At 70.7% G+C, this 42,598-nt stretch carries 46 protein-coding genes, 1 tRNA gene and 1 riboswitch (1 of these 48 running past the window's edge); of the genes, 21 read left to right on the forward strand and 26 right to left on the reverse strand.

The window, feature by feature from the left end:
- On the reverse strand, positions 1-327 hold the 5' end (the start) of the coding sequence (locus ABD366_RS04365) for an MFS transporter (RefSeq protein ID WP_324765991.1). Its footprint begins 1,158 nt before the window's first position; the window shows 327 of its 1,485 coding nt (coding positions 1-327); the start codon lies at positions 325-327; the stop codon falls past the left edge of the window.
- Positions 324-1,199, reverse strand: a complete 876-nt coding sequence (locus tag ABD366_RS04370; RefSeq protein ID WP_324765993.1) for a polysaccharide deacetylase family protein — start codon at positions 1,197-1,199, stop codon at positions 324-326. Before ABD366_RS04370 ends, ABD366_RS04365 begins: the two co-directional genes overlap by 4 nt.
- Before the next feature lie 113 nt (positions 1,200-1,312).
- Here ABD366_RS04370 and ABD366_RS04375 point away from each other — a divergent pair, with 113 nt between their 5' ends.
- Positions 1,313-2,209, forward strand: coding sequence for a LysR family transcriptional regulator (locus tag ABD366_RS04375; protein ID WP_324765994.1), 897 nt, complete (start codon positions 1,313-1,315; stop codon positions 2,207-2,209).
- Positions 2,210-2,446: 237 nt separating this feature from the next.
- Here ABD366_RS04375 and ABD366_RS04380 read toward each other — a convergent pair whose 3' ends face one another.
- From ABD366_RS04380 to thrC, 10 genes are all read right to left on the reverse strand, one after another.
- Positions 2,447-2,578: a hypothetical protein gene (locus ABD366_RS04380; protein ID WP_324765995.1), complete on the reverse strand. Its 132-nt coding sequence runs from the start codon at positions 2,576-2,578 to the stop codon at positions 2,447-2,449.
- Entirely contained in the window at positions 2,575-2,700 is a 126-nt protein-coding gene (locus ABD366_RS04385; protein ID WP_324765996.1) for a hypothetical protein, read from the reverse strand. The genes ABD366_RS04380 and ABD366_RS04385 overlap by 4 nt, the downstream gene beginning before the upstream one ends.
- Positions 2,691-3,119 carry a hypothetical protein gene (locus ABD366_RS04390; RefSeq protein WP_324765997.1) on the reverse strand — a complete coding sequence of 143 codons (429 nt, stop codon included), beginning with the start codon at positions 3,117-3,119 and terminating at the stop codon, positions 2,691-2,693. The genes ABD366_RS04385 and ABD366_RS04390 overlap by 10 nt, the downstream gene beginning before the upstream one ends.
- A 325-nt stretch (positions 3,120-3,444) precedes the next feature.
- The gene (locus ABD366_RS04395) at positions 3,445-4,608 is read right to left on the reverse strand and encodes a mannosyltransferase family protein (RefSeq protein ID WP_324765998.1); all 1,164 of its coding nucleotides are present in this window, start codon (positions 4,606-4,608) and stop codon (positions 3,445-3,447) included.
- 83 nt (positions 4,609-4,691) lie between these two features.
- Positions 4,692-5,123: a hypothetical protein gene (locus ABD366_RS04400; protein WP_324765999.1), complete on the reverse strand. Its 432-nt coding sequence runs from the start codon at positions 5,121-5,123 to the stop codon at positions 4,692-4,694.
- The gene (locus ABD366_RS04405) at positions 5,116-5,613 is read right to left on the reverse strand and encodes a SigE family RNA polymerase sigma factor (protein ID WP_324766000.1); all 498 of its coding nucleotides are present in this window, start codon (positions 5,611-5,613) and stop codon (positions 5,116-5,118) included. The genes ABD366_RS04400 and ABD366_RS04405 overlap by 8 nt, the downstream gene beginning before the upstream one ends.
- Before the next feature lie 178 nt (positions 5,614-5,791).
- A complete protein-coding gene (gene groL, locus ABD366_RS04410; protein WP_324766001.1) occupies positions 5,792-7,417 on the reverse strand; it encodes a chaperonin GroEL in 1,626 nt (541 codons plus the stop codon).
- Positions 7,418-7,741: 324 nt separating this feature from the next.
- Positions 7,742-7,951, reverse strand: a complete 210-nt coding sequence (locus ABD366_RS04415; protein ID WP_109445992.1) for a cold-shock protein — start codon at positions 7,949-7,951, stop codon at positions 7,742-7,744.
- Positions 7,952-8,382: 431 nt separating this feature from the next.
- A complete protein-coding gene (locus ABD366_RS04420) occupies positions 8,383-8,658 on the reverse strand; it encodes a MoaD/ThiS family protein (protein ID WP_324766002.1) in 276 nt (91 codons plus the stop codon).
- 93 nt (positions 8,659-8,751) lie between these two features.
- Complete coding sequence (thrC, locus tag ABD366_RS04425) at positions 8,752-10,068, reverse strand: threonine synthase (protein ID WP_324766003.1); 1,317 nt, start codon at positions 10,066-10,068, stop codon at positions 8,752-8,754.
- Between the two features lie 18 nt (positions 10,069-10,086).
- Positions 10,087-10,241: riboswitch (SAM riboswitch) on the reverse strand.
- Positions 10,242-10,408: 167 nt separating this feature from the next.
- Here thrC and ABD366_RS04430 point away from each other — a divergent pair.
- Positions 10,409-11,356, forward strand: coding sequence for a glucosyl-3-phosphoglycerate synthase (locus ABD366_RS04430; RefSeq protein ID WP_324766042.1), 948 nt, complete (start codon positions 10,409-10,411; stop codon positions 11,354-11,356).
- Positions 11,357-11,526: 170 nt separating this feature from the next.
- Here the strand turns inward: ABD366_RS04430 and ABD366_RS04435 are convergent, their stop codons facing one another.
- On the reverse strand, positions 11,527-11,652 hold the full coding sequence (locus ABD366_RS04435) for a hypothetical protein (protein WP_324766004.1): 126 nt from the start codon (positions 11,650-11,652) through the stop codon (positions 11,527-11,529).
- On the opposite strand from ABD366_RS04435, the gene ABD366_RS04440 reads away from it, so the two are divergent.
- The 3 genes from ABD366_RS04440 to ABD366_RS04450 all read left to right on the forward strand — a co-directional run bounded on the left by ABD366_RS04440 (position 11,651) and on the right by ABD366_RS04450 (position 13,637).
- A complete protein-coding gene (locus ABD366_RS04440; protein ID WP_324766005.1) occupies positions 11,651-11,812 on the forward strand; it encodes a hypothetical protein in 162 nt (53 codons plus the stop codon). The genes ABD366_RS04435 and ABD366_RS04440 overlap by 2 nt on opposite strands.
- 8 nt (positions 11,813-11,820) lie before the next feature.
- Positions 11,821-12,159, forward strand: coding sequence for a hypothetical protein (locus ABD366_RS04445; RefSeq protein WP_324766006.1), 339 nt, complete (start codon positions 11,821-11,823; stop codon positions 12,157-12,159).
- A gap of 89 nt (positions 12,160-12,248) precedes the next feature.
- The gene (locus ABD366_RS04450; RefSeq protein ID WP_324766007.1) at positions 12,249-13,637 is read left to right on the forward strand and encodes an alpha,alpha-trehalose-phosphate synthase (UDP-forming); all 1,389 of its coding nucleotides are present in this window, start codon (positions 12,249-12,251) and stop codon (positions 13,635-13,637) included.
- A 426-nt stretch (positions 13,638-14,063) separates the two neighbouring features.
- Here the strand turns inward: ABD366_RS04450 and otsB are convergent, their stop codons facing one another.
- The 3 genes from otsB to ABD366_RS04465 form a co-directional block, all read right to left on the reverse strand.
- Complete coding sequence (gene otsB, locus ABD366_RS04455) at positions 14,064-14,912, reverse strand: trehalose-phosphatase (protein ID WP_324766008.1); 849 nt, start codon at positions 14,910-14,912, stop codon at positions 14,064-14,066.
- 87 nt (positions 14,913-14,999) lie between these two features.
- Positions 15,000-15,227 carry a DUF3263 domain-containing protein gene (locus ABD366_RS04460; protein ID WP_324766009.1) on the reverse strand — a complete coding sequence of 76 codons (228 nt, stop codon included), beginning with the start codon at positions 15,225-15,227 and terminating at the stop codon, positions 15,000-15,002.
- Positions 15,228-15,237: 10 nt separating this feature from the next.
- Positions 15,238-16,500: an ABC transporter substrate-binding protein gene (locus ABD366_RS04465; RefSeq protein ID WP_458860705.1), complete on the reverse strand. Its 1,263-nt coding sequence runs from the start codon at positions 16,498-16,500 to the stop codon at positions 15,238-15,240.
- 179 nt (positions 16,501-16,679) lie between these two features.
- On the opposite strand from ABD366_RS04465, the gene ABD366_RS04470 reads away from it, so the two are divergent.
- From ABD366_RS04470 to ABD366_RS04480, 3 genes are all read left to right on the forward strand, one after another.
- Positions 16,680-17,630: an ROK family protein gene (locus ABD366_RS04470; protein ID WP_324766010.1), complete on the forward strand. Its 951-nt coding sequence runs from the start codon at positions 16,680-16,682 to the stop codon at positions 17,628-17,630.
- Positions 17,630-18,775 (forward strand): N-acetylglucosamine-6-phosphate deacetylase, encoded by a 1,146-nt coding sequence (nagA, locus tag ABD366_RS04475; RefSeq protein ID WP_324766011.1) that lies wholly within the window; start codon positions 17,630-17,632, stop codon positions 18,773-18,775. The genes ABD366_RS04470 and nagA overlap by 1 nt, the downstream gene beginning before the upstream one ends.
- Positions 18,776-18,890: 115 nt before the next feature.
- Positions 18,891-19,820, forward strand: a complete 930-nt coding sequence (locus ABD366_RS04480; RefSeq protein ID WP_324766012.1) for a 1-phosphofructokinase family hexose kinase — start codon at positions 18,891-18,893, stop codon at positions 19,818-19,820.
- A 12-nt stretch (positions 19,821-19,832) separates the two neighbouring features.
- Here the strand turns inward: ABD366_RS04480 and ABD366_RS04485 are convergent, their stop codons facing one another.
- Together ABD366_RS04485 and cdgB are read right to left on the reverse strand one after the other, a co-directional pair.
- Entirely contained in the window at positions 19,833-20,810 is a 978-nt protein-coding gene (locus tag ABD366_RS04485; protein ID WP_324766013.1) for a carbohydrate-binding protein, read from the reverse strand.
- A gap of 155 nt (positions 20,811-20,965) precedes the next feature.
- Positions 20,966-22,690 (reverse strand): diguanylate cyclase CdgB, encoded by a 1,725-nt coding sequence (gene cdgB / locus ABD366_RS04490; protein ID WP_324766014.1) that lies wholly within the window; start codon positions 22,688-22,690, stop codon positions 20,966-20,968.
- A 371-nt stretch (positions 22,691-23,061) separates the two neighbouring features.
- Between cdgB and ABD366_RS04495 the strand changes: the two genes are divergently transcribed.
- Positions 23,062-23,655: a flavin reductase family protein gene (locus ABD366_RS04495; RefSeq protein ID WP_411293604.1), complete on the forward strand. Its 594-nt coding sequence runs from the start codon at positions 23,062-23,064 to the stop codon at positions 23,653-23,655.
- 510 nt (positions 23,656-24,165) lie between these two features.
- Here ABD366_RS04495 and arfB read toward each other — a convergent pair.
- Positions 24,166-24,591 (reverse strand): alternative ribosome rescue aminoacyl-tRNA hydrolase ArfB, encoded by a 426-nt coding sequence (gene arfB / locus ABD366_RS04500; RefSeq protein ID WP_324766016.1) that lies wholly within the window; start codon positions 24,589-24,591, stop codon positions 24,166-24,168.
- Positions 24,592-24,776: 185 nt separating this feature from the next.
- Here arfB and ABD366_RS04505 point away from each other — a divergent pair, with 185 nt between their 5' ends.
- Positions 24,777-25,352 carry a TerD family protein gene (locus ABD366_RS04505; protein ID WP_324766017.1) on the forward strand — a complete coding sequence of 192 codons (576 nt, stop codon included), beginning with the start codon at positions 24,777-24,779 and terminating at the stop codon, positions 25,350-25,352.
- Positions 25,353-25,564: 212 nt separating this feature from the next.
- Here the strand turns inward: ABD366_RS04505 and ABD366_RS04510 are convergent, their stop codons facing one another.
- The 4 genes from ABD366_RS04510 to ABD366_RS04525 form a co-directional block, all read right to left on the reverse strand.
- A complete protein-coding gene (locus ABD366_RS04510; protein ID WP_324766018.1) occupies positions 25,565-26,983 on the reverse strand; it encodes a M1 family metallopeptidase in 1,419 nt (472 codons plus the stop codon).
- 58 nt (positions 26,984-27,041) lie between these two features.
- Positions 27,042-28,259 (reverse strand): hypothetical protein, encoded by a 1,218-nt coding sequence (locus ABD366_RS04515; protein ID WP_411293605.1) that lies wholly within the window; start codon positions 28,257-28,259, stop codon positions 27,042-27,044.
- The gene (locus ABD366_RS04520) at positions 28,256-28,855 is read right to left on the reverse strand and encodes an ankyrin repeat domain-containing protein (protein ID WP_324766019.1); all 600 of its coding nucleotides are present in this window, start codon (positions 28,853-28,855) and stop codon (positions 28,256-28,258) included. The genes ABD366_RS04515 and ABD366_RS04520 overlap by 4 nt, the downstream gene beginning before the upstream one ends.
- Positions 28,856-29,003: 148 nt before the next feature.
- A complete protein-coding gene (locus ABD366_RS04525; protein WP_324766020.1) occupies positions 29,004-29,561 on the reverse strand; it encodes a GlcG/HbpS family heme-binding protein in 558 nt (185 codons plus the stop codon).
- 480 nt (positions 29,562-30,041) lie between these two features.
- Between ABD366_RS04525 and ABD366_RS04530 the strand changes: the two genes are divergently transcribed.
- From ABD366_RS04530 to ABD366_RS04540, 3 genes are all read left to right on the forward strand, one after another.
- On the forward strand, positions 30,042-31,175 hold the full coding sequence (locus ABD366_RS04530) for a sensor histidine kinase (RefSeq protein ID WP_324766045.1): 1,134 nt from the start codon (positions 30,042-30,044) through the stop codon (positions 31,173-31,175).
- A 314-nt stretch (positions 31,176-31,489) separates the two neighbouring features.
- The gene (locus tag ABD366_RS04535) at positions 31,490-32,137 is read left to right on the forward strand and encodes a response regulator transcription factor (protein WP_324766021.1); all 648 of its coding nucleotides are present in this window, start codon (positions 31,490-31,492) and stop codon (positions 32,135-32,137) included.
- Positions 32,138-32,318: 181 nt separating this feature from the next.
- Entirely contained in the window at positions 32,319-32,828 is a 510-nt protein-coding gene (locus tag ABD366_RS04540) for a hypothetical protein (protein ID WP_324766022.1), read from the forward strand.
- A 22-nt stretch (positions 32,829-32,850) separates the two neighbouring features.
- Here the strand turns inward: ABD366_RS04540 and ABD366_RS04545 are convergent, their stop codons facing one another.
- On the reverse strand, positions 32,851-33,531 hold the full coding sequence (locus ABD366_RS04545; protein ID WP_324766023.1) for a pentapeptide repeat-containing protein: 681 nt from the start codon (positions 33,529-33,531) through the stop codon (positions 32,851-32,853).
- A gap of 236 nt (positions 33,532-33,767) precedes the next feature.
- Here ABD366_RS04545 and ABD366_RS04550 point away from each other — a divergent pair, with 236 nt between their 5' ends.
- Positions 33,768-34,784: a zinc-binding dehydrogenase gene (locus tag ABD366_RS04550; protein ID WP_324766024.1), complete on the forward strand. Its 1,017-nt coding sequence runs from the start codon at positions 33,768-33,770 to the stop codon at positions 34,782-34,784.
- A gap of 62 nt (positions 34,785-34,846) precedes the next feature.
- On the opposite strand, the gene ABD366_RS04555 is transcribed toward ABD366_RS04550, so the two are convergent.
- Positions 34,847-35,728, reverse strand: a complete 882-nt coding sequence (locus ABD366_RS04555; protein ID WP_324766025.1) for an aminoglycoside phosphotransferase family protein — start codon at positions 35,726-35,728, stop codon at positions 34,847-34,849.
- 33 nt (positions 35,729-35,761) lie between these two features.
- Between ABD366_RS04555 and ABD366_RS04560 the strand changes: the two genes are divergently transcribed.
- Together ABD366_RS04560 and ABD366_RS04565 are read left to right on the forward strand one after the other, a co-directional pair.
- Positions 35,762-36,409, forward strand: coding sequence for a rhomboid-like protein (locus ABD366_RS04560; RefSeq protein ID WP_324766046.1), 648 nt, complete (start codon positions 35,762-35,764; stop codon positions 36,407-36,409).
- A gap of 11 nt (positions 36,410-36,420) precedes the next feature.
- Complete coding sequence (locus ABD366_RS04565; protein ID WP_324766026.1) at positions 36,421-37,845, forward strand: NAD(P)/FAD-dependent oxidoreductase; 1,425 nt, start codon at positions 36,421-36,423, stop codon at positions 37,843-37,845.
- A gap of 51 nt (positions 37,846-37,896) precedes the next feature.
- Here the strand turns inward: ABD366_RS04565 and ABD366_RS04570 are convergent.
- Positions 37,897-37,969: transfer RNA gene (locus ABD366_RS04570), tRNA-Thr, on the reverse strand.
- Positions 37,970-38,109: 140 nt separating this feature from the next.
- Here ABD366_RS04570 and ABD366_RS04575 point away from each other — a divergent pair.
- The 5 genes from ABD366_RS04575 (at position 38,110) to ABD366_RS04595 (ending at position 42,523) form a co-directional block, all read left to right on the forward strand.
- Positions 38,110-38,283: a hypothetical protein gene (locus ABD366_RS04575; RefSeq protein ID WP_324766027.1), complete on the forward strand. Its 174-nt coding sequence runs from the start codon at positions 38,110-38,112 to the stop codon at positions 38,281-38,283.
- A 13-nt stretch (positions 38,284-38,296) separates the two neighbouring features.
- Positions 38,297-39,412 carry an RNA-guided endonuclease InsQ/TnpB family protein gene (locus ABD366_RS04580; RefSeq protein ID WP_324766028.1) on the forward strand — a complete coding sequence of 372 codons (1,116 nt, stop codon included), beginning with the start codon at positions 38,297-38,299 and terminating at the stop codon, positions 39,410-39,412.
- Positions 39,413-39,865: 453 nt separating this feature from the next.
- The gene (locus ABD366_RS04585) at positions 39,866-41,002 is read left to right on the forward strand and encodes an ABC transporter ATP-binding protein (RefSeq protein WP_324766029.1); all 1,137 of its coding nucleotides are present in this window, start codon (positions 39,866-39,868) and stop codon (positions 41,000-41,002) included.
- Between the two features lie 252 nt (positions 41,003-41,254).
- Positions 41,255-41,713: a hypothetical protein gene (locus ABD366_RS04590; RefSeq protein WP_324766030.1), complete on the forward strand. Its 459-nt coding sequence runs from the start codon at positions 41,255-41,257 to the stop codon at positions 41,711-41,713.
- A 54-nt stretch (positions 41,714-41,767) separates the two neighbouring features.
- Positions 41,768-42,523, forward strand: coding sequence for a nucleotidyltransferase family protein (locus ABD366_RS04595; protein WP_324766031.1), 756 nt, complete (start codon positions 41,768-41,770; stop codon positions 42,521-42,523).
- Positions 42,524-42,598: the final 75 nt, after the last annotated feature.

Here is a 42,598-nt window from a genome sequence, read left to right on the forward strand (position 1 = left end):
GCTGGTCGCGAATCCGCACAGCAGCGACGCCGCGCTGAAGAGTGCGACGCCGACGAGGAAGACCCGCTTGCGCCCGATCAGGTCACCGAGTCGGCCGGCGAGCATCAGCAGCCCGCCGAACGGGACGACGTAGGCGTTGACCACCCAGACCAGATTCTCCGCGGAGAAGCCGAGGCCGCGCTGCACGGTCGGGAGGGCGACATTGACGATGTTCTGGTCGACGACGATCATCACTTGCCCGATGCAGAGCACGGTGATCGTCAGCCAGGGCGATGTGGCTCGCGGCCGCTCGGCCACGGCCTTCGCGGTGACCGCCCGCCCGGTCACGGTCTGCCCGTGAAGGTACGGACGTAGTGCTCGGCGATCTCGTCGCTGGTGGCCGCCCACACACCCGGGTGGTTCACGACGTATTCCAGCGCCTGGTCGAGGTACTTGGCCCGGAACGCCTGACCGATGACGAACGGATGCAGCGCCAGCGCCATCACCCGGCCGTCGGCGGCCGAATCGTCGTACAGCTGGTCGACCTGGTCCTTGACCAGCTGCACGAAATCGGGCCCGGTCATGCCGTGCGTGGTGAAGAGTCCGAGGTCGTTGAGCTCGACCGAGTACGGCACGCTCAGCATGCCAGGGATGTTCAGCGGGTACGGCTGATCGTCATTGGTCCAGTCGAGCACATAACCGAGGCCGAGCTCGGCAAGCAGCGTCGGCGTCCGGAAGGTCTCGGTGAGCGCCGGGCCGAGCCAGCCGCGCGGCCGCTGCCCGGTGGCCTTCTCGATCGTCTCGACGACGCCGATGAGATAGCCGCGCTCGTCCTCCTCTGTCATCCCGGCCTGCAGGGTGGAGTTGTCGCGGCCGTGCGCGAGCCACGCCCAGTTACGGGCCAGACCGGCCTCGACGATCTGCGGATAGTGCTCGCAGACGGCGGAGTTGAGCAGCGCGCTGGCGCGTACGCCGTGCCGGTCGAGGGCCTGCATGACGCGCCAGATACCCACCCGGACGCCGTATTCGCGCCAGCCGTGGTTCAGCGGGTCCGGGACGAGCGCGGCGGTTGCCTCGTTCAGACTGGTCGAGGGGGTGCCGAGCTGGAAGTGTTCGATGTTCAGCCCGACGTAGAACGCCACCCGGGCACCGCCGGGCCAGCTGAAGCGCTCCCGCTCGGTGATCGGACTGTAGTCGTAGAGCTCGTTGTCCATTGCCATGGCTTAGATGCTGTCTGCTGACGCCTGCCGGAACGAGAGCGACCTGATCTACGATCGGTGCGCGAAGCTCACCAGTTGGTTTCACGGGGCGGGGCACGGGGTGGTGATCAGCGATGCTGGAGCGGCATGAGATCGAGGCCTTTCTGGCCGTAGCCGAAGAGCTGCACTTCCGCCGCGCCACCGAACGGCTCGGGCTCGCCCAGGGCCGGGTGAGCCAGATCGTCGGCCGGCTCGAACGCCGCCTGGGCGTCGCGCTCTTCGCCCGTACGAGCCGCAGGGTAACCCTGACCCCGGCGGGGCAGCGCCTGTACGACGGCCTGGCCCCGGCCCACCAGGAGATCCAGGAGGCGGTCGCGCAGGCGCTGGCGACCGGCAAGGGCATCACCGGCACGCTGCGCGTGGGCTTCTCCTCGGCGTGGGCGGGCGACATGGTGCTGCGGACCGCCGAGGCCTTTCGCCGCACCCACCTCGGCTGCCTGGTCGAGATCCAGGAGATCCCGCTTTACGACACCTTCGGCCCGCTGCGCGCCGGCGTGGTGGATCTGCAGCTCACCGAGTTCCCGGTGGAGGAGCCTGACCTGGTGGCCGGCTCGGTGATCTTCTCGGAGACCCGGGCGATGATGGTGCCCGCAGACCACCCGTTCGCCCGGCGGGAGTCGGTCTCGGTGGAGGACCTGGCCCGCGCTCCGCTGATCGGCGTCACGGGCGCCAGCCCGCCGTACTGGCGCGAGTACATCTGGCCCAGCAAGACGCCGCAGGGCAAGCCGATCCCCCGGGGCCCCACCTTCGTGTACTGGCTGGAAGTCCCCCCGCTCGTCGCCTCCGGCCGCGGCATCTCCGTCGCGTCGCTGCGCGCCGCCCGCTACCACGGCCGCCCCGGCCTCACCTACGTCCCGTTCTGCGACGCTCCGTCCATGGACTACGGCCTGATCTGGCGCCGCGACGGCTTCACGTCCCGGGTGCAGGCGTTCACGGACACGCTGTGCCGCATACGCGCGGGGCGGCCGTAGGGCCTCCTTTCGGATCTTGTCGGCCGACACGGGGAGGTGTCATCCGGCACGCCGGTCGCCCCCGGGGCCAGCCAAGTGCTGTGCCCGGCGAAGAAGAACGCCACCGGAACGATCGACCTCAGCCTCCGGCTGCAAGAACGCCTCAGCCCGCCGGCCGACGACAAGCGCCCCCCTTCCGCCTCCACGACCGCGTCCAGCAGATCCGCAACAACCCCCGCCGCGGCGACGACGGCGTCTTCAACGGCGCAGCGGCACGAGATCGAGGTCTTCGACATCCCCCAGCTTCGAACGCAGCGAATGCAGCTCGTCCTCCACCCCGCCGGTCCGGGTCTCCAGACGGCGCACCTGGTGGCCGTAGTCGTCGCTCACCGCCGCACCCCCTTCGGGGCCGCGCCCGTGCTGTCCATCGAGGACCCGGCAACCAGCATCCAGCCCGCGGCTGCGGCGATGATGAACCACCGGCTGATCACGCTCAGGCTGATCAGAGCCACCAGGAGGGCGACCACGTGCACGCCGATGGCCCCGAACCGGCGGTCACGGTGCTGTTCGGCATCGACCTTCTGAAAGCAGCCGGCCACCGTTCCACAAAGTGCGGGACCAGCAGGGCCAACCACCAGGCCGAGCGGTCGAGGACGAAGACCAGCGCGATCAGCACGGCGCCGACGGCCGCCTGGCCGCGCCAGGACCACGTCACGATGCGCTCACTGCGTCTGCGCTCAGGTTCGGCCAGAAGCTCGGGAATCGTCTTCTCGAACTCCACCAGTTTGTTGGTGACGTTCACCAGCCGGGCGTACTCCACCGCGAACCGGTCGTCGTCGACGTCGTGTTTCAGCACTTCCGCATGGCGAGCGCCGACCCGTTGCTGAAGCCGCGCCAACTGCTCCTCGATCTGCTGCTCGGTGCTGCCCACCGAACCACCCCCACCCGCGATGCGACGACACGCCGACCAGACACTTCCCACCGGCAGCCACCGCCAGCCGTCAAACCGATCGACCGTACCCGCAGCTGTCCGGGACCCGCCGGGCAATCAGACGCAGTGGCCGAAACCATGCCGATCAACCCCGTGCATCGGCACCTGCCCGGGGTCGCCACTGGGCTGACGAGCGGCGGAGCGGGGCGGCCCCGGCCGACGCGCAACCGGCCTCATGGTCAGACCTGTGGTCGGCCCACAGGAGCCCGGCCCGATCCGTGGCGGCACCCAGGCGGATGATGCTTCTTCTACGCAGGCGCCGTGCTTAGCCCGCCCAGCGGCCCGACAGGAACGCCACCGCGTACAGCGTCGACAGCGGGGCAAGGACGCACAGGCAGACGTACGTCGCCCGCTGGCTGCGCAGCGTCCACGCGGCCAGGCCCGCCCACAACGGCCACCACAGCAGCGTCGCGCGCGGTATCGAGGTGTACCAGTACGAGGTGCCGAGCGCCCACAGGGTCAGGGCCACATATGCCGCCTCGGCCCAACGGCGGCCGCGCAGCAGCCAGGCGAACAGTCCGAGCCCGAGCAGCATCGCCACGAGTTCGGCCTGGCACAGCAGCGCGTAACCGGTGGCGTAGGTCCCCTCGGAGGCCGCGTTCCAGGTGTTCGCCCACGCCTCCCACGGCCAGTGGAAGGTGCGGTACCAGCCGCGTTCCTGCGCGTGCTTCCACGCCATCCAGTCGCCGGTCCTGGCATGCAGATACGCCGTGTACGCGAGCGCCGGCACGGCGGGCAGCGCCAGCCAGGGCAGCCGTCGCCACCGCCGGCCCGGCCCGTGCGCCACGAGGAACTGGACCAGGAGTGCCGCCGCGAGGAACAGGCCGCTGACCCGTACCGCTGTGGCGGCCGCGGTGAGGGCCGCCGCCAGGGCCCAGTTCCCGCGCCGGGCCGCGAGCCACGCGGGCAGGGCGAGTGCGAGGAACAGCGACTCGGTGTACCCGGCGGCCAGGAACACCGCGCACGGCGACAGCAGCAGAAGGAGCACGGCCCGGCCGCCGACGAGGGGGCCCGCTATGCGTGCGAGGGCCAGCATGGCGACGCCGCCCGACACGAACGAGATCAGCAGCCCGGCGAGCGTCCAGTCGGGGACGACGACGTGGACGGCGCGCAGCACGAGCGGGAACCCCGGGAAGAACGCCTCGGTGTTGTCGGCGCCGTGGAAGTACCCGTACTCGGCGATGGTCCGGTAGTGCGCCCAGTCCCACTGCTGCCACACCGAGAGCAGTGGCCGTGCCTGCTTGTCGTCCGGGCGGGCGGGGAACAGCCGGGCCACGCAGTACGCCGTCACGAGGAGCCCGGCCCGGGTCAGGACGTAGGTCCGCAGCACCGTCCGGTCGAGAGCACTAAGCCGAATCCGTCTCAACGGGCGTGCCGGCAGCGGGGGTTGGGTGCGTACGGGCGGTGCTTCGAGGAGGGCCGCGGGCATACGGGGGCTCCGTTTCGGGGCGTGCGGGACCGCCCGGCGGCGCGTCACGCGTGCGCGGCCGGCAGTTCAGGGGGCGGGGAGGATTAAGGGGTGGGCGCGTTCGTCGGCGTACCGGAGGGTGTGTACGTCCCCGGCGCGGTCGGCGGCAGCGACGTCCGCGTCGAGCCCGGCGGGTCCGACGAGACCGACGCATCCACCGAGGACGACGGGGTCGACGAGGGCGATTCGGGCGGCGTGGACGGCGGTCCTGACGACGGCGCGGGCCTCGGCTCCCCGGTGTCGGCGGGCTGGACCGTGCGCGGCCCGTCCGCCTTGAGCCCGGCGGCCACCACGCCGCCGGTACCGGCGCACAGCACCACGGCGGCGGCCGCGGCGACGGTGAACCGGCGGCGCCGCAGCCGGTCGCCGCGGGCCCGGATCACCGCCCCGGCCCGGGGCGCGGCCCCCCGTTGGCCGGTCGCGGCCAGTTCCTTGAGCGCCTCGGCAAGGCCGGGCTCGTCGCGGTGCTCAGTCACGGTGCGCCTCCAGCGCGCGAGGGTCCTGCATACGATCGGCAAGGGCGGCCCGGCCCCGGGACAGATGCGTCTTCACGGTGCCGGTGGAGAGTCCGGTCTCGCCCGCTATCTGCTCGACGGACAGATCGCAGATGTAGTGCAGGGCGACGACCCGGCGCTGCTGTGCGGACAGCTCCTTCAGCGCTTCGACGAGCACGACGGACCCGGGTTCGGGCGCGCCGACGGGTGGCGCCCCGCCGTGCCGCTGCCAGGCCTGCTCGCTGCGGCGCAGTCCTTGGTGGCGCCGCACCGCGAGCCGCCAGGCCACGGTCCGGATCCACGCCTCGGGCGCGGAGTGCCGGTCGAGGCGTCCGCGCCGGCTCCACGCCTTCACGAACGCCTCCTGCACGACGTCCTGCGCCTCCTGCCGGTCGCCGAGCATCACGTACAGCTGCCCGGTGAGGCGCCCGACCGCATGGGCGTAGAACTCCTCGAACTCCTCAGCGGTCACTCCCGTGCTCCTCGTGCTCCCCGGCCGTGCTGTCGTGATCTATAGACCTGGCGGCCCGTCGCCGGTTGACACCCACGGGGAAGAAATAAAGAAACGCCCGAGGGCGGCACCCCCTCGTGAAGAGGAGATGCCGCCCTCGGGACGAACAACAGACGAGCTGAACCAGTCGGAGACCGGATCAGAAGTCCATGTCACCGCCCGGCATGCCGCCCGGAGCGCCGCCGGCGGCGGCCTTCTCCGGCTTGTCGGCGATGACGGCCTCGGTGGTGAGGAACAGCGCGGCGATCGACGCGGCGTTCTGGAGCGCGGAGCGCGTCACCTTGGCCGGGTCGAGGATGCCCTCGGCGATCATGTCGACGTACTCGCCCGTGGCGGCGTTCAGACCGTGGCCGACGGCCAGGTTCCGAACCTTCTCCACGACGACGCCACCCTCGAGACCACCGTTGACGGCGATCTGCTTGAGCGGGGCCTCGAGCGCGAGCTTCACGGCGTTGGCGCCGGTCGCCTCGTCACCCTGGAGCTCGAGCTTCTCGAAGACCGCGGAGGCCTGGAGGAGGGCCACGCCACCACCGGCGACGATGCCCTCTTCGACGGCCGCCTTCGCGTTGCGAACGGCGTCCTCGATGCGGTGCTTGCGCTCCTTGAGCTCGACCTCGGTCGCGGCACCGGCCTTGATGACCGCAACACCGCCGGCGAGCTTCGCCAGGCGCTCCTGCAGCTTCTCGCGGTCGTAGTCGCTGTCCGAGTTCTCGATCTCGGCACGGATCTGGTTGACGCGGCCCTGGACCTGGTCGCTGTCACCGGCGCCGTCGACGATCGTCGTCTCGTCCTTGGTGATGACGACCTTGCGGGCGCAGCCGAGCAGGTCGAGACCGGCGTTCTCCAGCTTGAGGCCGACCTCCTCGGAGATGACGGTGCCACCGGTGAGGATGGCGATGTCGCCGAGCATGGCCTTGCGGCGGTCACCGAAGCCGGGCGCCTTGACGGCGACGGACTTGAAGGTGCCACGGATCTTGTTGACGACCAGGGTCGACAGGGCCTCGCCCTCGACGTCCTCGGCGATGATCAGCAGCGGCTTGCCGGACTGCATGACCTTCTCGAGCAGCGGAAGGAGGTCCTTCACGTTGCCGATCTTCGAGTTGACGATGAGGATGTACGGGTCGTCGAGCGACGACTCCATGCGCTCCATGTCGGTGGCGAAGTACGCCGAGATGTAGCCCTTGTCGAAGCGCATACCCTCGGTGAGCTCGAGCTCCAGACCGAAGGTCTGGCTCTCCTCGACGGTGATGACGCCTTCCTTGCCGACCTTGTCCATGGCCTCGGCGATGAGCTCGCCGATCTGGGTGTCGGCGGCGGAGATGGAGGCCGTCGAAGCGATCTGCTCCTTGGTCTCCACGTCCTTGGCCTGCTCGAGCAGGGCGGCGGAGACGGCCTCGACGGCCTTCTCGATGCCACGCTTGAGGGCCATGGGGTTGGCACCGGCGGCCACGTTGCGCAGACCCTCGCGCACCAGGGCCTGGGCCAGGACGGTCGCGGTCGTCGTGCCGTCACCGGCGACGTCGTCCGTCTTCTTCGCGACCTCCTTGACCAGCTCGGCGCCGATCTTCTCGTACGGGTCCTCGAGCTCGATCTCCTTGGCGATGGACACACCATCGTTGGTGATCGTGGGGGCGCCCCACTTCTTCTCGAGGACGACGTTGCGACCCTTGGGGCCCAGGGTCACCTTGACGGCGTCGGCGAGCTGGTTCATGCCGCGCTCGAGGCCGCGCCGTGCCTCCTCGTCGAACGCGATGATCTTGGCCATGTGAAGTGGTCCTCCCGGACGGGGTGGAAAAGCAAGCAAACGGACCGTGCTGGTGCCCGCGACGGACGGCCTGCAGCCCTTGTGGTTCCTTGCCCCACCCGGTCTGCGGGCCTCACCGACCCGATCCAAGTTCTGTCACTCTCACTGGGAGAGTGCTAAGCCCAATGATTAGCACTCGACCCATGCGAGTGCAAGCGGCTACCACAGATCTGCGGGGGGCGCGCGCAGCGCGAAGGGCAGCCGGAGCATGACGAAGGGCCCGCGCCCCTGGTGGGGGCACGGACCCTTCGTGTCGTACAAGCCTGCAGTCAGTCGCGACGCGCTTCAGCCGGCGGCGGCCAGGCGGACCATGTCGGCCTGTGGCCCCTTCTGGCCCTGCGAGATCTCGAATTCAACTCGCTGACCCTCTTCGAGGGTGCGGTAGCCGTCCATCTGAATCGCGCTGTAGTGGACGAATACATCCGCACCACCGTCGACCGCGATGAAGCCGTACCCCTTCTCCGCGTTGAACCACTTGACGGTGCCCTGAGCCATGCCTAACTCCCCTATTACTGGCCCTTGCACAGACCCGCACTTCGCGGATCCGGGTCAGACCTCACCCTCCCCATTGGGTGGGGGTGTGCGCCGGAACGCGTCGACCGCGGCTGAATGTATCTGCCCAACTGCCGTCTGCAACAGGTCAATCGGACGAGAATTCTGGGCACGCGCGATCCGGGAAACCGGGCCAACTCACCGGAAGCCAGGGCAAGTCGGGCCGCGCAAATGCCATAAAAGGCCCGAAAGGGCGGGGTACTTTGGCTACTTCTTGTCGCGTCTCGAGCGAGAACTCATATGCGCCCGTCATGCACCAGATAGGAAAACGAAGCAGCTTCCCCAACTGTACCGCGCTCAACCATGCAGAATGGCCCCCTCCGTTTCTCTCACGGAGGGGGCCATTCGAGTAACTCTGCGCAGAAAGGCGAAGATCAGCCGCCGGCGACGGCGGGAATGATCGACACGCCCGCGCCGTCCGGCGTCGCGGTCTCCAGACCCTGCTCGAAACGGACGTCGTCGTCGTTGACGTAGACGTTCACGAACCGGCGCAGCTTGCCCTGGTCATCGAGGACGCGCGCGGCGATCCCGGTGTGGTTCTTCTCCAGATCGGCGATGACATCCCCGAGCGTCCCGCCTTCGGCACTCACCTCGGCCTGACCACCGGTGTAGGTACGAAGAATGGTAGGAATCCGAACGTTGACACTCATACATTCACCTCGACAGTTGATAGCCCCTCCGGCGCTTGAGGAGCGGGGGTCCGGGGGCAGAGCCCCCGGTTTCGGGAAGGGGCGGGGCGGGGACTACTCGGACGCGGCGAGCCCAGCAGCCCGGAAGGCCTCAAGGCTGGGCCGAATGGTGGCCGTGGCCTGCGAAGACTCAGCGACAGCGTCCAGCGTCTTCAACCCATCACCCGTATTGAGCACAACCGTGGTGAGCGAAGGATCGATGAGCCCGGCCTCGATGAGCTTCTTGGCGACACCGACCGTCACCCCACCCGCGGTCTCGGCAAAGATCCCCTCGGTCTGCGCAAGCAGCTTGATCGCGTCGACGACCTGCTCGTCGTCGACGTCCTCCACGGCGCCCCCGGTACGCCGCGCGATGTCGAGCACGTAAGGCCCGTCGGCCGGGTTACCGATGGCGAGGGACTTGGCGATGGTGTCGGGCTTCTGCGGACGGACCACGTCCGTACCGGCCTTGTACGCGACGGAGACCGGCGAGCACCCCTCGGCCTGGGCGCCGAACAGCTTGTACGGCTTGTCCTCGACGAGGCCGAGCTTGATCAGCTCCTGCAGCCCCTTGTCGATCTTCGTGAACTGCGAGCCGGACGCGATCGGGATGACGAGCTGGTCGGGCAGCTGCCAGCCGAGCTGCTCGCAGATCTCGTAGGCGAGGGTCTTGGAGCCTTCGCCGTAGTACGGGCGCAGGTTCACGTTGACGAAGCCCCAGCCCTCGCCCAGCGGGTCGCCGATGAGCTCGGAGCAGAAGCGGTTCACGTCGTCGTAGTTGCCCTCGATGGCGACGAGGTCACCGCCGTAGACACCGGCCATGACGACCTTGCCCTGCTCCAGGTCGTGCGGGATGAACACGCACGAGCGGAAGCCGGCGCGGGCGGCGGCGGCGCCGACGGCGCCGGCCAGGTTGCCCGTCGAGGAGCACGACAGCGTCGTGAAGCCGAAGGCGCGCGCGGCCTCGATGGCCTGCGCGACGACGCGGTCCTTGAAGGAGTGCGTGGGGTTGCCGGAGTCGTCCTTGACGAACAACTTGCCCTGCTCGACGCCGAGTTCACGGGCGAGGTTGTCGGCCTTGACGAGCTTGGTCCAGCCGGGGTTCAGGTTCGGCTTCTCGGCGACGTCGGCGGGGACGGGCAGCAGCGGGGCGTAGCGCCAGACGTTGGCCGGGCCCGCCTCGATCTGCTTGCGGAGTGCCTCGGGGTCGCCGACGGGCAGGTCGTACGCGACTTCCAGAGGCCCGAAACACTCGACGCAGGCGAAGATCGGCCCGAGCTCGAAGGTGGTGCCGCACTCGCGGCAGGAGAGGCCGGACGCGGGGCCCAGATCGACGGTCTTCGCGGGGGTTTCCGTGGCGGCGTCGGTGGTGGCGACAGTCTGTACAGCCATGAGAGGCGAGGCCCTTTCTCCTCATCTTCCTCGCGGCGCATCTCGCCACGAGACGGATTTGGCACCTTCCCGAGCCGGGAGCCTCGCGGCCGCACTTCAATGTGCGTACGAGACCGGCTGGAGGGTTGCCGGGGCTTCAACGGGCCGTATCCCTCTGCCCCTCTGGATGAGCGGTATTCGGTTGTGTGTGGCAGTTATGTAGGGCGGCGACCCCGGCATGCGATGGTCACCGGCCTTGTTCAAGACTGTAACCGAAGGCCCGGACCCTTGAGATAGTCGTCCGAACCGCGAGATGGATCACATCCGCCGATACCGCCCCCGCGTGAAGGAGCCACAGACCGTGCTGGAAGAAGTCGAGCGCTGGTTGGAGAGGCGCTCCTGGGCCGTGGCCGACCGCCCGCTGCACCAGCTGGTCGCGGCGAAGCGGGCGTCCGGCCAGACGGTGAGCGTGGTGCTGCCGGCGCTCGACGAGCAGGAGACGGTCGGCGAGATCGTCACCGTGATCCGGCGCGAGCTGATGTCGGCCGCGGTGCCGCTCGTCGACGAGCTGGTGGTCGTGGACTCGGGCTCCACGGACCGCACCTCCGAGGTGGCGGCGGCGGCCGGGGCGCGCGTCGTGCACCGGGACGCGATCCTGCCGCGCATCCCGGCCCGGCCGGGCAAGGGCGAGGTGCTGTGGCGTTCGCTGTACGTGACGAGCGGCGACATCGTGTGCTTCGTCGACGCGGACCTGAAGGAGTTCTCGGCGGACTTCGTCTCCGGGATCGTCGGCCCGCTGCTCACCGACCCGGGCGTGAGCTTCGTGAAGGCCATGTACGACCGCCCGCTGGGTGAGGCGGCGGGCCAGGGCGGCCGGGTCACGGAGCTGATGGCCCGCCCGATACTCAATCTGCACTGGCCGCGCCTGGCCGGTTTCGTCCAGCCGCTGGGCGGCGAGTACGCGGCGCGCAGGTCGCTCCTCGAACGACTGCCGTTCCCCGTCGGGTACGGCGTCGAGCTGGGGCTGCTCGTGGACGCGCTGCACACCGTGGGCCTGGAGGCGCTGGCCCAGGTCGACGTGGGGGTGCGCAAGCACCGCCACCAGGACGGGCAGGCGCTCGGCCGGATGGCAGCGGCGATCTACCGCACGGCGCAGCTGCGGCTGGCCCGCGGCCATCTGGTGCGGCCGGTCCTCACCCAGTTCGAGCGGGGTGAGAACGGGTTCGAGCCGAGGACGCACGCGGTGGACACGGAGGAGCGGCCGCCGATGACCGAGATCGGTGAGTATGCGGAGCGTCGCGTGGCGTGATCATGGGCTGATCAGGTTTTTGCCTAGATTGCCACTTTATGTGGCTTAGACATCTCAGGGGCATGGCGGTCCTCACCGCGACGGCGACGACCGCCGACCCTCCTCGCGACGGTCGCACCCGCCTCCGCCGTCGTCGTCGACCCGTTCGCCAAACGCTACGAGGAAGCCCTCTACGGCGACTTCATCACGCTCGGCAACACCGTCCTGAAGTGCCCGTCCACGCCCGGGGACGCCGCGTCGCGCTGCGCGAGCGCGCAGGCCGGGCAGACGTCGGAGAACAACAACCAGTTCGCCATGGAGTACACGGACACGGCCGGGTTCGGTTCGGCGGTCCTGAACTCCTCCACCGGCAGGGTGACGATCCCGCCCGGCGCCACGGTCGCGTACGCCCGCCTGTTCTGGGGCGGCAACGACGGCACGTACAAGCTCGGCCGCAACCAGGCGACGGCAGGCTGACCAACAACGTGGTCGCCGACACCCCCCGCACCAACTGCGAGGACGGCTCCTCCGACCCGAACTGCGGGACGACGCCGGTCATCGACAAGAAGCGGCCCGCATCCGCCGCGCCGCCGCAGTCCCCGAAGCCGCCGACCCCTCCCCGGCACGAGCAGGGCGGACCCGCCCCGGCTCCCCCGCACTCGCCGGCGGCCTCGCACTCGCCCTCGCCCTCGCCCTCGCCCGGTGCCGAGCTCGCCGAGTCGGGCTCCGACCACTCCCAGGCGCTGCTGTACGGCGGGCTCGCCGTCTCACTGTGCGGACTCGGCGCGCTGGCCCTCGCGGCGGTCCGCAGCCGCCGTCGCTGACCTGCGCCCGAGGGCGTCGTACACGGCCGGGCCCCTGCCGGGGTCCGGTCGTACGTTTGAACACGGGCGAGCCGGGCTAGCGTGCCCGTATGGCTTCCACGCATGGTGCTGCTGAGGTTCTCGTCGCGTCCAACCGCGGCCCCGTCTCGTACGTCGTCGGGGACGGTGACGACGGCGCCGCGATCGAGGCGAAGCGCGGCGGCGGCGGCCTGGTCTCCGCGCTCAGCGTCGTCGACGACAAGCTGTGGGTGTGCGCGGCCCTCACCGACGGCGACCGGGAGGCCGTGCGGCGCGGAATCTCCGAGCCGGGTGTGCGGATGCTGGACATCGACGCGGACGTGCACGCGGACGCGTACAACGGGGTCGCGAACTCGGTGCTCTGGTTCGTGCACCACATGCTGTACCAGACACCTCTCGAGCCGTCGTTCGGCCCGGAATTCCGCCGCCAGTGGGCGTCGTACGAGGCGTACAACCGGGCGTTCGCCGAAGCCCTCGCCGAGGAGGCCGCGCCGGGCGCGACCGTCGTCGTGCAGGACTACCACCTCACGCTCGTCCCCGGCATGCTCCGCGAGCTCCGCGACGATCTGCTCATCGGGCACTTCTCGCACACGCCCTGGGCGCCCGTCGACTACTTCCGGATGCTGCCCGACGACATCGCCGAGCAGATCCTGAAGGGCATGCTCGGCGCGGACCGGCTCGGCTTCCTGACCCGGCGCTGGGCGGACGCCTTCACCGACTGCGCTACGCGGATCCTCGGGGGCACGTCGGGAACGCGGATCGGGGTGCACGGTCTCGGCGCGGACGCGGACTTCCTGCGGGAGCGTGCGGGCCGGCCGGACGTCGAGGAGCGCCTTGCCGCGCTGCGGGCGCAGGTCGGCGCGGACCGCCAGGTGATCGTGCGGGTGGACCGGACCGAGCTGTCCAAGAACATCGTGCGCGGCCTCCGCTCCTACGAGCTGCTCCTGGAGACCCGGCCCGAGCTGCGCGAGAAGGTCGTGCACGTCGCGTTCGCCTACCCCTCGCGGCAGGATCTGGCCGTGTACCGCGACTACACGGACGAGGTGTCGCGAGTCGCCGAGTCCATCAACTCCCGCTTCGCGGTGCCGGGTTGGACGCCCGTCGTCCTCCACGTCAAGGACGACTTCGCGCGCTCGCTCGCGGCGTACCGTCTCGCCGACGTGGCGCTGGTGAACCCCATCCGCGACGGCATGAACCTCGTCGCGAAGGAGGTACCGGTCGTCTCCGACGAGGGGTGCGTGCTGGTGCTCTCGCGGGAGGCCGGGGCGTTCGAGGAGCTGGGTGAGGATGCGCTGGTCGTGAACCCGTACGACGTTTCCGGGACGGCGGTGGCGCTTGGCGCTGCGCTGGACATGGCGGTCGAGGAGCGGGCCGAGCGGACGAAACGGCTGGCCGCGGCGGGGACGGCTCTGCCGCCTGGGCAATGGTTCCTGGATCAGCTGGCGGCGCTGCGGGACTGAACGGTTCGCGCCGCGGGTTTCCGGTTTCATCGCCGAGCGCGCCTGCCGTCGTGGCAGATCGCGCAGTTCCCCGCGCCCCTGGGCCATCATCCGCCTGCCGGCCAGCAGGGGCTGGGCCCGCAGTTCCCCGCGCCCCTGGGCCATCATCCGCCTGCCGACCGGCGGGGGCTGATCGCGCAGTTCCCCGCGCCCCTGGGATGCGCACTGCGTGCGCCATCTCGAGGGGCTGCGTGGAGCGCGGCCCATGGAGCTGCGGCGGAGCCGCATGCTTCAGGGGCGCGGGGAACTGCGCGAGAAGCCCCACCGGGCCGCGGCCGGAAACACACCCGACGGATGCAGCACGCAGTGCGCATCCCCAGGGGCGCGGGGAACTGCGCGATCAGCCCCCGACGACCCGCACCCAAAGATCCGCCCCCTCCCGAACCCTCACACCGCCGGCGGCACCTGGCTGAGCCACGCCAGTAGCGCCACCACCCCGGAAGGACCGTCCAGTACAAGATCGGCCCGCTCCGCCAGCTCCGCGATCACCGTGTCGGCAGCCACCAGCACCCCGGGTACTCCCTCGAGCCGCAATTTCTCCACCGCCGCGAACGCGGGCAGGTCGCCCAGGTCGTCCCCGGCGTACAGGACGGACTCCGCGCCCACCTCACGGACGTACTCCGTGAGCGCGACCCCCTTGTCGACCCCCGGCGGGCGCAGCTCCAGGACCATCCGGCCGGGTTCGACGACGAGCCCGTGCCGAGAAGCCAGAGCCCCCAGCGGAGAGCGCAACGTCTCGAACGCGCCCTGCGGATCACCGGCCCGCCGGGTGTGGACCGCGACGGCCCGCCCCTTCTCCTCCACGTACGTGTCGTGCCACAGCCCGAACTCACCGAGGACACCGGGGAGTTCGGAGCGCACCGCGGCGACCCCGGGATGCGGCGCGGGCGCGCGCACGGTGCCGGTGACGGCGTCCCAGCGCTCGGCGCCGTAGTGCCCGAGGACGACGAGGTGTTCCAGGCCCGGGACACCCGCGAACCCTCCGTGCCGGACGGCGACACCCGCGGGCCGGCCCGTGATGACGGCGACGGAGGCGACCCGGGGTGCCAGCGCGGCGAGCGCCGGTACCGCGTCGGGGTGGGCGCGGGCCTGCTCGGGATCGGCGACGATCGGGGCCAGCGTGCCGTCGAAGTCGACGGCGATGACGCTCCGCTCCGGGCGGGCGACGATGGCGGCGAGGCCGTCACGCCCGGCGGAGGTGGTCGGGGTCCATAGGTCGTCCTGGTGGCTCACCATGGGACCGACCTTATCCGCGACCCCGCTGTCCCGGGGAACCCCGGCCCCGCTGTCCCGGGGGCCCGGGGAACCCCCGCGCGAACGGCCTCAGCGCTCGCGCCGCTTGCCGTCCCGCACCCGCCGCAGCCGGTTCACCGTCACGGGCGCGAGCTCCAGGGCACGGGGATCATCGAGCAGGGCGTTCAGCACCTGGTAGTAGCGCACGGGCGCCAGGTCCAGCTCCTCGCGGATCGCCCGCTCCTTGGCGCCCGGCGTCTCCCACCCGCGCCCCTCGAACGCGAGCACGGCGCGCTCACGCTCACCCAGCGACTCCATGCCCGGCACGCTACTCCGCGGCTTCCGCGGCCGCCGCCTGGTTCTGGATCCGGCCGAGCACGGCGCCCGCGCTGGTGTTGCCGGCGACGGCCGTACCGATCTGGTCCTTGATGTCGGCGCTGACCGATGCCCAGGACGTCTTGCCGACGGGGTAGATCTCGGAGTTGGTGAGGCCTTCCAGGAACGGCCAGAGCTTCTTGTCCTCCTCGGCGCCCGACATGGCCTCGGAGGCGCTGTTGGTGACCGGCAGCAGGTTGTACTCGCGGGAGAACTCCAGGACGTTCTTCTCGCTGTAGACGTAGTTGAGGAAGTCGCCGACCTGCTCGCGGTGGCCGTTCTGCTTGAAGGCCATCATCCAGTCGGCGACGCCCATCGTGGACCTGGCCTGCCCGTCGGGACCTGGCAGCGGCACGGTGCCGTAGTCGACGCCCTGCTTGGCGGCCATCCGCATCAGCGTGGGGTGGCCGTTGAGCATGCCGACCTCGCCCTTGGCGAACGCGGCGAAGGCGGTGGCCCGGTTGAGCTCGCCCGGCGCGGTGGGGCCGGTCAGGCCCTTGCCGACGAGGTCGTTCTTCAGCCAGTCGAACGTCGCGACGTTCTGCTTGGAGTCGATGGTGTACGAGCCGACGTCGTCGGTGTAGCCGTCGCCGCCGCTCAGCATCCAGATCATGGTCTCGGCCTGGGCCTCCTCGCGGCCCAGCGGCAGCGCGTAGGGGTACTTCACCCCGTCCGCCTTGAGCGCCTTGGCGTCGGCCTCCAGCTCGTCCCACGTGGTGGGCGGTGTGATGCCGGCGTCCTTGAAGAGCTTCTTGTTGTAGAACAGCAGCCGCGTGGAGGAGGCGAACGGCATGCCGTACTGGGTGCTGTCGACCTTGCCCGCGTCGGCGAGCTGGGACAGGTAGTCGGCCTGGGTGGGGACGTCGAGCAGGTCGCCGACCGGGTACAGCTTGCCGGCCGCCGCGTAGTCCGCGTACGCGCCGATCTGCGCCATGTCGGGGGCGTGGCCCTCGTCGACCATGGTCTTGACCTTGGCGTCGACGTCGTTCCACGAGTAGACGTCGACGTCGATCTTGACGCCCTCGTGGTCCTTCTCGTAGGCCGCGGCGAGCTTGTCCCAGTACTTCTGCGAGCTGTTGTCCGCGGAGTCGCCGTAATCGGCGGCGACCAGCTTCAGCGTGACGTCCTCCGACCCCGCGCCGCCGCAGGCGGTGAGCGTGCCCGCCATGCCCAGTGCGGCCACTGCCGCGATCAGACCGGTGATGTGCCGCTGCACCGCTGTTCCCACCCTCGTATGTGTGTCACGTGTGATGTCGCGAGGCCCCGGGGATCCCCCAGGCCCGAACCCTAAGGTCTACACCACCCAGATCTCGCTCCGGCAACAGGGCGTCCCCCGCGCAAGATCCATGCGAATGGACTAGACCTCTCAAGGGTGTTCGCGCGACACTGTGCCCCGTGGAACATGTCATCGCCCTGGACGTGGGCGGCACCGGAATGAAGGCCGCCCTGGTCGGGGCGGACGGCACCCTGCTGTATCAGGCGCGCCGGGCGACCCAGCGCGAACGCGGCCCCGACGCGGTCGTCGAGACCATACTCGGCTTCGCCGCCGAGCTGCGCGCGTACGGCGAGGAGCACTTCGGCGCCCCCGCGGCCGCCGCCGGCGTCGCCGTGCCCGGCGTCGTCGACGAGGAAGCCGGCATCGCCGTGTTCGCCGCCAACCTCGGCTGGCGGGACGTACCGATGCGGGCCCTGCTGAGCGAGCGGCTCGGCTCCATCCCCGTCGCCCTCGGCCACGACGTGCGCACCGGCGGCCTCGGCGAGGGCCGGCTCGGCGCGGGCAAGGACGCCGACCGGTTCCTCTTCATGCCGCTGGGCACCGGCATCGCGGGCGCCATCGGCATCGACGGTCGCATCGAGCCCGGCGCGCACGGCTCGGCCGGCGAGATCGGCCATGTCGTCGTGCGCCCCGGCGGGGTGGCCTGCGGCTGCGGCCAGCGCGGCTGCCTGGAGCGGTACGCGTCCGCCTCCGCCGTCACCCTCGCCTGGCAGGCCGCCGGCGGCGACGAGAAGGCCACCGCGGCGGACTGCGCGCGCGCCGTCGACGCCGGGGACCCGATGGCCGCCAAGGTCTGGCAGGACGCCGTGGACGCGCTCGCCGACGGGCTCGTCATGGCGCTCACTCTCCTGGACCCCCGAACCATGATCATCGGTGGCGGTCTCGCCGAGGCCGGGGAAACGTTGTTCACGCCCCTGCGGGCGGCGGTCGCGGAGCGCGTCACGTTCCAGGCACTGCCCACGATCGTCCCGGCCGTCCTCGGGGACACCGCCGGCTGCCTGGGCGCGGGGCTGCTCGCCTGGGACCTGTTCACCGACACATCCACCGATAGCGCGGAGGTAACCGCCTGATGGCCACAGCAAAGGTGCTCGCAGGGGCCCGGGTGGTACTGCCCACCGGGACCGTCACGGACGGCCGCGTCATCGTCGACGGCACGAGGATCGCCGGAGCCGCGCCGGACGACGCCGCGGTCGTCGACCTCTCCGGCCACTGGGTGGTGCCCGGCTTCGTCGACATGCACAACCACGGCGGCGGCGGCGCCTCCTTCACGTCCGGCACCGTCGAGGACATCCTCAAGGGCATCCACACCCACCGCCTGCACGGCACGACGACGGTCGTCCCCTCGTTCGTGACCGGCGAGACTGACTTCCTCACCCAGCGCGCGGGCCTCCTCTCCGAACTGGCCGAGCAGGGCGAGATCGCGGGCATCCACTTCGAGGGCCCGTTCATCTCGCCGTGCCGCAAGGGCGCCCACGACGAGACGCTGCTGCGCGACCCCGACCCGGCCGAGGTCCGCAAGCTCGTCGACGCGGCCCGCGGCAAGGCCAAGATGGTCACCCTCGCCACCGAACTCCCCGGCGGCATCGACTCCGTACGCCTCCTCGCCGAACAGGGCGTGATCGCCGCGATCGGGCACACCGACGCGACGTACGAGCAGACGGTGGAGGCCATCGACGCGGGCGCCACCGTCGCCACGCACCTCTTCAACGCGATGCCGGCCCTCGGCCACCGCGCGCCGGGCCCCATCGCGGCGCTCCTGGAGGACGAGCGGATCACCGTCGAGCTGATCAACGACGGCACGCATCTGCACCCGGCCGCCCTGGAGCTGGCGTTCCATCACAAGGGCGGCGAGAAGGTCGCGTTCATCACCGACGCGATGGACGCGGCCGGCTTCGGCGACGGGCGCTACATGCTCGGCCCCATGGAGGTCGAGGTGAAGGACAGCGTGGCGCGGCTCGTCAAGGGCGGCTCCATCGCGGGCTCCACGCTCACCCTGGACCGGGCGTTCCAGCGCGCCGCGACCATCGACCGCCTCGCGGTCGAGGACATCGTCAAGGCGATCTCCGCCAACCCGGCCCGCCTCCTCGGCGTCTACGACAAGGTGGGCTCCCTGGAGCCCGGCAAGGACGCCGACCTCGTGGTCCTGGACGCCGAGTTCGCGCTCAAGGGCGTCATGCGCAAGGGCGAGTGGATCGTCGCACCGCAACTGGTGTGATCGACAGGGCGGTTGGTCCGCGGGCTGGGCCAACCGCCTTGACTTTGGCATGATCAACCCCCGTAACTGAAAGCATCACCGCACGTACGCGCAGAACATCGGGGGGTGAGGTCCTGTGATCCTCACGGTCACCTTGAACACCGCACTCGACATCACGTACCGGGTCAAGGCACTGCGCCCGCACGCCTCGCACCGTGTCACCGACGTCACCGAACGGCCGGGCGGCAAAGGCCTGAACGTGGCCCGGGTGCTCGCCGCACTCGGCCACGAGGTGACGGTGACGGGCTTCGCGGGCGGCGCCACGGGACGCACACTCCAGGACCAACTCCTCGGCGCCACAGGCATTTCGGACGCCCTGGTCCCCGTCAGCGGTTCGACCCGTCGCACGGTCGCGGTCGTCGACAGCTCGACCGGCGACACGACACAGCTCAACGAACCGGGACCGCTGGTCTCCGCCGAGGAATGGACGGCCTTCCAAGAGGCCTACGAGCATCTGCTGGACTCCGCGTCCGCGGTCGCCCTGTGCGGCAGCCTGCCACCGGGCGTCCCGGTCGGCGCCTACGCGACGCTGGTGCGGGCGGCACGGACCGCCTCCGTACCCGTCCTCCTGGACACCAGCGGCGAACCGCTGCGCCGCGGCATAGCGGCCCGCCCCGACATCGTGAAGCCGAACGCGGACGAGCTGGCCGAACTCACCGGCTCACACGAGCCGTTGCAGGCCATGAAGGACGCCCGCAGGCGCGGGGCGCACGCCGTCGTCGCCTCCCTCGGCGCGAAAGGGCTGCGCGCCCTCACCCCGGACGGCACCTGGCAGGCCCCCGCCCCCGACCGTCTCGAGGGCAACCCGACGGGCGCGGGCGACTCGGCGGTGGCGGGTCTGCTCTCCGGCTACGTGGAACACCTGCCGTGGCCGCAGCGCCTGGCCCGCGCGGTCGCGCTGTCGGCGGCGACGGTGGTGGCACCGGTGGCGGGCGAGTTCGACGCAGCGACGTACGAGCGGCTCGTACGCGAGGTGCGGGTGACGGATCAGATCAGCGCGGCCTGATCCGCCGGGGCGTCAGCCTTTGTTCTCGGCCAGCCACATCTGGTCGATGTTGGCGTCGCACGTGTTGCCCTGCTCACAGGAGACGGAGATCGCGTTCGTCCCCTTGGTGAGCTGGACGATGGCCCACGTGTTCGTCCAGCCCTTCTCCCAGTCGCCTTCCTTGGCGCCGGCGAAGTTCTTCATGTTCAGCGGCCGGGTCTGCTTCGTGCCGTTCACGTTGATCGTGGCGTCGGAGTCCTTGCCGGGCACTCCGTAGTTCACGTACAGCCGGTACGCGCCGTCCTTCGGGATGTCGTTGACGGTCCAGGTCAGGCTCGCGCCCACCTTGTTGAACCCCGCGACGTACACCCCGCCGTCCGCCTCCGCGCCGTCCACGTCGGACGCGGTGGCCGTGCCGCCGTCCAGCTTCAGCGTCTTCGCGTCGGTCTTCGGCAGGTCCACCGGGTCGGCCGTGGCCGACTTGGACGGCGTCGCGCTGGGCTCCACCGTCTGCGAGCCGCCGGACGGCTTGCTGCCGGCCTCGCCCTTGTCGTCGTCCGCGTCGGCGCTCAGCATGGCGACGCCGATACCGATCACGACGGCCGCGACGACCGCGACCGCGCCGATCAGCAGCGCCTTGGTGTTCGGGCCGCGGCCCCGGCCGCCACCGCCGCGCCCGGGCTGCGGCGGACCCGGCTGCGAGGGTGCGCCACCACCGGGCAGCGTCTCGGGCGCCTGGTAGTAGGCGTTCGGCTGGTTGTACGCGGCGGTCTGCTGCTGTTGCTGCTGCGGAACCTGCTGCTGCCCGTACTGCGGCTGCTGCTGCCCGCCGTACTGGCGCTCGCCGACCGCGCGGACGTGGTGGTGCGAGGAGCGGGGATTCGGGTAGCCGTAGCCGCCACCCCCGCCGCTGGGCGGGGTCGCCCCGGCCGCCTGACCGTCGGCGTACAGATAGCCGAACGGATCGTCGTCCTCGGGCGTGGTGCTCGCGCCGTTGTTGCCGGGCGCCATCCCTGATCACTCCCTACGCGTTTGCTTACCGGGGCGAGCGTACCCGCTGCGGGAGCCCTCACGACGTGGCCTTGACCTCACCGAAACCTACGGATCCGGCCAGGAACCGGCCCGGATCCGGCTTGGACCCGACTTGGACCCGTCTGTCCGTCCGGTCAGCCGGCCCGCCTGTGCTGCTTGGCCCGGGATCGTTTCTCCACGTACATCCGCTGGTCAGCGGAGCGCAGCACTTCCTCCGCCGTCATCCCGCAGTGCGCCCAGCCGATGCCGAAACTGGCCCCCACCCGCACCGCCCGGCCATCGACACGGATCGGCGGAATGATGGCGTTCCGCAACCGGACGGCGAGATCCTCGGCGTCCGCGCGGCCGAGCCCGTCGGCCAGGACCACGAACTCGTCACCGCCGAGCCGGGCGACCGTGTCCCCGTCCCGAACGCCGCTGGTCAGCCGGCGGGCGACCTCGATGAGCACCGCGTCACCCGCGTTGTGCCCGAACCGGTCGTTGATCGACTTGAAGCCGTCGAGGTCGCAGAAGAGGACGGCGAGCCCCTTCGTGCCGTCGTCGACCCCCGTCACCTCGCCGTCGGGGCCCTCCGGTGCGATGAGGTGCACATGGTGGTCGAAGCCGTCGAAGCCCTCGTACAGGCCGGACTGGGGCGGGACGGGCAGCGGGGAGCCGTAGTCGAAGCCGTGTCCGGCCGGCCCGGCGGCGTGCTGCGGGCCCGTGCTCTGGGCGCGGTGGTCCCCGTAGGCCGCGTCGAGCGAGTCGACGGCGCTCGGCCTGCCGGTGTCCTGCGGGCGCCGGCACAGCCGGGCGGAGAGCCGGGCGCGCAGCTCCGCCGAGTTCGGCAGGCCGGTGAGGGAGTCGTGCGAGGCGCGGTGGGCGAGCTGGAGCTCGCGGCGCTTGCGCTCCTCGATGTCCTCGACGTGCGTGAGCAGGAAACGGGGCCCGTCGGCGGCGTCGGCCACCACCGAGTTGCGCAGACTGACCCAGACGTACGTGCCGTCGCGCCGCGCGAGCCGCAGCTCGGCCCGGCCGCCCTCGGCGGAGGTCCGCAGCAGGGTGCCTATGTCCTCCGCGTGCACGAGGTCGGAGAAGGAGTAGCGGCGCATCGCGGAGGCGGGGCGGCCCAGGAGGCGGCACAGCGCGTCGTTCGTCCGCAGGATCCGGCCGTGCTGGTCGCCGCCCATCTCGGCGACGGCCATGCCGGAGGGCGCGTACTCGAAGGCCTGGCGGAAGCTTTCCTCACTGGCGCGCAGGGCCTGCTGCTCGCGCTCCAGACGCACGAGGGCGCGCTGCATGTTGGCCCGCAGGCGGGCGTTGCTGATCGCGATGGCCGCCTGGAACGCGTACATCTGCAACGCCTCGCGGCCCCAGGCACCCGGCCTTCGTCCGTTGCGCGGGCGGTCCACCGAGATCACGCCGAGCAATTCGCCGCCGGAGGCGCCGGTCGCGTACATGGGGGCGAAGAGGCGGTCGGAGGGGTGCCACTCGTCGTCGAAGCGGGGCGGGGGGCCGTCGGTGAACCACTGCGGCACGTCGTCCTCGTCGAGGACCCAGCCCTCGGTGTACGGGATGAAGCGCAGCTCGCCCCAGGCCTCGCCCATGGCCAGCCGGCGGTCCCAGGAGTCGCGGGAGCCGACGCGGCCGGTGATGAGGGCCTCCGCCGCGGAGTTCCCGGCGAAGGCGGCGACGACCAGGTCGCCGTCGGGGCGGACGAGATTGACACAGGCCAGCTCGTAACCGAGCCCGTTGACCACACCGTCCGCGACCGTCTGCAGTGTGTCGGCCAGACTGCGGGCGGTGTTCATGTCCGCCATCACCTGGTGCAGCTGATGCAGGGTCGCAAGACGGACGTAGGGCTCCGACTCGGTCTCCATGCTCAGTTCTCCCCGAGACCTCGACAGCACTCCAGAATTCTGATCGGCTCTCTGCGCGTACGTGCGTGAGCACGCTCATCTCGCATATCAACGTCACCGCCACTGAATCACAGCGAGCTGCCCACCCGGTACACAGGGTCAACAAAATATGGCTCCTGTGACTCAAGTCACAGGAGTTGAGGGAGGGTTGGAAGAGGATTTCGGGGGCACTCGGAGTGCTCGCCCGGTGCGAGAAACGGGAGGTTACCACCTCGGCGGGGCATATCCGGCGGGCCTTCACGGGTGCGCGCCGAGTGCGTCGCGGGTCCTAGGACCGTTCTCGGCCATCGGTCCGATGTGGGACGCACGGGGGCGGGGCTAGCGTCTGAAGGGTGTTGAAGACTCCCCCTGCCACGCCTGCCGTTCCCTCCCCCCACGTCCCGCCCGCCGACTCGCTCTCCGGGCATGCTGAGGGGGTGAGCACCGACGAATTCCGCGCCGCCCTGTCCCGTCTCGCCGCGGGTGTCGTCCTGCTGACCGCGCACGAGGCCGCGCTCGACCCCGACGGGCCCGCCGGGGAGGACGCGGGGATGACGGCCACGTCCTTCATGTCCGTCTCCCTGGACCCGCCCCTCGTCCTGGTGTCGATCCGCAACGGGTCCCGCATGGACGATCTCCTCGACGAACAGCCCCTGTGGGCGGTGTCACTGCTCTCGGAGTCGCAGAGCCATATCGCTGGGCGCTTCGCCATGAAGGGGCGGATCAGCGACCGGCTGCTGTTCGAGGACATCCCGTACGTACGGGGTGCCCACACGGGGGCTCCGCTGGTGGGCGGGGCGCTGGCGACGCTGGAGTGCCGGACGGAGCAGTTGGTGCCGGCGGGCGACCATACGCTGGTCATCGGGCGGGTCCTGAGCGCGGCTCTGCCGAGCGCTGACGGGGGGCCCCTGACGTATTTCCGCGGCCGCTACCGGCACTTGGGCTGACGCCGGGGCGGGCCTCGATCGTGCGCCGGGTCCCACCCGCGTCCCGGGTCTCCACCTGTCGCTCGAGCGCGGCGTCCGTCGTGGTTGCTCGCGCCGTTCCCCGCGCCCCTGAGGTGATCGGCCGACCGCGCGTCCGTCGTGGTTGCTCGCGCCGTTCCCCGCGCCCCTGAGGTGATCGGCCGACCGCGCGTCCGTCGTGGTTGCTCGCGCCGTTCCCCGCGCCCCTGAGATGCGCACTTCGTGCGCCATCTCATAGGGCGCCCTCATGAGGTGCGCCCTCATGGGTGCGCCCTCGTGAGGCTGCGGCGGAGCCGTATGTCTCAGGGGCGCGGGGAACTGCGCGAGAAGCCCCACGCGCACGCGGCCAGCGACTCACGCAAGGGGACTGCCGGCGAAGCCGCATCCCCCAGGGGCGCGGGGAACCGCGCGAGCAACCACGACGTGCGCCGCACCCGGCGACGGACCGGACACCCCGGCAGGGGGACTGGTGGGCGGCACCCCCGTGACCGCCTACCAGTCCCGCGCGGAGCGCCCCCGTTTGGTCTCGGACCGGGCCTTCTTCTCCCGCAACCGCCGCTCATTGATCCCGCGAGGAATCCGCGTGGGACGCCGCGCCTTCGGCGGCGCCGCCGAGGCCTCCGCCAGCAGCGCCGCGAGGCGAACCGCCGCCGTCTCCCGATTGCGCCACTGCGACCGGTGCTCGGAGGCCCGCACGGAGACGACCCCGTCCACCAGACGCGACGCGAGCCGCTCGAGCGCCCGCGCCTTCCACACCTCGGGCAGCGCCTTCGTGGCGGCCAGATCGAACCGCAGCTCCACCTGCGAGTCACTGGTGTTCACATGCTGCCCGCCCGGCCCGGACGACCGCGAGAAACGCCAAAGAAGCTCGGCCTCCGGAAGGACGACCGAACCGCGGATGGGATAAGGACCGGACATGTGTCCATGGTCGCGCGCCCGTACGGCATCCGTCACCCCGTTTTCCTCCGGCCGGGGACCTGGGTAAAGAAAGTAAAGAGAGCTGGAACCTCGGGTCCCCCCTTCGCGTTCATAGGGGTACGAGTAGCTTCGGCTACGCACGTACACCGCGCAGCAGCGCATTTACGAGGGAAGGGACTCCCGCAATGGCAGTAAGCCTGTCCAAGGGTGGCAACGTCTCGCTGACCAAGGAGGCTCCGGGCCTGACCGCCGTCACCGTGGGCCTCGGCTGGGACGTCCGCACCACCACCGGCACCGACTTCGACCTCGATGCCTCCGCGATCGCGGTGAACCCGCAGGGCAAGGTCTACTCGGACGGTCACTTCGTCTTCTTCAACAACAAGCAGACGCCGGACCAGTCCATCGTGCACACCGGCGACAACCGCTCCGGTGAGGGCGAGGGCGACGACGAGGCGATCAACGTGAACCTGGCGGCGCTGCCCGCCGACGTCGACAAGATCGTCTTCCCGGTCTCGATCTACGACGCCGAGAGCCGCTCGCAGAACTTCGGCCAGGTGCGCAACGCGTACATCCGCATCGTGAACCAGGCGGGCGGCACCGAGATCGCCCGCTACGACCTCTCCGAGGACGCGGCGACGGAGACGGCGATGGTCTTCGGCGAGCTGTACCGGAACGGGGCGGAGTGGAAGTTCCGCGCCGTGGGCCAGGGCTACGCCTCGGGCCTCACCGGCATCGCGCAGGACTTCGGCGTCAACGTCTGAGACTGATGTCCGGCTCCGCTTCGAGAAGCTGAGCCGCGCTGAGCTGAGCTGAGCTGAGCTGAGCTGAGCTGACAGAACGGGCCCCGGGCACGCCATTCAAGGCGCCGCCGGGGCCCGTTCCGCCGTTCCACGCCACCCCGGCGCTCCGAGCCTCCCCCTGCTCCGCCCTACCCCGGCGCTCCGAGCCGCCCGCGCACCACCGCCGCACCGCGTCAAAGGCTCCCGCGGCCCGGCTTCCCGTCCCCGTACAGCCACACTTTCCAGACGCCCGCGAGGGCCTCCGCCCTGCCCGGGTTCTTCTTCTCGACGTACGCCGTGAAGTCGTCGGTGTCCGCGTTGCCGTGTTTGTGGTCGGCGGCCCAACTTTGCAGCAGCGCACGGAATTTCGCGTCGCCGATCACCCTCCGCACCTTGTGCAGGACCATCGCGCCCCGCTGATAGACGGGCGCGTCCGAGATCTGCGCGGCGGTGGGCGGGACGGCGGGCGGGAAGGCCCAGACGCCGTCGCCCCGCGGGCGTTCGCAGACCGCGTCGAAGGCCTCCTGGGCCGTGGCGCCGCCGTGCTCTTCGGCCCACAGCCACTCCGCGTACGTGGCGAACCCCTCGTTGAGCCACATGTCCCGCCACGACTCCGGCGTGACCGAGTCGCCGTACCACTGGTGCGCCAACTCGTGGACGAGAGTGGTGAGATCGGGTGCGCCGGGGAAGACGGGCCGGTTCTGCGTCTCCAGGGCGTACTCGGCGTCGCCCTCGCGGTCGATGATCGCCCCGGTGGAGGAGAACGGGTACGTGCCGAACGTCTCCGTCTCCCAGTCGATCACCTCGGGAAGGCGGGCGAGGACCTTCGCGCTCGCCTTCGCCGCGGCCGGGCCGGCCGCGGTGTCGACCGCCGTGTACACGGGCAGGCCGGACGGGGTCGTCGACCTCTTCGTCTCGAACTTCCCGATGGCAACGGTCGCAAGGTAACTCGCCATGGGCTGCGCGACCCGCCAGGAGAAGGTGGTGCGCCGGCCGTCGCCGGACGGCCGCTCGCTCCTCAGCTCCCCGTTGGAGACCGCCTGTACGCCCTTGGGGACGGTGACCGTGATGTCGTACGTCGCCTTGTCGGAGGGGTGGTGGTTGCCGGGGAACCACGCCATGGAACCGGTGGGTTCGCCGAGGCCGAGCGCGCCGTCGGCGGTGCGCAGCCAGCCCTCGTGCGAACCGTCCGGGTCGGTGATCGTGACGGGTTCGCCGGAGTAGCGGACGGTGGTGCGGAACGTGCTGCCCTCGGACAGTTCGTCGTGCGGGCGGACCTTCAGCTCCTGCCCGGCGCGGCTGCCCACGGCCGGCTGCCCGTCGACGGTGACCTCGTCCACCGTCAGCCCCTTGAGGTCGAGGTCGAAGGCGCTGAGGTCCTGGCCGGCCGTGGCGGTGATGTCGGCCCGGCCGGTGAGGTGGTGCGTGCCCGGGTCGTAGGCGAGATCGAGGGCGTAGTGGGTGACGTCGTAGCCACCGTTGCCCATCTTGCCGAAGTACGGGTCGCGCAGACCCGCGGCGCCCGGGGTGCCGTGCACCCCGCCCGAGCAGGCGGGCACGGCGACGAGGACCGCCAGGAGCGAGCGGGCGAGGAGGGGGCGGGGGGTGCGCACCTCGTGATCCTATGTCCCCTTGTGTACCCGCCCACGGGCCCGGCCGGATTCAGGCGGCTCAGAGGACAGCGACGCCCAACGGCCTCTCTCCCGCGGCCAGTCGACGCGTATCGCCGCTGTCGAGATCGACGACGGTGAGCCCGTTCCAGTAGCCGTCGCGGGTGAAGCCGCCGGTGACGTAGGCCGTACGGCCGTCGGCGGAGACCGTGACGTCCTCGTGCGGCCCGTCGAGCGGGATCACCCTCTCCTTGCCGTCCGCCGAGCGGACGCTCAGGGAAGGGCCTTCGTCCCGGGCCGGGTCGATGGGGCCCGTGCCGACGACGAGGAGGGTGCCGTCGGGGGTGACCGTGGCGCCGTGCTGATGCGTGTCGGCCGTCATCCGCTCGATCGCCGAACGCCCGGTGTCCGGGTCGACGACCACCAGCTTCTCGCCCTCGAACGGGAACAGCAGCTTGCCGTCGGACGGGCGTACGGCCGCGTAGTGCGGCTTCAGCCAGGAACCGAGACCGCCCTCGGTCCCGTACGGCGCCACTTCGATGCGGCGGGTGGCGTCTTCGGCACGACCGGTGTCGCCCAGGCGGTCCGGGTCGACGACGGTGACGTCGAACGAGTCGTGACCGGTCGCGTACACCTGCTCGCCGTCCCGCGAGACATCCACGTCGAAGGGCCGGCGGCCGACGTCGGCGGAGCCGGTGACCTCGAGGCTGCGCGTGTCGACGACCTCCAGCGTGCCGTTCCCGTCGGGGACGTTGACGCCGACGTAGACATGCCCGCCGTCGGGGGCGAGGGCGATACCCATGCCGCCGCCGCGGTACTCGCCGTGCGACGGCTCGCCGAGGCCCTCCGTCTCGTACGGGACGAGGGCGGTCCGCGTACGGCTCTCGGTGTCGACGACCGCGACGCCCTCGGCGGTGGCGACCCAGGCGCGCCCGTCGTCGCCGACAGCGAGACCGTACGGGGCGGTGCCCACCTTCACGGTGTCGAACGGGCCCCTGTCCGGGCCGTCCGGGTCGACGAAGGTGACCGTGTCGGAGCCGAAGTCGGTGACGAGGAGGGTGCCGTCGGGGGTCCGGCCGGTGGAAGCCTCGCCGCTGGGTTTTTCGCTGGTGGGTTTTTCGCTGGTTGCGGTGGGGGCGGGGGCGGGGCCACTGGAACTCCGGGTCGGCCGGTCCGAGTCGTCGCTCTGCGCGGTGCAGCCGGCGAGCAGCGCCACCGTGCACGCGATCGCGGTCGAGGTCGCGGTCGCGGTCGCGTGCAGGACCGGACGGCGCTTCACCGTACGGCCCTCAGCAGACCGGCGATCTCCGTGAAACCGCGCCGCTCGGCGTGGACCAGGGCGGTGACGCCGTCGCCGTCCGGCAGGCCCGGCGTGGCGCCCGCCGTGATGAGCAGCTCGACGATCTCCTGGTGCGGGCGGCCGCCGTCGCCGAGGATGACGGCCTCCAACAGGGCGGTCCAGCCGAGGCGGTTGACGTGGTCGACGTCGATGTCGGTCTCGCGCAGGAGGGCCCGTACGTAGTCGACGTGGCCGCGTTCGGAGGCCGGGATGAGGGAGATGCCGCCGAACCGGTTGGTCACCTTCAGGTCGGGGCGGGCGGGCAGCAGGGCCCGCATCATGGCGACGCTGCCGGTGACGCCGGTGACGAGCCAGGGGCTGTCGTCGCGCTCGTCCTGGGCATCCGGATCGGCACCGGCCGCCACCAGGGCCTCGGCGGCGGCGACGTGATCGTGCAGGGCCGCGAGTAGGAGGGGGGTGCGGTGGTGGCCGTCGCGGGTCTCGACATCGGCACCGGCCGCGAGAGCGGCGCGGACCGCGTCGGCGTCACCGGCGGTGGCGGCGTCGAACAGGGCGCGGTGGGCGGGGTTACGCATGGTGTGCAGCTTCCTGTTTTTCCTGCTTGGATCCAGCCCCTCCGGCTGAGGCCAAGCCCCTCCGGCTGAAATCGAGCCCCTCCGGCGATTGAGGAGCGGGGTCCGGGGCGGAGCCCCGCGCCCCGAGCCGGGGCGCGGCCGAACCGGACTAGCGCAGAGCATCGACCCCCGCCTGGGCGAACTTCTCATCCAGGTCCCCCGACGGCGCCCCGGCCACACCGATCCCCGCAACCGGCGCCCCCTTGACGGCCACAGGCGCACCGCCCCCGAGGAACAGCGTGCCGGGAATGTCCTTCAGGGTCGGCGCCTTGTCCAGCCGCTTCACGAGCTCGGACGTCGGCGCGTTCCAGGACACGGCGGTGAACGCCTTCTTCTCGGCCGCCTCGTACGCCTGCGGACCCGCCCCGTCACCGCGCAGCGTCAGGATGGTGTTGCCGTCACGGTCGACGACGGCGACGGAGACCTTCTGGTTCTCCTTCTTGGCGGCGCCGAGCGCGGCCTCGGCGGCCTTGGTGGCCGACGCCAGCGTCAGGTGCGTGGTGCTCATGGTGGTGTTGCTCTTGGCACCGGCACCGGCGGCAGAAGCGGCGGCGGGCGCGGCCGGGGCGGAGGCGTTCGCGGACACCGTCCCGAACGTACCGGCGGCGACGGCGGCGACAACGGCGCCGCTGGTGAAGAGGGTGGAGCGGCGGGAGAGCTTCTTCATGGGGGACTCCTCGGGAGGGCGGTGTTCCTGCGGCGGGTGTTCCTGCGGCAGGTGTTCTGCTGCGGGTGTTCCTGCGGGGTGTTCCTTCTGCTTCCAGCCTGGGCCCGGGACCGGGGCAGGACCGTCGGCGTTCCGGCTGCTCACGGGCTGCCGAGCGGCCGATGCCGGGGTCATCCGATCGGTTGACCCCGGGGGCGCCGGGGCCCGCGACAATGGCAGTGTTTGCCCAGTTCGGAGCCGCCGGACCCGGCCGGAGCCGCATGGGCGTAGCGGCATGGGCGTAGCGGCATGGGCGTAGCGGCATGGGCGTAGCGGCATGGAGGCGTGGAGGAGGTGCGGAAGCCAATGGTCACGGCCAGGCCCGACAACCGACAGCGGACATCCGTCGACCCGCAGCGGACAACCGTCGACCGGCAGCGGACACCCGTCGACCGGATCGACGACAGCTACGACGCGGACAACCGCCGCCTCACCACCGTCATGCACGCCGCGTTCTTCCTGCTGCTGGCCGTCGCCCTCGCCCGCTTCCTGCTGCGCCACCCCGGCGGCGAGCGCACCCCCTGGATCATCGCGCTCTGCGCCGTACTGACACTCGTGTACGCCACCGGGCTCGCGCGCGGCATCGCGGAGCGGTCCACGACGAGGCAGCGGATCTGGCTGACGCTCGTGGTCGTCGTATGGGTGGTGCTCGTCGTGTTCGCCCCGAGTTTCGCCTGGTGCGCGGTGCCCCTCTTCTATACGGGCCTGCGGACGCTCCCGACCCGTGCCGCGCTCGTCCTGGTGACGCTGCTGACCGGCCTGGTGATCGCCGCCCAGCTGCGGCTGGCCGGCCGCTGGGACCCGGACCTGGTCCTCGGCCCGCCCGCGGTCGTCGTGATCGCCACGGCCGTCTTCCTCCAGATGCAGCGGCAGGGTGTACGGCAGCGCGCCCTCATCGACGACCTGATCCGCACCCGGCGTGAACTCGCCGCCGCCGAGCGCCGCGAGGGCACCCTCGCCGAGCGTCAGCGCCTCTCCATGGAGATCCACGACACCCTCGCGCAGGGCCTGTCCAGCCAGCAGATGCTGCTCCAGGCGGCCGAGCGGGTGTGGGAGTCCGACCCCGGCAAGGCCCGCGCGCATGTCCGCACCGCCGAGTCGGTCGCCGAGCACAATCTGACCGAGGCCCGCCGGTTCGTGCACGACCTGGCCCCCGCCGACCTGGCCCGGGGTCTGGAGGAGGCGCTGCGGGCCGTTGCCGCGCGGGAGTCCGGCGAGCGTCTGACGGTCCGCGTCCACCTCGACCCCGTGCCGCAGCTTCCCGACCGGGTCCAGTCGGCCCTGCTGCGGATCGCGCAGGGGGCGCTGGCCAACGTACGGGAGCACTCCGGTGCCGCCGGTGCCGCGCTGACGCTCACGCTGCTCGACGATCAGGTCGTTCTGGATGTCGCCGACGACGGGCGGGGGTTCGACCCGGAGTCGCTGCCCGAATCGCCGTCCGGGGTACGGGGTCATGGGGTTCCGGCGATCCGGGCGCGGGTCCGCCAGCTCGGCGGCACCCTCACCATCGAGTCGTCCCCCGGCGAGGGCACGGTCCTCTCGGCAGCCATCCCCTTGGTACCCGGGGTCCAGTGAACGGCGGCGGGTTCACGCGTACGCACATCCACCACCGGACCGGCGCTCACCTCACCCCCCGGGGCTCCGCCCCGGCCCCCGCTGCTCAATCGCCGCAGGGGCTGGAGGTTCCCTCAAGGGGCGCGGGGAACTGCGCAGTCCTTCCGGGGGCGCGGGGAACGGCGCGATCTTTCAGGGGCGCGGGGAACGGCGCGATCTTTTAGGGGCGCGGGGAACTGCGCAAACCTCAGCCTCAGCCCACCCGCACCCCTCAGAAACCCAGCCCCAGACCCCCCAACAACCAACCACCCCGCACATTACGGAGGCCCCCACAAATGACCGGCCCACGCTCCGCGAACCCCGTCCGGATCCTCCTCTGCGACGACCACGTAGTGATCCGCGCCGGCCTCCAGGCCCTACTGGACAGCGCCGACGACATCGAGGTCGTCGGCGAAGCGGGCACCGGCGAGGAAGCCCTGGCCCTGGCCGCCAAAATCACCCCGGACGTGGTCCTGATGGACCTCCAGCTCGGCACCGGCATCGACGGAGTGGAGACGACCCGCCGCCTCACCTCGGGCCCGGGAAAGAACCCGCACGTCCTCGTCCTGACGACGTACGACACCGACGCCGACATCACCCGCGCCATCGAGGCGGGAGCCACCGGCTACCTGCTCAAGGCCGAACGCCCGGAGGAACTGTTCGCCGCGATCCAGGCCGCCGCCCAGGGCCGTACGGCACTCTCGGCTCCGGTCGCCGGCCGCGTCATGGCCAATATGCGCAAACCGCGGCCCACCCTCACCGACCGCGAACGCGACATCCTCGCGCAGCTCGCGCACGGCCTGGGGAACCGGGAGATCGCCAAGGCCCTGTTCATCAGCGAGGCCACGGTCAAGACCCACCTCGGCCGGATCTACGACAAGCTCGGCGTGGACACCCGGGCGGGCGCGGTCGCCGTAGCGAACGAACAGCGCCTGCTGCCGTAAAGGCCGACGTCCGAGCCCCAGCCGGACGCCCCACTCCGGGCACCCCGCACCGGGCAGCCCACACCGGACGCCCCACACCGGGCACCCCGCACCGGGCGCCCCGCTCCGGACGCCCCGCTCCGGACGCCCCGCACCGTACGCCCCCTCCGGACAACCCCCTCCAACGTGACACCATCCCTACGTGCTCGACATCGGTTACGCCCTCTCCCGCCGCTTCCCGGACCCCCCGCAGACGGACTACCGCCGCGCGGACGTCCACGCGCTGCGCCACGACCTGTTCTGCGGTGACGTGTACCTGGCCGACACGAAGGCGGACCGGGAACTGTCCACAGCCTGGGGATGGGTCCCCGTCCTCGACTTCGCCTGGGCGCTGTGCGACATCGTGGAGCAGCTGGCCCGCGACCCGCGCGGCAGCCGCAGCGCCACCCCGCAGTACGCGGACCTGGACTTCACCGAGTCCACGGACCGCATGCTGTTCGAGCGCCGCTTCGGCTGGGTCGACGTGGAGGCCGACTGGATGCCGGGCCACGAGCCCCCGCTGACGTTCTCCCACACCGAACTGCGCCGCGAGGCAAGGGACTTCCTCCACGACCTCATCGCCGACCTCAGCGACATGCACGAGGACCTGGCGGAGAACCCGGCGATCTGGGACCTCCAGTCCCGCTTCCCCCGAGTCCCCGAAAAGCGCTAGCCCCCACCCCCGGCTCTCCCCGCTACCCCACCACCCGCACCCCCAACTGCGCCGCGAACGCCGGTGCCAGATCGAAGAGCTGGGGCGGGGAGATCACCGCCCCGCCCAGCCGGTCCACACCCCGCGCGATCCCCAGCTCGGCCGCGCCGCGCAGGTCGACGTCCGTCATCGTCACGCCGGTGAGATCCGCCCCCTTGACCACACACCCGGGGAACTCCACCCGCTCCAGGCGCGCACCCCCGAAGTCCGGCTCGACCAGCACGCAGCCGTCGAACACGACATCCTTCAGCCGCGCCTTGCGCAGATTCAGGTAGTCGATCTTGCCGCCCCGGAAGACGACCCGCTCCAGAACGCCCCCGTGCAACTGCACCCCGCCGAGCCGCGCGTCCGTCACCTCCACGTCCCGCAGCGTCGCCTCCGAGAGGTCCGTACCCACGCCGCGGATGCCGGCCAGCGTCGAGTCCAGGATCCGCGCACGCCGCAGCTCCGTCCCGTCGAAGCCGCACGCGCGCACGGAACAGTCCATGAACCGTGCCCCGGCCCCCTCCTGGCCCGCCAGATCCGCCCCGCTGAACTCCAGCCCGTCATAATCCCCGTCCGGCTCCAGCCGCCCGCCCTCCTCCCAGGGCACCAGCGGAGGCAGCCGCACCTCCGGCCGCCGCGCCTGCTTCACCTTCGCCGCCCCGCCACTCCTGTCTGCCATGCCCCCATGCTGCCCGCCCCCACTGACAATCCCGCAGCACCCCCGTACCGGCCGGACCTTGACCTCAAGCGCGCTTGAGGTCAAACACTGACCCCGCGACCGACCACGTACAGACGGCCCGACCTCCGCAACGCCTCACGGCCTCACAGCCACCCAGCCGCAACGCCACACAGCCGCAAGCTGTACAGCCGCACCGCCGCACAGTCGCACCACCACGCCGCCCCAGGGGAGCCCCCATGCACGCCATCCGACTCCACGCCTTCGGCCCCGCCGAGAACCTCACCCACGAGAAGACCGAGGACCCCGAACCCGGCCCCGGCCAGGTCCGTATCGCGGTCGAGGCCGCGGGCGTGCACCTGCTCGACACCGCGCTCCGCACCGGCATGCAGGGCCCGCTGCCCCGCCTCCCCGACCTGCCCACCATCCCCGGCCGCGAGGTAGCCGGCACCGTCGACGCGCTCGGCGCGGGCACCGACCCGGCCTGGCTCGGCAGGAAGGTGGTCGCCCACCTCGGTTTCGCCCCCGGAGGCTACGCCGAACTCGCCGTGACGGACGCCGCCCGCCTCCACGAGATCCCGCCCAACCTCGACGCCGCGCAGGCCGTCGCCATGATCGGCACGGGCCGCACCACCGTAGGAATCCTCAACTTCACCGAGACCACCCCCGAGACGGTCGCGATCGTCCCCGCGGCGGCGGGCGGCATCGGCACCCTCCTCGTCCAGTACGTGAAGCACGCGGGCGGCACCGTCATCGGCCTGGCCGGCGGCCCGGCGAAGGCGGCCCGGGTGGCGGCGAACGGCGCCGACCTCGCCCTCGACTACAAGGACGCCGACTGGCCGGCCCGGGCGCGGGAGTACCTCGACGCCCACGGCCTGCACGCCACCGTCCTCTACGACGGCGTCGGCGGCCCTGCGGCAACCGCCGCCCTCGATCTGCTCGGCCCCGGCGGCCACCACGTCATCTTCGGCTGGTCCGACCAGGGCATCGGCGACACGGGCGGCCCCCAGCTCCTGGACGAGACCGAACGGGCCCGCCGCGGCATCGTCCAGGAAGAAGTCCTCGGCCCGGCGATGATGCGCAAGGCCGGCGGCGGCGACAACCCCGTCCGCACCCTGGAACTCGCCGCGCTCGACCTCGCGGGCCGCGGCATCCTGACCCCCGCGGTCCACCGCTTCCCCCTCGCCGACGCGGCCGCCGCCCACCACGCCCTGGAAACCCGGGGCACGACAGGCAAGGTCGTCCTGGAACCCTGACCCCCACCAGGCCCCCACGCCCTCCCCCTCACCCCGCACCCCTCACCCACCCCATCAGCCCATCAGCTCATCAACCGCACCGCGATCTCCATCCCGTCGTCCGACAACTCCCGCCCGTCCTCCACGTCCCACAGCGCGTTCTGCAGCACCCGCCCCAGCGTCCACGCCCTGGCCCGCTCGCGGTCCAGGCCCAGTACCTCCGTCATGGCGTCGAACCGCCACACCACCTCGTCCGCCTCGAACCGGTTGTCCAGCGCCGGCCACAGGTCGAACCCCGGGTCCCCGGCGAGCGGCTTCGGGTCGATGGCGAGCCACGGCTCACGCCCGCCCGCCAGCACGTTCTCGAAGTGCAGATCCCAGTGCAGCAACCGGTCCCCGGCCTCCCCCACCACCTCGCGCACCGCCGCCGCACAGGACGCCACGACACCCCGGCGCACCGGATCGGCGATCCTCGGCAACGCCCCCGGCACGTCGTCGAGCATCTGCCCCGCGATGTCCGCCAGCGTCCGCATCCCCTCCGGCGCAGGGCCCGCCGTCAACCGCGCCAGCAACTCCGCGATGACAAGGACGGCCTCCCGCGAGTCCTCCACGACGCTCAACATCCGCCCCGCGTCGAGCCGTTCGAGCAGCATCGTCCCGGTGGCCGCGTCATGGTCGAGGAGCCGTACCGCACCGTCACCGCCCCACACCCGCAGCGCGACCGGCTCCCCCGCCGTCTCCTCGTCCAGGACCTGGAACTTCACCGCCGCGGGCACCCCGTCCGCCCGCCGCACCACAGGCAGCACCAGCGCGGCCATCCCGTGCATCGCCCGCCCCTCGACCCGCAGGTCCCAGCGCTCGACGAACTCCTCGACCAGAGCCGGCAACGCGGCGATGAACGCCCGGCCCGCCTCCCCCGCGTACTCGTGCTGCGACTCGGCCAGCCCCACCGGAATGTCGATCACGCCGCCGACCCTACCGGCGTGCCTGAATCGACCATGCGCCCTTTTCTCCGTCGCCTACGGACGTCCGTGTGGTCGTACCTCCGCCGCGCCCCGGGCACGTACATCTGGCTGCTCGTCCTCTTCGTCACGACGGTCGCCCTGCACCACATGGACCCACGGTTCGAGCAGGAGTTCCTCCGCCAGCGCTCCACCAACCTGCACGAACTGTCGACGAACCCCATCCGCGTCCTCGTCTCCTCGGCCCTCTGGATCGACGGCAGCAGCTGGTGGCCGTACGCCCTCCTCTACACCGTCTTCCACGCCCGCGCCGAACACTGGCTCGGCACCCCGCGCTGGCTCGCCGTCGCCGCCGCCGCACACGTCCTGGCCACCCTGATCAGCGAAGGCGCCCTCCTCTGGGCCATCGGCAACGGCCACGCCCCCGCCTCCTCCGTCAACACCCTGGACATCGGCGTGAGTTACGCCCTCGCGGGCAGCATCGGCATCCTCACGTACCGCCTCCCACCACCCTGGCGCTACGTGTACCTCGTCGTCATCCTCACCCTCTACGGCAGCCCCCTCGCCACCGGCCGCACCTTCACCGACCTCGGCCACTTCACCTCGCTCCTCATCGGCCTCGCCTGCCACCCGCTCTGCCGCACCCACCACGAACCCCTGCCGCAAACCCGGCCCGCGCAGTAGCCTCCACCGCCATGAGCAGCGCGAACAGCACCGGCGGCGGCACGCCGGGCCCCGCCAACGGCGGCATATCGTTCTGGTACGCGGACGACGGCCTCCCCACCCCACGCGAACCCCTCACCGGCGACGCGAACGCCGACGTCGTCATCGTCGGCGGCGGATACACCGGCCTGTGGACCGCGTACTACCTCAAAAAAGCCGCCCCCTTCCTCCGCATCACCGTCCTCGAACAGAAGTTCTGCGGCTACGGGGCCTCCGGCCGCAACGGCGGCTGGCTCTACAACGGCATCGCGGGCCGCGACCGCTACGCGAAACTCCACGGCCACGACGCCGCCGTCCGCCTCCAACAGGCCATGAACGCCACGGTGACCGAAGTCATCGACGTAGCCCGCGAGGAATCCATCGACGCGGACATCCACCACGGCGGCGTCCTCGAAGTCGCGTACACCCCGGCCCAATTGGCACGCTTGCGCACCTTCCACGCCACCGAACTCACCTACGGCGAGAAGGACCGCACCCTGCACGGCGCCCGCGAGACCACCGACCGCATCCGCGTCTGTGGCGCCGTCGGCTCCACCTGGACCCCGCACGGCGCCCGCCTGCACCCCGTAAAACTCCTCAAGGGCCTGGCCCGCACGGTGGAATCCCTGGGCGTCACCCTCCACGAATCCACACCAGTGACCGAGATCAAACCCAAACACGCCATCACCCCGTACGGCACGGTCCGCGCCCCCTACATCCTCCGCTGCACCGAAGGCTTCACCGCCTCCCTCAAAGGCAACCGCCGCGCCTGGCTCCCCATGAACTCCTCCATGATCGCCACGGCCCCCCTCACCCCCGCCCAATGGGAAACCATCGGCTGGCAAGGCCGCGAAACCCTAGGCGACATGGCCCACGCCTACATGTACGCCCAGCGCACCGCCGACGACCGCATCGCCCTCGGCGGCCGGGGCCACCCCTACCGCTACGCCTCCCGCACCGACACCAACGGCCGCACCCACCCCGCGACGGTGGACTCCCTGACCCACCTCCTCACCCAGCTCTTCCCCCAACTCACCGGCGTCCCCATCACCCACACCTGGTCCGGCGTCCTGGGCGTCCCCCGCGACTGGTGCGCCACCGTCGCCCTGGACCGCACCACCGGCCTCGGCTGGGCCGGCGGCTACGTAGGCTCCGGCGTAGCCACCTCGAACCTGGCCGCCCGCACCCTCCGCGACCTGGTCCAACAGGACTCCGGCCAGTCCGGCCCCACCGACCTCACGACCCTCCCCTGGGCCAACCACAAGGTCCGCAAGTGGGAACCAGAACCCTTCCGCTGGCTCGGCGTCCACGCCCTCTACGCCACATACCGCACGGCGGACCACCGGGAACAGAGCAACCACACGGCGACGTCGTCCCGCCTGGCGAAGGCGGCCGACCGCATCACAGGCCGCCACTGACCAACGAAAAAAGCCCAGGCCACACGATGTGTGACCTGGGCTTTTACAAAGAGCCGCCTGTCGGAATCGAACCGACGACCGCAGTATTACAAGTACTGAGCTCTTCCAACTGAGCTAAGGCGGCATAGCGCACCACAACGCTGTACGCGAAGGCTCCCCTACCTTACACAGCCTCCCTCACCGCAGGCCAAGAAGTTCCCGCGCACTCCGTCGATCGAAATTCATGCGTGACCACCCGCGCACCCGTTCGTTGAACGGACAGACATGCTGTTCCGAATATCGGACTGCACGGAGGGGCGGGGGCTCATGGACGATCCGGCGGGGAAGCCGCGTTCGGTGACCGGCGCGGAGGCCAAGCGCGTCAAGCGCGAGGCGCTCGGCATCGCCGACAGCAGCAGGCCGCGCAGCCGTCCGGCCGGTCCTGAAAGCGTGGCGTGAGCACCGGGTGTCGGTGGGCTTCGCGGAGACGTGCCGGGCCCTGACGGGGTGGCGGCGGGCGGAAGGAACGTCGTGGCTGATGGAGGTGTCGTCGACGGTGTTACAGCAGCCGTTGCGGCACCTACAGGCGGCTTTCCAGGGTTTCTTCCGTGGTACGTCGAAGTATCCGAGGCGGAAGAAGAAGGGGCGGGCACGGGATTCAGCGATGTATGCGCGTACCGGTTTCAGCTGGCGCGAGGATGCGGAGCAGCCTGGGACGGGCGCCGTAAAACTCGCCTTGCAGAGTGAACCCCTGGACGTGCGGTGGTCGCGGCCGTTGCCGTCGGGTGTGCTGCCGACACGGCTGACCGTGGAGCGGGATCGGGCCGGGCGGTTCTTCGTCGCGTTTCTGGTGGAGGAAGTGATCGAGCCCCTGCCCGCGGTGTTCCTTACGGGGTCGCGGGAGCCACGGGCGGTGGGCATCGATCTGGGCCTGGCCTCCCTGGTGACGCTCGACGACGGCACGAAGACGGATCACCCACGCTTGCTGCGGCGATATGCGGCTCGCCTCAAGTCGCTACAGCGGGAGTTGCACCGTAAGGAACGCGGTTCGCGGAACCGGGAGAAGGTGCGCCAGAAGATCGCTCGGTTGTACGCCCTGATCGGTGACGTGCGCAGGGACATGCTGGATCAGCTCACCACCCGCCTCGTGCGCGAGAACCAAGTGCTCGTGGTGGAGGACCTGTCCATCGTGACCCTGACGGCTGCGGCGAAGGGTAAGGGGCGGCGGCGCAAAGCGCGGCTCAACGAGTCGATCACGGATGCTTCGTGGGGCGAATTGCTTCGGCAGCTTCGGTACAAGTGCGAGTGGTACGGGCGGACGTTGGTGGTCGTGGACCGGTTCTTCCCGTCGACGCGTCGCTGTTCGGACTGCCACACGAAGGGCCCGAAGCTGGATGTCGCCGTTCGCGCGTGGGTATGTACGGAGTGTGGTGCGGTCCACGACCGTGATGCGAACGCGGCGGTGAATCTGCGGGACGAAGGGATGCGGCTGTACTGGCTGGTGGCGTCGGCGTTGCCACCGGAGCGGGCGATCCCCTCGGTGATCAAAGCGTCTGAGCTGTCAGATGTGGTGGTGGCGGCCGCGTAGGAGCGTGGCCGGTGTGATGCGTGCGGTACGGACCGATGGGCTGTCGGCCGTCATGCCTGTGGAGCTTGCGTGAGACCGTGCGGTGCGGCGGAGAAGTTTGTTGCCCGTCGGCGGCGGGCTGTGAAGCAGGAAGCCGTGAGGCGAGGCCAAAAGGGCCCCGCTCTGCCTTCGGCACAGGTCAAAAGTTTGGCGCTCTGCTCCCTTTCTCACAGTGCAAGCCAAAAGTGCGGTGCTCTGGCCGCTCGAATATTTCGGCGGATCTCACAGTCCTCCGACTACTGACAGACCGGCTGTTCGCCAGGTACGGTCCGATCAGTTCACCCGCGTGGACTACACCAGTGCTTCATCTCGTGCTTCACCATGCTTCACGCCGCCGTGGCACAAGCCGTGGCGGCCCCACCTTTACAACGGATCGTCCGGCACGTTCCTGCCGGTGAAGGGGGCTTCACAGCCATGGCTTCTGTCACGTTCGACAAGGCGACCCGCGTGTACCCGGGTTCCACCAAGCCCGCCGTCGACGGCCTGGAGATCGAGATCGAGGACGGCGAGTTCCTCGTCCTCGTCGGCCCGTCCGGTTGCGGCAAGTCGACCTCCCTGCGCATGCTCGCGGGCCTCGAGGACGTCAACGGCGGAGCGATCCGCATCGGCGACCGCGACGTCACGCACCTGCCCCCCAAGGACCGGGACATCGCCATGGTGTTCCAGAACTACGCGCTGTACCCGCACATGTCGGTCGCCGACAACATGGGCTTCGCGCTCAAGATCGCCGGCGTCAACAAGGCGGAGATCCGGCAGAAGGTCGAGGAGGCCGCGAAGATCCTCGACCTGACCGAGTACCTGGACCGCAAGCCGAAGGCGCTCTCCGGTGGTCAGCGCCAGCGTGTGGCCATGGGCCGCGCCATCGTGCGTGAGCCCCAGGTGTTCCTCATGGACGAGCCGCTGTCGAACCTCGACGCCAAGCTCCGTGTGTCGACCCGTACGCAGATCGCCTCGCTCCAGCGCCGTCTCGGCATCACCACGGTCTACGTCACCCACGACCAGGTCGAGGCCATGACGATGGGCGACCGCGTCGCGGTCCTCAAGGACGGTCTGCTCCAGCAGGTCGACTCGCCGCGCAACATGTACGACCGCCCGGCCAACCTCTTCGTCGCCGGCTTCATCGGCTCCCCCGCCATGAACCTGGTCGAGGTCCCGATCACCGACGGCGGCGTGAAGTTCGGCAACTCGGTCGTCCCGATCAACCGTGAGGCCCTCAAGGCCGCCTCCGACAAGGGCGACACCACCGTCACGGTCGGTGTCCGCCCGGAGCACTTCGACATCGTCGAGCACGGTGGCGAGGCCGCGAAGACCCTCACGAAGGACGCCTCGGACGCCCCGGCGGGCCTCGCGGTCTCCGTCAACGTGGTGGAGGAGCTCGGCGCCGACGGTTACGTCTACGGTGCCGCGCAGGTCAACGGCGAGCACAAGGACCTGGTCGTCCGGGTCAACGGCCGCCAGGTGCCGGAGAAGGGCACCCAGCTCCACGTGGTGCCGCGTCCGGGCGAGACCCACGTGTTCTCGACCTCGACGGGCGAGCGCCTCTCCGACTGACGTACGGCCGGCGTCCGGCTGATGTCCGACTGACGTCCGGCTGACCTCCGGCTGGCATACTCGGAGCAGTTCCGATGGGCCCCGTGCTTCGGCGCGGGGCCTTTCGCGTGCGCCGCGGTGTCGACAAATACCCCGGCAAGTAAGACATATAGGCCAGTAGCGTCAACGCGTAAGCAAAGAAACCTAGTTACCCGTCCCTCGGTCGAGTGACTAAATGTCGCCAAATCATCACTGACCGCTACGCTCACTCGCGTGACGCACTCCGCTGACTACACCCAGAAGCCGCGCCGAGCCCGGGGCCAGGGCCCCGCCCGCCGCGCCGCCCGCACGCTCGCGTTCGTCCTGCCGGTGATGCTGGTGCTCTCCGGGACCCTCGCGGTCACCCGAGTCAACTGGTCCGGGAACGACGCGGACTCCATCCTCACGGCTTCCTCACAGGACGTCTCCGCGCGTGCCAAGTCGCGCGCTCCCCAGGACGTTCTGCGCGACCGTCTCCTCCAAGAGCTCCAGGAGGACGATCCCGGGATCGCGCTCACCCATCTCCAGCAGGAGGTCGACCGACGCCCCTCGCTCGCCAAGCACTGCATGTCGATCGCGAAGGCCCTGGGCCGCGCCGCGGTGCAGGCCTACGGACCGGCCCGTGCGCAGTCGTACGCGCGCCCGGTCTGCGACACGTCCTTCGCCTCGGGGGTGGCCGGCTTCCGCGCCTGAGTCCTTGAGAGCCCTCGACAGTCCGGCGGGCCGTGCGCACGTACAGTTCCGGTCATGACGACCGTTGAACCGGCCGCGCACGGCCCGCGCTCCTTTCCCCACCGCCCCACGCAGGCCGTCGTCCTGGCGGGCGGCCAGGGCTCGCGTCTGCGCCCGTACACCGACGACCGGCCGAAGCCGATGGTGGAGATCCCGGGCACCGGGACGCCGATCATCGGGCATCAGCTGAGCTGGCTCGCCGAGGAGGGTGTCACGGACGCCGTCGTCTCCTGCGGTCACCTCGCGGAGGTTCTCCAGGAGTGGCTGGACCAGGCCGATCTGCCGCTGCGGGTCACGACGGTCGTGGAGAAGGAGCCGCTGGGGCGCGGCGGCGGCCTGAAGTTCGCGGCCGAGCACCTGCCGCACCGGGACCGCCCCTGGTATGCCACGAACGGTGATATCTGGACCCGTTTCTCCCTGCGTGAGATGGCCGACTTCCATCATGAGCGCGAGGCCACGGCGACGCTGGCGCTGGCCCGGCCGCGGATCCCGTGGGGGGCCGTCGAGACGGACGCGTTCGGCCACATCACGGACTTCGTGGAGGCTCCGCCCTCCCCGTTCCTGATCAACGCGGGGCTGTATGTCTTCTCCGCCGAGTTCGCGTCGCTGCTGCCGGACGTCGGCGATCACGAGCGCACCACGTTCCCGCGGCTGGCCCGGGCCAAGCGGCTGGCGGGCTTCCCGATCCCTCAGGGCGCGTACTGGCGGGCGATCGACACGGCCAAGGACCTGAGGGAAGCCGCCAGGGAACTCGCCGCTCTGGGCCGCTGAAGCTGCCGCCTTACGTGAATGGGCCCCGCACGAATCACGTGCGGGGCCCATCGGCGTACGGGAAGGGCCCCGCAC

The sequence above is a fragment of the Streptomyces kunmingensis genome, assembly GCF_039533535.1.
In the GTDB taxonomy this organism is placed as follows: Bacteria; Actinomycetota; Actinomycetes; order Streptomycetales; family Streptomycetaceae; genus Streptomyces; species Streptomyces kunmingensis.

Excerpts from the sequence above, each read along its gene's own strand:
- ABD366_RS04370 (WP_324765993.1), bottom strand. The coding sequence starts at position 1,199 with ATGGCAATGGACAACGAGCTCTACGACTACAGTCCGATCACCGAGCGG.
- ABD366_RS04375 (WP_324765994.1), top strand. The coding sequence starts at position 1,313 with ATGCTGGAGCGGCATGAGATCGAGGCCTTTCTGGCCGTAGCCGAAGAG.
- ABD366_RS04395 (WP_324765998.1), bottom strand. The coding sequence starts at position 4,608 with ATGCCCGCGGCCCTCCTCGAAGCACCGCCCGTACGCACCCAACCCCCG.
- groL (WP_324766001.1), bottom strand. The coding sequence starts at position 7,417 with ATGGCCAAGATCATCGCGTTCGACGAGGAGGCACGGCGCGGCCTCGAG.
- ABD366_RS04415 (WP_109445992.1), bottom strand. The coding sequence starts at position 7,951 with ATGGCTCAGGGCACCGTCAAGTGGTTCAACGCGGAGAAGGGGTACGGC.
- ABD366_RS04420 (WP_324766002.1), bottom strand. The coding sequence starts at position 8,658 with ATGAGTGTCAACGTTCGGATTCCTACCATTCTTCGTACCTACACCGGT.
- thrC (WP_324766003.1), bottom strand. The coding sequence starts at position 10,068 with ATGGCTGTACAGACTGTCGCCACCACCGACGCCGCCACGGAAACCCCC.
- ABD366_RS04440 (WP_324766005.1), top strand. The coding sequence starts at position 11,651 with ATGGAGTACACGGACACGGCCGGGTTCGGTTCGGCGGTCCTGAACTCC.
- ABD366_RS04435 (WP_324766004.1), bottom strand. The coding sequence starts at position 11,652 with ATGGCGAACTGGTTGTTGTTCTCCGACGTCTGCCCGGCCTGCGCGCTC.
- ABD366_RS04450 (WP_324766007.1), top strand. The coding sequence starts at position 12,249 with ATGGCTTCCACGCATGGTGCTGCTGAGGTTCTCGTCGCGTCCAACCGC.
- otsB (WP_324766008.1), bottom strand. The coding sequence starts at position 14,912 with ATGGTGAGCCACCAGGACGACCTATGGACCCCGACCACCTCCGCCGGG.
- ABD366_RS04460 (WP_324766009.1), bottom strand. The coding sequence starts at position 15,227 with ATGGAGTCGCTGGGTGAGCGTGAGCGCGCCGTGCTCGCGTTCGAGGGG.
- nagA (WP_324766011.1), top strand. The coding sequence starts at position 17,630 with ATGGCCACAGCAAAGGTGCTCGCAGGGGCCCGGGTGGTACTGCCCACC.
- ABD366_RS04485 (WP_324766013.1), bottom strand. The coding sequence starts at position 20,810 with ATGGCGCCCGGCAACAACGGCGCGAGCACCACGCCCGAGGACGACGAT.
- cdgB (WP_324766014.1), bottom strand. The coding sequence starts at position 22,690 with ATGGAGACCGAGTCGGAGCCCTACGTCCGTCTTGCGACCCTGCATCAG.
- arfB (WP_324766016.1), bottom strand. The coding sequence starts at position 24,591 with ATGTCCGGTCCTTATCCCATCCGCGGTTCGGTCGTCCTTCCGGAGGCC.
- ABD366_RS04505 (WP_324766017.1), top strand. The coding sequence starts at position 24,777 with ATGGCAGTAAGCCTGTCCAAGGGTGGCAACGTCTCGCTGACCAAGGAG.
- ABD366_RS04520 (WP_324766019.1), bottom strand. The coding sequence starts at position 28,855 with ATGCGTAACCCCGCCCACCGCGCCCTGTTCGACGCCGCCACCGCCGGT.
- ABD366_RS04525 (WP_324766020.1), bottom strand. The coding sequence starts at position 29,561 with ATGAAGAAGCTCTCCCGCCGCTCCACCCTCTTCACCAGCGGCGCCGTT.
- ABD366_RS04530 (WP_324766045.1), top strand. The coding sequence starts at position 30,042 with ATGCACGCCGCGTTCTTCCTGCTGCTGGCCGTCGCCCTCGCCCGCTTC.
- ABD366_RS04535 (WP_324766021.1), top strand. The coding sequence starts at position 31,490 with ATGACCGGCCCACGCTCCGCGAACCCCGTCCGGATCCTCCTCTGCGAC.
- ABD366_RS04545 (WP_324766023.1), bottom strand. The coding sequence starts at position 33,531 with ATGGCAGACAGGAGTGGCGGGGCGGCGAAGGTGAAGCAGGCGCGGCGG.
- ABD366_RS04550 (WP_324766024.1), top strand. The coding sequence starts at position 33,768 with ATGCACGCCATCCGACTCCACGCCTTCGGCCCCGCCGAGAACCTCACC.
- ABD366_RS04560 (WP_324766046.1), top strand. The coding sequence starts at position 35,762 with ATGCGCCCTTTTCTCCGTCGCCTACGGACGTCCGTGTGGTCGTACCTC.
- ABD366_RS04565 (WP_324766026.1), top strand. The coding sequence starts at position 36,421 with ATGAGCAGCGCGAACAGCACCGGCGGCGGCACGCCGGGCCCCGCCAAC.
- ABD366_RS04575 (WP_324766027.1), top strand. The coding sequence starts at position 38,110 with ATGCTGTTCCGAATATCGGACTGCACGGAGGGGCGGGGGCTCATGGAC.
- ABD366_RS04585 (WP_324766029.1), top strand. The coding sequence starts at position 39,866 with ATGGCTTCTGTCACGTTCGACAAGGCGACCCGCGTGTACCCGGGTTCC.
- ABD366_RS04595 (WP_324766031.1), top strand. The coding sequence starts at position 41,768 with ATGACGACCGTTGAACCGGCCGCGCACGGCCCGCGCTCCTTTCCCCAC.